The sequence below is a fragment of the Ensifer sp. LC163 genome (assembly GCF_001695855.1).
In the GTDB taxonomy this organism is placed as follows: domain Bacteria; phylum Pseudomonadota; class Alphaproteobacteria; order Rhizobiales; family Rhizobiaceae; genus Ensifer.
This window is the reverse complement of sequence record NZ_MBSS01000002.1, coordinates 115,343-171,796: the sequence shown is the minus strand read 5'-3', so window position 1 is coordinate 171,796 and position 56,454 is coordinate 115,343. Positions and strand designations below refer to the sequence as shown.

Annotated in this window: 56 protein-coding genes (2 of these 56 only partly in view); 27 read left to right on the top strand and 29 right to left on the bottom strand. The window is 62.9% G+C overall.

Going from position 1 to position 56,454, the window contains the following annotated elements:
* The 5 genes in view from BC360_RS04225 to BC360_RS04205 are tightly spaced (at most 53 nt apart) and all read right to left on the bottom strand, a layout consistent with a single transcriptional unit that may run on beyond the window.
* Positions 1-827: the 5' portion of a hydroxymethylglutaryl-CoA lyase gene (locus BC360_RS04225; protein WP_065794391.1), read on the bottom strand. 43 nt of this gene lie to the left of the window's left edge; only the first 827 of its 870 coding nucleotides appear in the window; it begins with the start codon at positions 825-827; its stop codon lies beyond the left edge, outside the window.
* On the bottom strand, positions 824-2,812 hold the full coding sequence (locus BC360_RS04220; protein WP_065787509.1) for an acetyl/propionyl/methylcrotonyl-CoA carboxylase subunit alpha: 1,989 nt from the start codon (positions 2,810-2,812) through the stop codon (positions 824-826). The genes BC360_RS04225 and BC360_RS04220 overlap by 4 nt, the downstream gene beginning before the upstream one ends.
* 16 nt (positions 2,813-2,828) lie before the next feature.
* Entirely contained in the window at positions 2,829-3,212 is a 384-nt protein-coding gene (locus BC360_RS04215) for a RidA family protein (RefSeq protein ID WP_065787477.1), read from the bottom strand.
* Between the two features lie 10 nt (positions 3,213-3,222).
* Positions 3,223-4,830 (bottom strand): carboxyl transferase domain-containing protein, encoded by a 1,608-nt coding sequence (locus BC360_RS04210; RefSeq protein ID WP_065787476.1) that lies wholly within the window; start codon positions 4,828-4,830, stop codon positions 3,223-3,225.
* 53 nt (positions 4,831-4,883) lie between these two features.
* The gene (locus BC360_RS04205; RefSeq protein ID WP_065794390.1) at positions 4,884-6,047 is read right to left on the bottom strand and encodes an isovaleryl-CoA dehydrogenase; all 1,164 of its coding nucleotides are present in this window, start codon (positions 6,045-6,047) and stop codon (positions 4,884-4,886) included.
* Positions 6,048-6,396: 349 nt separating this feature from the next.
* Here BC360_RS04205 and BC360_RS32955 point away from each other — a divergent pair, with 349 nt between their 5' ends.
* Entirely contained in the window at positions 6,397-6,519 is a 123-nt protein-coding gene (locus tag BC360_RS32955; protein WP_274533906.1) for a hypothetical protein, read from the top strand.
* A 103-nt stretch (positions 6,520-6,622) separates the two neighbouring features.
* Here BC360_RS32955 and BC360_RS04200 read toward each other — a convergent pair whose 3' ends face one another.
* Positions 6,623-7,537: a LysR family transcriptional regulator gene (locus BC360_RS04200; protein WP_244512667.1), complete on the bottom strand. Its 915-nt coding sequence runs from the start codon at positions 7,535-7,537 to the stop codon at positions 6,623-6,625.
* A gap of 26 nt (positions 7,538-7,563) precedes the next feature.
* Here BC360_RS04200 and BC360_RS04195 point away from each other — a divergent pair, with 26 nt between their 5' ends.
* The 3 genes from BC360_RS04195 to BC360_RS04185 are packed head-to-tail and all read left to right on the top strand — an operon-like array spanning position 7,564 to position 10,413.
* Complete coding sequence (locus BC360_RS04195) at positions 7,564-8,727, top strand: four-carbon acid sugar kinase family protein (RefSeq protein ID WP_065794388.1); 1,164 nt, start codon at positions 7,564-7,566, stop codon at positions 8,725-8,727.
* Positions 8,724-9,725, top strand: coding sequence for a 4-hydroxythreonine-4-phosphate dehydrogenase PdxA (gene pdxA / locus BC360_RS04190; protein ID WP_139109907.1), 1,002 nt, complete (start codon positions 8,724-8,726; stop codon positions 9,723-9,725). The genes BC360_RS04195 and pdxA overlap by 4 nt, the downstream gene beginning before the upstream one ends.
* 4 nt (positions 9,726-9,729) lie before the next feature.
* Positions 9,730-10,413 (top strand): 4-hydroxythreonine-4-phosphate dehydrogenase, encoded by a 684-nt coding sequence (locus BC360_RS04185; protein WP_065794387.1) that lies wholly within the window; start codon positions 9,730-9,732, stop codon positions 10,411-10,413.
* Here the strand turns inward: BC360_RS04185 and BC360_RS04180 are convergent.
* From BC360_RS04180 to BC360_RS04145, 8 genes are all read right to left on the bottom strand, one after another.
* Positions 10,410-10,997, bottom strand: coding sequence for a gluconokinase (locus tag BC360_RS04180; protein ID WP_065787471.1), 588 nt, complete (start codon positions 10,995-10,997; stop codon positions 10,410-10,412). The two genes, BC360_RS04185 and BC360_RS04180, sit on opposite strands and share 4 nt — an antisense overlap.
* Positions 10,998-11,080: 83 nt before the next feature.
* Positions 11,081-11,776: a class II aldolase/adducin family protein gene (locus BC360_RS04175; RefSeq protein WP_065794386.1), complete on the bottom strand. Its 696-nt coding sequence runs from the start codon at positions 11,774-11,776 to the stop codon at positions 11,081-11,083.
* 20 nt (positions 11,777-11,796) lie between these two features.
* The gene (locus BC360_RS04170) at positions 11,797-13,242 is read right to left on the bottom strand and encodes an FGGY family carbohydrate kinase (RefSeq protein WP_065794385.1); all 1,446 of its coding nucleotides are present in this window, start codon (positions 13,240-13,242) and stop codon (positions 11,797-11,799) included.
* 54 nt (positions 13,243-13,296) lie between these two features.
* Positions 13,297-14,145 (bottom strand): sugar phosphate isomerase/epimerase family protein, encoded by an 849-nt coding sequence (locus BC360_RS04165; protein WP_065794384.1) that lies wholly within the window; start codon positions 14,143-14,145, stop codon positions 13,297-13,299.
* A gap of 2 nt (positions 14,146-14,147) precedes the next feature.
* Complete coding sequence (locus BC360_RS04160) at positions 14,148-15,146, bottom strand: ABC transporter permease (protein WP_065794383.1); 999 nt, start codon at positions 15,144-15,146, stop codon at positions 14,148-14,150.
* Positions 15,143-16,144 carry an ABC transporter permease gene (locus tag BC360_RS04155; protein ID WP_065794382.1) on the bottom strand — a complete coding sequence of 334 codons (1,002 nt, stop codon included), beginning with the start codon at positions 16,142-16,144 and terminating at the stop codon, positions 15,143-15,145. The genes BC360_RS04160 and BC360_RS04155 overlap by 4 nt, the downstream gene beginning before the upstream one ends.
* Positions 16,137-17,651 (bottom strand): sugar ABC transporter ATP-binding protein, encoded by a 1,515-nt coding sequence (locus tag BC360_RS04150; RefSeq protein WP_065794381.1) that lies wholly within the window; start codon positions 17,649-17,651, stop codon positions 16,137-16,139. The genes BC360_RS04155 and BC360_RS04150 overlap by 8 nt, the downstream gene beginning before the upstream one ends.
* A gap of 181 nt (positions 17,652-17,832) precedes the next feature.
* The gene (locus tag BC360_RS04145; protein ID WP_139109906.1) at positions 17,833-18,825 is read right to left on the bottom strand and encodes an autoinducer 2 ABC transporter substrate-binding protein; all 993 of its coding nucleotides are present in this window, start codon (positions 18,823-18,825) and stop codon (positions 17,833-17,835) included.
* Between the two features lie 242 nt (positions 18,826-19,067).
* On the opposite strand from BC360_RS04145, the gene BC360_RS04140 reads away from it, so the two are divergent.
* From BC360_RS04140 to BC360_RS04130, 3 genes are all read left to right on the top strand, one after another.
* The gene (locus tag BC360_RS04140) at positions 19,068-20,126 is read left to right on the top strand and encodes a LacI family DNA-binding transcriptional regulator (protein WP_065787465.1); all 1,059 of its coding nucleotides are present in this window, start codon (positions 19,068-19,070) and stop codon (positions 20,124-20,126) included.
* Positions 20,127-20,211: 85 nt separating this feature from the next.
* Positions 20,212-20,661, top strand: coding sequence for an Lrp/AsnC family transcriptional regulator (locus BC360_RS04135; RefSeq protein ID WP_065787464.1), 450 nt, complete (start codon positions 20,212-20,214; stop codon positions 20,659-20,661).
* 3 nt (positions 20,662-20,664) lie between these two features.
* On the top strand, positions 20,665-21,288 hold the full coding sequence (locus BC360_RS04130) for a LysE family translocator (RefSeq protein WP_065794380.1): 624 nt from the start codon (positions 20,665-20,667) through the stop codon (positions 21,286-21,288).
* A gap of 50 nt (positions 21,289-21,338) precedes the next feature.
* On the opposite strand, the gene BC360_RS30540 is transcribed toward BC360_RS04130, so the two are convergent.
* The 4 genes from BC360_RS30540 to BC360_RS04115 form a co-directional block, all read right to left on the bottom strand.
* The gene (locus tag BC360_RS30540) at positions 21,339-21,794 is read right to left on the bottom strand and encodes a GFA family protein (RefSeq protein ID WP_083222439.1); all 456 of its coding nucleotides are present in this window, start codon (positions 21,792-21,794) and stop codon (positions 21,339-21,341) included.
* Positions 21,795-21,879: 85 nt separating this feature from the next.
* Positions 21,880-22,797 (bottom strand): DUF535 family protein, encoded by a 918-nt coding sequence (locus tag BC360_RS04125; RefSeq protein ID WP_244512666.1) that lies wholly within the window; start codon positions 22,795-22,797, stop codon positions 21,880-21,882.
* 306 nt (positions 22,798-23,103) lie between these two features.
* A complete protein-coding gene (locus BC360_RS04120; protein WP_244512665.1) occupies positions 23,104-24,276 on the bottom strand; it encodes an ATP-binding protein in 1,173 nt (390 codons plus the stop codon).
* Positions 24,273-24,965, bottom strand: a complete 693-nt coding sequence (locus BC360_RS04115) for a response regulator (protein ID WP_065794410.1) — start codon at positions 24,963-24,965, stop codon at positions 24,273-24,275. Before BC360_RS04115 ends, BC360_RS04120 begins: the two co-directional genes overlap by 4 nt.
* A gap of 379 nt (positions 24,966-25,344) precedes the next feature.
* On the opposite strand from BC360_RS04115, the gene BC360_RS04110 reads away from it, so the two are divergent.
* On the top strand, positions 25,345-26,142 hold the full coding sequence (locus BC360_RS04110) for a phosphatase PAP2 family protein (RefSeq protein WP_083222438.1): 798 nt from the start codon (positions 25,345-25,347) through the stop codon (positions 26,140-26,142).
* A 38-nt stretch (positions 26,143-26,180) separates the two neighbouring features.
* Here the strand turns inward: BC360_RS04110 and BC360_RS04105 are convergent, their stop codons facing one another.
* Positions 26,181-27,182 (bottom strand): substrate-binding domain-containing protein, encoded by a 1,002-nt coding sequence (locus BC360_RS04105; RefSeq protein ID WP_065787501.1) that lies wholly within the window; start codon positions 27,180-27,182, stop codon positions 26,181-26,183.
* Between the two features lie 192 nt (positions 27,183-27,374).
* Here BC360_RS04105 and BC360_RS04100 point away from each other — a divergent pair, with 192 nt between their 5' ends.
* From BC360_RS04100 to BC360_RS04085, 4 genes are all read left to right on the top strand, one after another.
* A complete protein-coding gene (locus BC360_RS04100) occupies positions 27,375-28,403 on the top strand; it encodes an ABC transporter substrate-binding protein (RefSeq protein WP_065787461.1) in 1,029 nt (342 codons plus the stop codon).
* Between the two features lie 137 nt (positions 28,404-28,540).
* A complete protein-coding gene (locus BC360_RS04095) occupies positions 28,541-30,778 on the top strand; it encodes an ABC transporter permease (RefSeq protein WP_065794379.1) in 2,238 nt (745 codons plus the stop codon).
* A gap of 8 nt (positions 30,779-30,786) precedes the next feature.
* Positions 30,787-31,848: an ABC transporter ATP-binding protein gene (locus BC360_RS04090; RefSeq protein WP_065794378.1), complete on the top strand. Its 1,062-nt coding sequence runs from the start codon at positions 30,787-30,789 to the stop codon at positions 31,846-31,848.
* A 135-nt stretch (positions 31,849-31,983) separates the two neighbouring features.
* Positions 31,984-32,796, top strand: a complete 813-nt coding sequence (locus tag BC360_RS04085) for an inositol monophosphatase family protein (RefSeq protein ID WP_065794377.1) — start codon at positions 31,984-31,986, stop codon at positions 32,794-32,796.
* 21 nt (positions 32,797-32,817) lie between these two features.
* Here the strand turns inward: BC360_RS04085 and BC360_RS04080 are convergent, their stop codons facing one another.
* Together BC360_RS04080 and BC360_RS04075 are read right to left on the bottom strand one after the other, a co-directional pair.
* A complete protein-coding gene (locus BC360_RS04080) occupies positions 32,818-33,591 on the bottom strand; it encodes a slipin family protein (RefSeq protein WP_065787457.1) in 774 nt (257 codons plus the stop codon).
* Between the two features lie 26 nt (positions 33,592-33,617).
* Positions 33,618-34,982: an NfeD family protein gene (locus BC360_RS04075; RefSeq protein ID WP_065794376.1), complete on the bottom strand. Its 1,365-nt coding sequence runs from the start codon at positions 34,980-34,982 to the stop codon at positions 33,618-33,620.
* A gap of 245 nt (positions 34,983-35,227) precedes the next feature.
* On the opposite strand from BC360_RS04075, the gene BC360_RS04070 reads away from it, so the two are divergent.
* Both BC360_RS04070 and BC360_RS04065 read left to right on the top strand, forming a co-directional pair.
* The gene (locus BC360_RS04070; protein ID WP_065794409.1) at positions 35,228-35,929 is read left to right on the top strand and encodes a DUF2161 domain-containing phosphodiesterase; all 702 of its coding nucleotides are present in this window, start codon (positions 35,228-35,230) and stop codon (positions 35,927-35,929) included.
* 19 nt (positions 35,930-35,948) lie between these two features.
* Entirely contained in the window at positions 35,949-36,317 is a 369-nt protein-coding gene (locus BC360_RS04065; protein WP_065794375.1) for a YbaN family protein, read from the top strand.
* Positions 36,318-36,357: 40 nt separating this feature from the next.
* On the opposite strand, the gene BC360_RS04060 is transcribed toward BC360_RS04065, so the two are convergent.
* The 6 genes from BC360_RS04060 to napE are packed head-to-tail and all read right to left on the bottom strand — an operon-like array spanning position 36,358 to position 40,981.
* Positions 36,358-37,053 carry a NapC/NirT family cytochrome c gene (locus BC360_RS04060; protein WP_065794374.1) on the bottom strand — a complete coding sequence of 232 codons (696 nt, stop codon included), beginning with the start codon at positions 37,051-37,053 and terminating at the stop codon, positions 36,358-36,360.
* A gap of 4 nt (positions 37,054-37,057) precedes the next feature.
* Positions 37,058-37,558, bottom strand: a complete 501-nt coding sequence (locus BC360_RS04055) for a nitrate reductase cytochrome c-type subunit (protein WP_065794373.1) — start codon at positions 37,556-37,558, stop codon at positions 37,058-37,060.
* Complete coding sequence (napA, locus tag BC360_RS04050) at positions 37,528-40,032, bottom strand: periplasmic nitrate reductase subunit alpha (protein ID WP_065794372.1); 2,505 nt, start codon at positions 40,030-40,032, stop codon at positions 37,528-37,530. Before napA ends, BC360_RS04055 begins: the two co-directional genes overlap by 31 nt.
* A complete protein-coding gene (locus BC360_RS04045; RefSeq protein ID WP_065794371.1) occupies positions 40,007-40,294 on the bottom strand; it encodes a chaperone NapD in 288 nt (95 codons plus the stop codon). The genes napA and BC360_RS04045 overlap by 26 nt, the downstream gene beginning before the upstream one ends.
* Positions 40,287-40,781, bottom strand: coding sequence for a ferredoxin-type protein NapF (gene napF / locus BC360_RS30535; RefSeq protein WP_083222437.1), 495 nt, complete (start codon positions 40,779-40,781; stop codon positions 40,287-40,289). The genes BC360_RS04045 and napF overlap by 8 nt, the downstream gene beginning before the upstream one ends.
* An 8-nt stretch (positions 40,782-40,789) precedes the next feature.
* Positions 40,790-40,981 (bottom strand): periplasmic nitrate reductase, NapE protein, encoded by a 192-nt coding sequence (gene napE, locus BC360_RS04035; protein WP_065794408.1) that lies wholly within the window; start codon positions 40,979-40,981, stop codon positions 40,790-40,792.
* A gap of 521 nt (positions 40,982-41,502) precedes the next feature.
* Between napE and BC360_RS04030 the strand changes: the two genes are divergently transcribed.
* The 7 genes from BC360_RS04030 (at position 41,503) to BC360_RS04000 (ending at position 48,451) form a co-directional block, all read left to right on the top strand.
* Complete coding sequence (locus BC360_RS04030) at positions 41,503-41,982, top strand: GNAT family N-acetyltransferase (protein WP_065794369.1); 480 nt, start codon at positions 41,503-41,505, stop codon at positions 41,980-41,982.
* A gap of 24 nt (positions 41,983-42,006) precedes the next feature.
* Positions 42,007-43,029 carry a glycoside hydrolase family 3 N-terminal domain-containing protein gene (locus BC360_RS04025; RefSeq protein WP_065794368.1) on the top strand — a complete coding sequence of 341 codons (1,023 nt, stop codon included), beginning with the start codon at positions 42,007-42,009 and terminating at the stop codon, positions 43,027-43,029.
* A gap of 35 nt (positions 43,030-43,064) precedes the next feature.
* On the top strand, positions 43,065-44,714 hold the full coding sequence (locus BC360_RS04020) for an ABC transporter substrate-binding protein (protein ID WP_065794367.1): 1,650 nt from the start codon (positions 43,065-43,067) through the stop codon (positions 44,712-44,714).
* Between the two features lie 162 nt (positions 44,715-44,876).
* Positions 44,877-45,854, top strand: a complete 978-nt coding sequence (locus BC360_RS04015) for an ABC transporter permease (protein ID WP_065794366.1) — start codon at positions 44,877-44,879, stop codon at positions 45,852-45,854.
* A gap of 1 nt (position 45,855) precedes the next feature.
* Entirely contained in the window at positions 45,856-46,746 is an 891-nt protein-coding gene (locus BC360_RS04010; protein ID WP_065794365.1) for an ABC transporter permease, read from the top strand.
* Positions 46,743-47,546, top strand: coding sequence for an ABC transporter ATP-binding protein (locus tag BC360_RS04005; protein ID WP_065794364.1), 804 nt, complete (start codon positions 46,743-46,745; stop codon positions 47,544-47,546). The genes BC360_RS04010 and BC360_RS04005 overlap by 4 nt, the downstream gene beginning before the upstream one ends.
* Positions 47,543-48,451 carry an ABC transporter ATP-binding protein gene (locus tag BC360_RS04000; protein WP_065794363.1) on the top strand — a complete coding sequence of 303 codons (909 nt, stop codon included), beginning with the start codon at positions 47,543-47,545 and terminating at the stop codon, positions 48,449-48,451. Before BC360_RS04005 ends, BC360_RS04000 begins: the two co-directional genes overlap by 4 nt.
* Before the next feature lie 162 nt (positions 48,452-48,613).
* On the opposite strand, the gene BC360_RS03995 is transcribed toward BC360_RS04000, so the two are convergent.
* Positions 48,614-49,657 carry a glutamine synthetase beta-grasp domain-containing protein gene (locus BC360_RS03995; RefSeq protein ID WP_065794362.1) on the bottom strand — a complete coding sequence of 348 codons (1,044 nt, stop codon included), beginning with the start codon at positions 49,655-49,657 and terminating at the stop codon, positions 48,614-48,616.
* A gap of 394 nt (positions 49,658-50,051) precedes the next feature.
* Positions 50,052-51,449, bottom strand: a complete 1,398-nt coding sequence (locus BC360_RS03990) for a PLP-dependent aminotransferase family protein (protein WP_065794361.1) — start codon at positions 51,447-51,449, stop codon at positions 50,052-50,054.
* Positions 51,450-51,550: 101 nt separating this feature from the next.
* Here BC360_RS03990 and BC360_RS03985 point away from each other — a divergent pair, with 101 nt between their 5' ends.
* From BC360_RS03985 to BC360_RS03960, 6 genes are all read left to right on the top strand, one after another.
* On the top strand, positions 51,551-52,414 hold the full coding sequence (locus BC360_RS03985) for a DMT family transporter (RefSeq protein WP_065794360.1): 864 nt from the start codon (positions 51,551-51,553) through the stop codon (positions 52,412-52,414).
* 76 nt (positions 52,415-52,490) lie between these two features.
* Positions 52,491-52,700 carry a DUF2798 domain-containing protein gene (locus BC360_RS03980; protein WP_244512663.1) on the top strand — a complete coding sequence of 70 codons (210 nt, stop codon included), beginning with the start codon at positions 52,491-52,493 and terminating at the stop codon, positions 52,698-52,700.
* A gap of 131 nt (positions 52,701-52,831) precedes the next feature.
* A complete protein-coding gene (locus BC360_RS03975) occupies positions 52,832-53,578 on the top strand; it encodes a GntR family transcriptional regulator (protein ID WP_065787439.1) in 747 nt (248 codons plus the stop codon).
* Between the two features lie 174 nt (positions 53,579-53,752).
* Positions 53,753-54,439, top strand: coding sequence for an N-acetylmannosamine-6-phosphate 2-epimerase (locus tag BC360_RS32640; RefSeq protein WP_065787438.1), 687 nt, complete (start codon positions 53,753-53,755; stop codon positions 54,437-54,439).
* Positions 54,391-55,302: an ROK family protein gene (locus BC360_RS32635; protein WP_244512662.1), complete on the top strand. Its 912-nt coding sequence runs from the start codon at positions 54,391-54,393 to the stop codon at positions 55,300-55,302. Before BC360_RS32640 ends, BC360_RS32635 begins: the two co-directional genes overlap by 49 nt.
* Positions 55,303-55,315: 13 nt before the next feature.
* Positions 55,316-56,454, top strand: partial view of an extracellular solute-binding protein gene (locus BC360_RS03960; protein ID WP_065794357.1) — the 5' portion only. 190 nt of this gene lie beyond the right edge of the window; the window shows 1,139 of its 1,329 coding nt (coding positions 1-1,139); the start codon lies at positions 55,316-55,318; its stop codon lies off the right edge, out of view.

Genomic DNA, 56,454 nt, shown 5'->3' with positions numbered 1-56,454 from the left:
TCAAGCCTCGCCGCATCGAGCCCGGTTGAAAATCCGCGCCCGGTGACAAAGGCGTTGACCGCCAGTGTATCGACATTGCCGGCCGCACCCGGCGCATAGGGGCAGCCGCCGAGACCGCCGGCCGACGCGTCGAAGACACGCAGGCCGCGCTCGAGCGCGACACCGATATTGTCAAGCGCCCGCCCGGACGTGTCGTGAAAATGGCCTGCCAGCTGTCCGGCCGGCACATTCGCGAGCACGGTCGCCAGCATCGCGTCGACGGCCTCCGGCGTACCGCGCCCGATCGTATCGCCGAGGCTGACCTCATAACAACCGAGCCCCATCAATGCGGCGGCGACCCGTGCCGCGCTCTCAGCTGCGATCGCACCCTCATAGGGGCACTCTACAACGCAGCTGACATAGCCCCGCAACGGCACCGCGCTGGCGCGACAGGCTTCGGCAACCGGGCGAAAGCGCTCGATGCTTTCGGCGATCGAACAATTGATGTTCTTCTGCGAAAACGTCTCTGACGCCGAAGCGAAGATCGCCATTTCATCGGCCTTCGCCGCAAGGGCCGCATCAAATCCCTGCATGTTCGGCGTCAGCACGGTGTAGCGTGTGCCCGGCCGGCGCCGGATTCCGGCCATGACCGCCGATGCATCCGCCATCTGCGGCACCCATTTCGGACTGACGAAGCTCGTCACCTCGATGCGCTGATAGCCGCAGTCAGACAGGAGATCGACGAGGCGGATCTTATCGGCGGTATCGACAAGCCGCTTCTCGTTCTGAAGACCGTCGCGCGGCGCCATTTCGACGAGCGTGACATGCTCGGCAGCCGGCCCACTCATTCGTCGCCCTCCGGTTTGAGCACGACGAGGATCGCTCCGGCGCTCACCTGTTCGCCTGGCGACGCCAGCGTGCTCTCGATGACACCGGCGCGCGACGCCGCCAGCGTCAGCTCCATTTTCATCGCCTCCATCACCACCAGCGGCTGGCCTTTCACCACCGTATCACCGGCGCGAACATGGATGAGCTTGACGATGCCGGGCATCGGAGCGGCAAGCTCATCCGCCGCCGTCTCAGCGGAGTGAGCCCCTGCGAGCGCATCGGGAAGGCGCAGAACGAAGGTCTCGCCACTGACGAAAAGCGTGATGGTTTCCTGCTCGCGCAGGAAGCGGAAGGTACGTTGCTCGCCTGAGATTTCCACTCGGGCGCCATCATCCAACCGATCGAGCACCAACACCGGAAAGGTGCTTTCGCCCGCCCGTACCGCGAACTGATCGCGTCCACGCGCTGCGAGCGTGACGACCGATCGCCCGCCGGCATGTTCGATGGCAATGCTTCGATGGGCATCTCCCCAGATCTGCCAATGACCGAGGGACGACCAGGGATCGTCGGATTTCACCGGTTGCAGCACGCCGGTGGAGGCTATGGCCGCCAGTGCCAACGCCTCGTTTCCCGGCACCAAAGGTGTCGTCAGTTGATCGATCGCCCGGTCGATAAGGCCGGTATCCGGCCGCGCAGCGCGAAACTCGGGCTCGGCGGCGAGCCGGGCGAGAAAATCGAGATTGGTGATCGTGCCGCCGATCCGGCAGGCCTTGAGCGCGCTCTCTAGTCGCGCGAGCGCTGACGAGCGGCTTGGCCCATGCACGATCAGCTTGGCAATCAGCGGGTCGTAATAGGGGGCGATGACGTCACCCTGCCGGACGCCGGCATCGACACGCACGCCGTCGCCTGGAAAGTCCAGGGTCGCGAGCCGCCCGGTCGCCGGCAGAAACCCGCGCGTCGGGTCCTCGGCATAGATCCGGGCCTCGAACGACCAACCGTCGATGGCGATTTCGTTCTGCCGCTTGGGCAAGGCCTCGCCGACGGCGGCGCGCAACTGCCACTCGACGAGATCGACGCCGGTGATCGCCTCGGTGACTGGATGCTCCACCTGAAGCCTGGTGTTCATTTCCATGAAATAGAACTGATCGGGCCAGAGCCCGTTGGTGACGTCGGCGATGAACTCGACGGTGCCGGCGCCGACATAGCCGATGGCGCGCGCGGCCTTGACTGCGGCCTCGCCCATGGCGCGGCGAACCTCCGCCGTCATGCCAGGCGCGGGCGCCTCCTCGATCACTTTCTGGTGGCGCCGTTGAAGCGAGCAATCGCGTTCGAACAGATGCAGGATGTTGCCATGGCGGTCGCCGAAGACCTGGACTTCGATGTGACGCGGCTTGGTCAGGTATTTCTCGATCAGCACCGCGCCGTCGCCGAAGGCGGCTTCGGCTTCGCGGCGCGCTGCTTCAAGGGCCGCGGCAAACTCGTGCGGCTGCTCGACCTTGCGCATGCCTTTGCCGCCGCCGCCGGCGCGCGCCTTGATGAGCACGGGAAAACCGACCTCAGCTGCCCGGTCCGCCAGGAAGAATGGCTCCTGTTCGTCGCCGTGATAGCCGGGCACGACGGGCACGCCGGCCCGCTCCATCAGCGCCTTGGCCGCGTCCTTCAATCCCATCGCGCGAATTGCCCCCGGCGACGGACCGACGAAGGTCATGCCCGCCGCTTCGACCGCCTCGGCAAAATTGGCGTTCTCCGACAGGAAGCCGTAGCCCGGGTGAATGGCATCCGCGTTGGCTGACCTGGCGGCGGCAACGATCCGCTCGATCGAGAGATAGCTTTCGGATGCCGCCGGCGGCCCGATGCGGATTGCTTCGTCGGCCAGCGCCACATGCAAAGCGTCGACGTCGGCGTCGGAATAGACCGCAACGGTGCGGATGCCCAGGCGCCGGGCCGTGCGGATGACGCGGCAGGCGATTTCACCGCGATTGGCAATCAGAAGCTTGGAAAACATCGGCATATGGCCCGCCCTATTGCGCCGCGATTACTTCGACTTCGAGCAACCAGCCGGAATCGAAGATGCCGGCAATCACCACCGTCATCGCCGGCGCAAGCGGGCCGAGATAGTCGGCGCGGGCTGCGCGGTTAGCCATGGTGTGGTGGCGATCGGCGAGAAAGGCCGTCACCTTGACGATATCGGCCTTGCTCATGCCGGCGGCCTTCAATTGCGCATCGATATTCAGCCAGACCTGACGCGCCTGCGCCTCGAAGCCGTCGGGCAGCACGTCGTCCGAATTGAGCGGCACCTGGCCGCTGACGAAAACCAGCCGCTCGAAGTTCTCGAGCCGCACGGCTTGCGAATAGCCGCCACGGGGTTGCGGCGCATTCTTGGCGTTGACGTTTTCGCGCTTCATCGCGATCTCCCTACATTCTGAACAGGCCGAAACGCGTATCTTCTATTGGCGCATTGAGCGCCGCTGACAGTGACAGCCCCAGAACGTCGCGGCTCTTGCGCGGGTCGACGACGCCGTCGTCCCAGAGCCGGGCGGAGGCATAGAGCGGATGGCTCTGGCGCTCGAAGAGGTCAAGAACCGGCTGTCGGAACCTGGCCTCCTCTTCCTCGTTCCAGGGCGTCCCGGCGCGCTTGAGCGCCTCGCCGCGAACCGTCGACAACACGCCTGCGGCCTGTTCGCCGCCCATCACCGAAATCCGGCTGTTGGGCCAGGTCCACAGGAACCGCGGCGAGAAGGCCCGGCCGCACATGCCGTAGTTGCCGGCACCGAACGATCCGCCGACGAGCATGGTGATCTTCGGCACTTGCGCCGTCGCCACGGCCGTCACCAGCTTGGCACCATGCTTGGCGATGCCTTCGGTTTCATATTTGCGGCCAACCATGAAGCCCGTGATATTCTGCAGGAACACCAGCGGGATCTTGCGCTGGGCGCAAAGCTCGACGAAGTGGGCGCCCTTCAAAGCGGATTCCGAGAACAGCACGCCGTTGTTGGCGATGATACCGACCGGAACCCCGTGCACATGCGCGAAACCGCAGACGAGCGTGGTGCCGTAGCGCGCCTTGAACTCGTCGAAGCGGGAACCGTCGACAAGACGGGCGATGACTTCGCGGATGTCGTAGGGCGTGCGCAGATCCGCCGGCACGATGCCGGCGATCTCCTGCGGATCGTAAAGCGGCGGCTCCGGGCTTTGCAATTCCACCGACGTCGGCTTGCGGCGGTTGAGCGCGGCGACCGCACGGCGGGCAAGCGCCAGCGCATGCGCATCATCGCGCGCCATATGATCGGCGACACCGGAAAGGCGCGTGTGCACGTCCGCGCCACCAAGATCCTCGGCCGAGACCACTTCGCCGGTCGCCGCGCGCACCAGCGGCGGGCCGGCGAGGAAGATCGTGCCCTGACCCTCGACGATGATGGTTTCGTCCGACATGGCCGGCACATAGGCGCCCCCTGCGGTGCACGATCCCATGACCACGGCGATCTGCGGAATTCCTGATGCTGACATGTTGGCCTGGTTGTAGAAGATCCGGCCGAAATGCTCCCGGTCGGGAAAGACCTCGTCCTGGTTCGGCAGGTTGGCACCGCCGGAATCGACCAGATAGATGCACGGCAATTGGTTCTCGGCGGCGATCTCCTGCGCCCGCAGATGTTTCTTGACCGTCATCGGATAATAGGTCCCGCCTTTGACGGTCGGGTCGTTGCAGACGATCATGCATTCGCGGCCGGACACCCGGCCGATGCCGGTGATGAGGCCCGCCGCCGGCGCATCGCCGTTATACATGCCGTGGGCGGCCGTCGAGCCGATTTCGAGGAACGGCGTCGCGGGATCGATCAGAGAGGCGACCCGGTCGCGCGGCAGGAGTTTGCCGCGGCTGACATGGCGCTCGCGTGCCGTCTCGCCACCGCCGCCGGCCGCCAGCTTGACCGCGTCCTCCACGGTCGTAATCGCCTCAGCCATCGCCGCTTGATTGGCCTTGAACGGGTCTGATGAGGGCGAGATGTGGGATTTCAGAACAGTCATGAAGTCCTCATTCGATCGAGCCTGATTGCGGCGTCAGCCACCCGCTCAGGCGTCTATCTGGTCTCGGTGAACAGTTCGCGGCCAATCAGCATGCGGCGGATTTCGCTGGTTCCGGCGCCGATCTCATAGAGCTTGGCATCGCGCAGCAGCCGGCCAGCCGGGTAGTCGTTGGTGTAACCATTGCCGCCGAGCGCCTGGATTGCCTCCAGCGCCAGCGCTGTTGCCTTCTCCGCCGCATAGAGGATGCAGCCGGCCGCATCCTTGCGCGTGGCCTCGCCGCGGTCACAAGCGCCTGCCACCGCGTAGACATAGGCACGCGCTGCATTCGCCGTCACATACATGTCAGCAAGCTTGCCCTGCATGAGCTGGAACTCGCCGATCGCCTGGCCGAACTGCTTGCGCTCGTGGAGATAGGGGACGACGACGTCGAGGCAAGCCGCCATGATGCCAAGCGGCCCGGCGGACAGGACGACACGCTCGTAATCCAGCCCGGACATCAGCACGCGGACGCCACCGCCTTCATCGCCGAGGACGTTTTCCGCCGGCACCTCGCAATCGCGGAAGATCAGCTCGCAGGTGTTGGAACCGCGCATGCCGAGCTTGTCGAGCTTCTGGCCGGTGGAAAAGCCGGCAAAGCCTTTTTCTACAAGGAAGGCAGTAATCCCGCGCGGACCGGCACCTGGATCCGTCTTGGCGTAGACGACCAGGACGTCCGCATCCGGTCCGTTGGTGATCCACATCTTGCCGCCATTGAGGACGTAGCGATCGCCGCGTTTCTCGGCCCGAAGCGTCATGGAAACGACGTCGGAGCCAGCACCCGGTTCGGACATGGCGAGCGCGCCGACATGATCGCCTGAAATCAGCTTCGGCAGGTAGCGCACCTTCTGCGCCTCGTTACCGTTGCGGCTGATCTGGTTGACGCAGAGATTGGAATGGGCACCGTAGCTCAAGCCCACGGAAGCGGATGCGCGGCTGATTTCTTCCATGGCGACGCAATGGGCGAGATAGCCCATTCCCGCACCGCCATAGGCTTCGTCGGCGGTGATGCCGAGCAGGCCGAGATCTCCCATCTCACGCCAGAGCGGCGTCGGGAAAGCGTTGCTGCGATCGGTTTCCGCCGCCAGCGGCGCGATACGTTCGGCCGCAAAGCGGCGCACGCTGTCGCGCAATGCATCAATGTCTTCGCCGAGCGCGAAGCTCAATCCGCCCTGAAACATCTCTCGTCTCCTCCCCTCGACCCCGTCCGTGATCTCCTCACCACCGACCGGGCCGTCTGCGCTCCATCCTCTACGCGCAACGCGGCGATTGCAATGATATCAACGCCGCGATGTCGAGCGACGATAACACCGCGTCCCGCTAATTTCCTTCCAAAGAGGAAATCCGAGAAGCACGATCTGCAAAGTTCGGGAGCATTTGGCGATGCATCCGCTGCGCGAACCCGTTTCAGCCGATGAGGCTGGCAACATCTCAAACGTCCCGATGGATTCGTGGGCGGCGCGCTCTATTTGCGCGGCCAGATCTCTTGCTCGGCGAGCGTCGCAAGCAGAGTAAAAATTGGAGCTCGCCATGAAGAGCTTACGTCCCGCCCGTTTTCACGGGTACGATTTCAGCCTCATGTTTGTGGCTGCCGGGTTTACGCTCGCATTTGCGATCATCGTCTACGGTTCATTGTTCGGCCGCATCCTTTAGCAAGGCGCGCTGGCTCGAACTGCTCCTGCGTCCTATAGACGTATCGGCCACAATGCGCCGTATGCCATGGCCGCTTCGCCGACAGCGCAGACCGCAGGTCGGCTTATGCGATCTGTGCCTGCAGCCAGGTTTTGAACAGCAAGGCGTGCGGAGCTTCGGGGATCAACGCCGATTGGATGAGGCCATACTCGGACCCATCGGGCGTGAAGCCCATTGGTGCGACCAGCCGCTCGTTGCGGATGTCGTCCGCTGCGATGACCCTCGGGCACATCGCCACACCAAGGCCACTGGCGGCCGCTTCCGCCATGAGGAAATGGTGATCCATAAAGCGCGTGGAGCGCGGCTTTGGCGCTTCCGGGTTGGCGTGCGCCCATTTGTTCCAAGCGTCAGGCCTCGTCTTTGAGGCAAGCGCGATATAATCGCCCACGCGAAATCGCTCGACCATGCCGGCTTGCATGACCGGCCCGACCTCTTCCCTCATCAGCCTTGTGACCAGGCAACGCGGGTCGACGGCAAAATCCAGCCGGCGGATGGCAAGGGTCACGCGGTCGCGAGAGAAATCGAACGCCCCGCCGCCGACGGCCAGATGCAAATCGACGTCCGAATGCCGGTCCTGAAAATCGGCGAGCCGAGGAATCAGCCAACGCATCGCCAAGGATCGCTCGCAAGAGACCAGGACCGGCTGCGCCGGCGTTGCACTGCGGATTTCATCGAGGGTCGAGGAAACGAGTGCGAGCGCCCGGGTCGTTGCCTGGGCCAGCTTCTCTCCATCCGAGGTCAAGCGCAGTCCCCGACCGTGCGCCTCCAGAAGCTCCAGACCAAGGTCGCCCGCGAGCTTGGAAACACGACGGCTGACGGCGCCATGCGTAAGGTTCAGCTCTGTGGCTGCTGCGCGCACTGAACCCAGGCGCGCCACGACCTCGAAGGCGCGCAGATCATCCAGAGAAGGAATATCAGAGCGTTGCATTGGTGATGATTTATCACCAATACAGGTCAGATCATATCGCTTTTTTTCCAACGTCTACGGACATTAGCTTTACGGCCATGGAAAACATTGGTGACATTTTCAACCGCATCGGCGTCATCGCCGACGACCTCACAAGTGCAGCGGACGGGGCGAGCCCGTTCCTGACGCGGGGCCACAAGCCGTGCATCTATCGCCGCGCAGCAACGGGCGACGATGCAGCCGTCGTATCAGTCGATACCGGCAGCCGCAGCATGACGGAGACCAATGCTGCGGACGCGACAAGAAGAGCCGTCTCGGCGTTTGATAGAGATCGTACCCTCTACAAGACCGTGGACTCGACGTTACGCGGCCACGTCAGGGCGGAGATTCTCGCGGCCTTCCAGGCAAGTCGGCGGATGCGGCTGGTGGTCGCCCCGGCCTTTCCGGCTGCAGGACGCACGACAGCCGGAGCGATCCAGTTGCTTGATGGAAGGCCCGTTGCGGATACCGGATACGCTCAGGATCCGATCCACCCCGCACACACATCCTGCATCCGCGACCTCGTCGACCCGGCACTGGGGGTCCCTGCCCTGCTAACGGTCGAGATGAGTGACGCGGAGGTTCGTGCGGCGGCTGCGAGTACCCGCGTCGTCATTGTCGATGCCGACAGCCAGGAAAAACTGAATCAAAGAGTGGCGTGTCTCGCGCAGATGGAGCCGGCACTGTGGGTCGGCTCCCCCGGCATGGCCCTGGCGCTTGCCAGCCTGACGGCGCACGCAACATTCACCGGACCTGAGACGCCAGCCTCGCCAATACGACGCGTTCTCATCGTCGTTGGAAGCGCAAACAGGACCAGCCACGAACAATGCCGCGCGCTTGGCGCAGGCGGCGTCGCCATCGCCAGCCGGGCATCCGACATAACCGAACAGGCTCAGATCGCCTGTCTCCAAGCGCCGGTTTCGCGCGAGACCGATGCAGGGAGGGTGCTGCCCAGGCTCATCGACGAGGCCAATGCAGCGCTCCGACGGCAGCGCTTCGACGCTGTGATCGCCTCCGGCGGCGAAACCATGGACGCCCTTTTGCAGCGCCTTTCCATCAAAAGCTTCAATCTCACCGGGGAACTCGAGCCGGGATTTCCCGCCGGATACGCGATGCGCGAACCAGAGCAACCGCTCGTCATCGCTTTGAAGGCCGGGGGCTTCGGCACACCGGCGACGCTCCTGAATGCGGCACGACAACTTTCAAACGGATCACGTCCATGAACCACGCTGAACGCCCCATCGCCATCACCATGGGCGATCCTTCAGGCATCGGTCCCGAAATCATCGCCAAAGCATTGCGCAACAGGGAGAACAATCGACGCTGCTTCGTGGTCGGCGACCCACTCATCATGCGGCATGCCCTTGCGGAGATCGACGCCACAACCCGCCTCAACCCTGTTCAAGACCTTCAGGCGGCAGTGTTTGCGGATGGGATCGTCAACCTGATTGCTTCATCTTCGCTCGACGCGCTGCCTCCGGTCGGAACAGTCAATCGGGTCAGCGGCAAGGCTGCCTATGACGCGATCGCGCGGGCGATCGATCTGGCCGAGACGGGTACTGTTGCTGGCATTGTTACGGCACCAATCCATAAGGAAGCTCTTGCCGCCGCGGGCATCGGCCACCCCGGCCATACGGAGATCCTTGCCGAGCGGGTCGGCGCAACACGTGTCGCGATGATGCTTGCCAATGAGGATATTCGAACGGTTCTCGTCACCATCCATTGTTCCCTTCTTGAGGCGATACGACGGGTGGATTTCGATGCCGAGCTATCAGCGATCCGGCTCGCACATCAAGGTGGGCGGGCGCTCGGCATAAGAGCGCCGCGGATCGCAGTCGCCGGCCTCAACCCTCATGCAGGAGAACGTGGCCTGTTCGGCGACGAGGAGACCACCATCATCGCACCGGCGATCGAAGCCGCGCGACGAGAAGGCATCGATGCGAGCGGCCCATGGCCTGGCGACACCGTCTTCATGCAGGCGCGAAACGGCCGGTTCGACGTGGTGGTCGCGCAGTATCACGATCAGGGGCTCATACCCGTCAAGTATCTGGGACTGGAGAAGGGCGTGAACATCACGCTCGGTCTCCCGTTCGTCCGCACCAGCCCCGATCACGGAACCGCCTTCGACATCGCCGGACGCGGGATCGCAGACCCGTCGAGCCTCGAAACCGCAATCGACTATGCCGTGCGCCTCGCAACTGCGGCGCACGAACAGGAGTGACAACATGTCCGAACCAGATTTCATTTTCATGCTGACGCGCAACGATCGTACCGTATCGGACGCTGCCATCCACTTGCAGACGGCGCTCGCTGCGGGCGTGCGACATATCGGCTTCAAGGATATCGGGCTGCCGTTTGGTGAGCTTGCCGCTCTCAACCGGACAATCAAGGAAAGCGGTGCGCTAAGCTACCTTGAAGTGGTGTCGCTTGATCGCGACAGCGAAATCGCCTCCGTCCGGGCAGCGATCAAACTTGACGTCGACCACCTGCTCGGTGGCACGCATGTCGCCGACGTGCTTCCGCTGATCGAGGGGACCGGCATCAGATATTCTCCCTTTCCCGTCCGGATCACCGGACATCCGAGCATATTGGAAGGCTCGATCGAAGACATCACGGCCAGCGCCATCGATCTGGCGGGCCACGATGGCGTCCATGGGCTGGACCTTCTTGCCTACCGCGCCGAAACCGACGTGCCGGCCTTGATCAGGGCGGTGTGCGGAGCCGTGCAAAAGCCGGTGATCGTCGCCGGGTCGATCGACAGGGCGGCCCGCATACAAGCCACCATTGACAACGGCGCCGCCGGCTTCACGGTCGGCACCGCAGCCCTCGACGGTGCTTTTCCGGCATCCCTGCCGGGGCTGACGCAGCAGCTGCTGGAGATCAGGGCGTTGATGACAAAAACGGCCTAACGCTGGCCGAAACCAGCATCACCTGACGCCCCAGTGCTCGACGATGCCAAGCCGCCGAGCGCCGCCAGCGTCGCCTTGACCACGTCGGCGGCGGATTGATCGACATCGGCGACGACCGTCAAAGGCTCGCCGATCGGCTCTTCAAGCGTCGCCAGCTGCGTGTCGAGCAGCGAGGCCGGCATGAAATGCCCTTCGCGGTGGTGCATTCGGCCTGCGAGAACGTCGCGGCTGCCATGGAGATAGACGAAGGCCAGATCTCCACCCGCACTGTCGCGCAACAAAGCGCGATAACTCCGCTTCAATGCCGAACACGAAACAACGAGCGGTTCGGCACCTTGGGAAAGCTGCCGACCGATTTCCCGGAGCCAGGGCCATCTGTCCTCATCGGTGAGCGGGATGCCGGCGGACATCTTGGCAATGTTGACGTCCGGATGCAGGGCATCGCCTTCGATGAAGCGATAACCGCAAGCCGCAGCGACCGCCTTGCCGACAGAGGTCTTGCCGCTGCCGGAGACGCCCATGACGACAATCGAGCCAGGGAATTTCGGCCCATGACCAAGGGGTGACATATCGGGGCTCGCCATGGAACGCTCGTCTCTCCGGTGCCTGATTGCGACTGACGTCGCTGATAGCGCCGCATCGGCAGCGAGACAAGACGGGTCTACCGTTAGCTTGCGACCCGCGGGCGAGCGATGTCGTTGACGCCCTCGTCGTCCGGGGCCTGGCCATAGCTCATCCGGCGCATCTGGGCGATCACCCGCTCCATCTCATCGTCGGGCAGGACCGGGGGCTCGCCGAGCGTCAAAGCCTGGACATACATGCGCGAGAGGGTCTCGATTTCGATCGCCATCCACAACGCCGATTCCAGCGTCTTGCCGAGCGAGATCTGACCATGCTGCCCGAGAAGGCAGGCGGTACGGTCCTTGAGTGCCACGAGCGCGTTGTTGGAAAGCGCCTGGGTTCCGAAGGTCGCATATTCGGCGCAGCGGATCGTCGTTCCACCGGCAATGCCCGTCATATAGTGGAAGCTCGGGATGGTCTTGTGATGGCAGGCCAGCGTGGTCGCATAGATGGAGTGGCAATGAAGAACCACGTTGATATCCGTGCGCTCGCGCAGGATGTCGCGGTGGAACCGCCATTCGGACGATGGCCGAGGGCCCGTGTAGTTGCCCCCAAAATCCATCTCGACCAGATCTTCCGGCTGCATCGTGTCGTAGGCGAGCGACGATGGCGTGACGAGGAAGCCATCGCCGATCCGCACCGAAAGGTTGCCGGCCGTCCCCTGGTTGATGCCGCTCGAATTCATCCGGCGGCAGATATCCACCATCTCATGGCGAAGAGTGAGAATGTCGGGCTGGCTCATCGGACTTTCCTTTCGAAGTGTCAGTGAAAAACAGGTTCGGCGTGCACACGCGCAGTCGCGCGCCATCGCGCGGCGTAGTCGGAAATTGCCGCGGTCAGCGGTGCGATATCGGCAACCTCGGCCAGGGCAAGCGGCGCCGGCCGTGCCCGTGTGCGTTGGCCGGCGAGCAGGGCCGCACCGGACGCGACGCCATAGGCATCGAGATTGAACCGGACCTGCCGGTCCTGCAGCAGAGCCGCGACCAGGCGGGCATAGAGCGGATCGCGCAGGAAGTTGCCGTCCAGCACGACCGATGGCCCTGCGCCCAAAGCCTCGACGCATTCGGCGGTCAGGAGCGCGCAATAAAGCAGCGCCAGTGCCTTGCGCTCCATCGCAGTCTCGGGCTTCGGCCCGGTGATATGCCCATGTCCGGCACTACCGGGAAACAGGCCATTGTCGTCGCCGAAGGAAGGCAGCGCCATGATGCGCTCGGCGATCAACCGCCGGACGATCTGTTCGGGCACAGGCCCGTCCGGCGGCTCCTGACCCGCCACGTATGAAAATTCGCGTCCGCCCATCGTCAGCACACCGCCGAGCGGATTGCCGAAGATGTCGCTGTTCAAGGTCATGCCCCTGTCTTCATCGAGCCGGTCGAGCGGCGTCTGCCCGGAGAAGCCGACAATCCAGGTGCCGGTGGAGATGACGATGAAATCGCTCAGTCCGGCGGCGTGATAGCGATAGTGGTTCAAGCTGCTGTCGTGAGCGCCGACAAGGACGCGAAGCTCTTGCGGCAAGCCATGACGGCGCGCCAAAGCCGCGCGCACCGGCCCGAGGTCCTGCCAGGCCTGGGCAAAGGGCGGCATCAGCCTGCGCCAGCCACGCGCCTCGACGATCGGCGCGAAATGCCGTTCCGCCACGTTCCAGAGATGCGATTGCGCTCCGAGCAGGCTCGTCTCTGAGGTCGCCACGCCGGAGAGCCGCCAGGCCCAGTATTGCGGCAGGCCGAGATACCAGCGTGCCCGTGAAAAAGCTTCGGGCTCGCGCTCCTGCATCCAGTAGAGTTGCCGTGCCTGATGCGTCGACGCATGCATCATCGCGCTGCCGCGATCGAAGAACGAGCCGGATAGCGGGGCATACCCTGCGCGGATAACCTCAGGCAACGGCTGTTCGTAGTCGATCATCGGCAGGGCCGTGCCGTCGCCGCGCTGCGGATCGTCACCGACGAGCACGCCGCCGGAACCATGCCCGGAGGCGACGAAGGTCGAAAGCGGGTGGCGCCGGGCGAGTTGGCCGAGGCTTGAGAACATCCAATCGCCGATGGCGCCGAGATCGTGATGGCGCCAGGGCGGGCCCGGCAGCACCGGATTGGGGATGCTGAGCGTCTCAAGCACGATACCATCCGCCGTGACGGCGTTGAGCTTGACGTTGGTCTTGCCGACGTCAAGCACCGCTATCGTGCCCTGCTCGTTGCGTGATGGTGTTGGCATGATGCCGCGCCTCCCGTCACTTTTCGGGCCGCCAAAGGCCGGATCGCCGTCCCTCTAGATCAGCCCGTATTGCTTGGCCTTGTTGCGCAGGAACGGCAGGCCGTTGCCCATCACTTCTTCCTCGTCCTTGGCGACCGGTCGCCAGACGGCGAGGCCATAGGCGACTTCCGGCGGCATGTTGATGAAGCTCTCCATGGCAAGCCCGCCCTTGAAGCCGATCGCCGCAAGCGTCGCGAAGATCTCATCCCAGGCGCAGTTGCCATAGCCCGGTGTGCCGCGGTCGCTCTCGGAGAGGTGGATGTATTTGATATGCTCGCGCGCATCGAGAATGCCGGTGCCGATGCCCTTTTCCTCGATGTTCATGTGGTAGGTGTCGAGATGCACGAAGACATTGTCGGCTCCGACCCGCTTGATCATGTCGACGGCCTGCCGGCCGGTGTTGATCAGATGGTTCTCGTAGCGGTTCACCGCCTCGACGCCGAGTTCGATGCCGCGCGTCTTGGCGTGCTTGGCCGCAGCCGTCAGCACGCGGGCGATGTTGTCGTATTCAGCCTCGGTCGGCGGAACGCCGGTGCGCTCGCCGATGCCGCCATAGATGACCCCGGACAGCGCTTCGCCGCCAAGATCAGCCGTCTTGTCGATCGCGATCTTCAAGTGCTCGATCGCGGCATCCGGCCGGACGGAAGCCCAGGCGTGCTCGGGAAGGCCGAGCGAGCAGACCGCGCGCAGCTTGTTTTTCTCCAAGAGCGCCTTGGTGTGGGCGGTGTCGACAGCCGGCGGATTGAGCATGGGGATCTCGATAAAATCGACCTTGTACTTGACCGCCGCGGCGACTGCCCGCTCGGCACCGGACCGATCCCAATTCATGGTCCACATGCTCGTATGGACGCCAAAACCCTGCATGATCACGTTCCTTTTCTGACAAATGAAATCTTGAACTTGGAGGCGGCGAAGCGCAGCACCATGACGCCGACGAGCAGCAGGCCCCAGACCGCGGTGGCCAGATGCTGGTTGGCACCGATCAGATTGAGCCCGGACGACAACAATTGCAGCACGACAAGCGCCACGAATACCGGAATGACCCGGCCGAAACCGCCGAACGGATTGACCCCGCCGAGGAAGCAGGCCAGCACCGTGATCAGGAGATAGGATTCGCCGTGGCCGATGCGCACCGAGTTGAACCGCGCCAGCATGATGATGCCGGCAATGGCGCACATCGCCCCTGAGAGCGTGTAGACGAGGACAATCACCTTGCGGGTATTGATGCCGGAATAGCGCGTCGCCTCGAGATTGGAGCCGATCATATAGGTGTTGAAGCCGAGCTTGGTTCGGGTCAACAGCACATGCCAGGCCAGCACGCAGACGATGAAGACGATCAGCGGCACCGGTATGCCCGCGATCGAGCCGTGGCCGAGCGGCCCGATGAAGGCCGGGAAGCCGGAGACATCGCCGCCGCGCGTCAGAAACTCGCCAAGGCCGCGCAGGAAGATCATCATCGACAGCGAAACGAGGATCGGGTGCGCGCGGGTAAAGGCAATGACCAGGCCCATGACGACGCCGCTTGCGGCACCGACCATGACAGCGAGGATGCAACCGAGCGCGAAAGCACCGGCGCCGGCATCGGCTCCGCCATTCGCCTGCAGGACCCAGGCAAGCGTCAGGCCGGCGATATTGGCGGTGAAGGTCACCGCAAGGTTCAAACCGCCGGTCAGGATCGGCAGCAGCATCGCCAAGGTCAGCAACCCAAGTTCGGGAAGCTGGAACGCAACCGAGCCGAAGGTCGCGGCACTCAGGAACTGCGGCGACGCGAGGCCGAACACCAGGATCACGGCGACCAGCGCCAACCCCGGCCCCGCCATTTCCGGTCCGAACCATGCCTTCAGGCGATCCGATAAGCGTGTCATCGGCGTGCGCCTTTCTGGCTTACGAAGGGCAGAAGCCGTTCGATGCTGGTGTTGGAAAGGGTGATGGCGATCAGAATGATGGCGCCGACAATCATCTTGAAGGCGAAGGGAGAAACGCCCATCAGGTTCAGGCCGTTCTGGGTGATCGCGATCAGGAGCACGCCGAGCACGCAGCCGAGCACCGAGCCTTTGCCGCCACCAAGCCTTGCGCCACCGAGAACGACTGCCGCGAGTACGTCGAGTTCGCGCCCGTAGAGCGCATTCGGCACGACTTCCTGCGCGTAGTGCGCCTGCACCAGCCCGCCGATGCCGGCCATCAGGCCGAGCCAGCCGAAGGCGATGAACTGCATGGCACCGATGTTGATGCCGAAGCGGCGCGCACCCTCCGGATTGTCGCCGAAGGCATAGAGTTGCCGACCGGTGGTCGTGCGGGTGATCAGCACCCAGGTGGCGATGACGCAAAGCACCATCACCAGCACCGGAAGGGTGATCTCGATCCAGCTGCCGTCGGCCATTTCGTGCTCGAACAACACGACGCGATCCGTCAGCCATTCCGGCAAGTCGTAGATCGACACGCCCTTGGTGAAGAACATCAGCAGGCCGAAATAGATGTTGAAGGTCGATATTGTCGCGACGATCGAGATGATGCGGAAGCGGTGGATCAGCAGCGCGTTGATCGCGCCGAGGCAAATGCCGAGCGACCCGGCGATGACGAGGCCGGAGAGCCAGCCGCCGCCACCGATCCAGCCGAGCGCGATCGCCGTGCCGTACTGCACGACCGAGGCAGCGACCGCGAAGGAGATGTCGATGCCGCCGGCGATGAGGACGACGAGCAGGCCGACGGCGAAGATGATGTTGACCGAACTCGTGTTCAGGAGATCGAAGGCGTTGCCGAGCGAGAAGAAATTGGCGGTGGCAAACGACAGCACTGTGCAGATGACAGCGATGACGGCGAGCAGCGCAACTTCCGTCGCATGGGTGCGGGCGAAACTACGCATAGACCGCTCCCTCGATTTCGGCGAGCGAAGCGCTGCGGGGATCGTAGCTGCCGATCATGCGGCCCTGCGCCATGTGCAGGACGCGATCGGCATTGAAATAGACCTCGGGGACCTCGTCAGAGATCAGAATGATGGCAAGCCCGGCGTCGGCGAGCTTGGCGACGATGTCGAAGATGCCGGCACGCGCGCCAACGTCGACGCCGACCGTGGGCGCGTCGAGGATCAACAGCTTCGGGTCGGTCGCAAGCCACTTGGCGATGGCGATGCGCTGCTGGTTGCCGCCGGAAAGGGTGGAGATCGCGTCGCCCTGCAGGCCGATCTTCACACCGAGATCGGCGATCCATCCGGCAACGAGCTTGCGCTTGCGCTCATCCGACAGGAATCCGCCCGAAGCGACCTTGCCAAGCGAGCTGATGACCAGATTGTCGGAGATCGACTGTGGCTGGATCAGGCCGAGCGACAGGCGGTCCTCGGAGAGATAGGCGACACCCGCCTTGATGGCATCGCGGTTGGAGGAGAAACGGACCGGCTTGCCGTCGAGCATGATCGTACCGGCCGCCGGTTGCAGCATGCCGAAAAGCGTCTGCGCGAGTTCGGTTCTGCCGGCACCGAGAAGACCGGTAATGCCCAGCGTCTCGCCGCGCCTGACGGTCAGCGATATGTCGTCGAACTGGCCGGGCCGGCTCAAACCCTTTACCTCGAGCACCACAGGCTGATCCTGCCTGGATTTGGCGCGGACCTGCTGGTCGAAGATCTTTCCGGTCATCAGCTCGGTGATGCGCGATTGCGTCATGCCGGCTGCGGGGTAGACGCCGACCAGCGCGCCGTCGCGCAGCACGGTGATGCGGCTTGAAATTTCCAGCACTTCCGCAAGGCGGTGGCTGACGAAGACCACGGCGACGGCGGCGGCCGAAAGGCCGCGGACGATGTCGAGCAGATGGTCGGTTTCCGACTGGGTCAGCGACGCGGTCGGCTCATCCATGAAAACGAGCTTCGCTTCGCCGACAAGCGCGCGGGCGATCGCCACGATCTGGCGCTGGGCGATCGCATATTCCTTGAGCGGCAGGTCGACGTCGAGCGTGATGCCGAGGCGCTCAAGCGCTTCCGTCGCGATCTTTCGCATGCGGCCGTAATCCACCAGCTTCGGCCAGCGGCCGAGGACGGTCTGGAAGGCAATGTTTTCAGCCACGCTCATTTCCGGGAAAAGCGCCAGGTCCTGCCAGATGACCTGGATGCCGCGATCGTGTGCAGTGACCGGCGACATGTGCGAATAGGTCTCGCCGTCATATTCGATCGAGGCGCCATCGGCCGGGCGGTAGACGCCGGTGATGATCTTGATCAGCGTGCTCTTGCCGCAGCCGTTTTCGCCGGCAAGGCAATGAACCTCGCCCGGGCGGACGTCGAAGCTCACATTCCTGAGCGCCTTGACGCCACCGAAGGTCATGTTGATGTCGTGCAGGGACAGAAGCGGCTTTTCGCTGCCTCCCGCAATCGCAAGCTGGTGCATGAACGTGTGCCCGAATACCGTTTTGAAGGGACTTGCCAGGCCGGCCGAAGCCGGCCCAGCAGCCGGGAGAACCCACTGCATGTTGCCTTGGAGCGTCGCTGATCCAGGGAGACGACATGCAGCAGTTCAAAGTGCTACAGCAGACATTGCGCGCCGGACTGACGCGCGGCGCTGCAGCGGATCAGAGCCCCATGGCCGCGAGGTCCGCGACCGTATCCTTGTTGATCGGCACCAGCTGATCGACGATGATGTTGCGGTTTTCGAAGTCCGGCTTGACCTTGCCGAGACCTTCGATCTCGTCGCCGTCCTTGACTTCCTCACCCTTCATCAACTTGTCGGCGAGCGTCACGAACACCTCGCCCGCCTGCTTCGGATTCCACATGAAGCCGCCGGAGATCGCATCCGACTTCACCAGCTTCTGTCCCTGGCCCGGCGAGAACGGGCCGAGCACGAAGATCTCACCGACCTTGCGGCGCTCTTCCACGGCACGCCCTGCCCCGATCGGTCCCTGGCTACCGAAAGCAAGGAAGCCCCTCAGGTTCGGATGGGCCGAGATCAGATCGAGCGCGGTCGAGCGGCTCTTGTCGACGTCTTCGGCAACGCCGTAGCGTTCGCCGACCAAAGTCATATCCGAGTGGTTCTTCTTGATGTAAGCGATCGCCGCATCGGCCCAGGCATTGTGCAGCGGCACGGTCAAGGAGCCGACGAAGACGGCATATTCGCCCTTGCCGCCCATTTTCTCGGCAAGCAGCTTGCCGTGCGCCTCACCGAAGCCGGTCGAAGACGCCAGCTCAAAGTCCCAATCGGCGCCCTTCTGGCTCGGCGATTCATGGGTGATGACAATGATGCCCTTTTCCTTCGCCTTGGTCAGAACCGGTTCCAGAACCTTGGCATCGTTGGGCACGACGCCGATGACCTTCACGCCCTGGGCGATCAGATCCTCGATGGCGCGCACCTGCAGCGCCGGATCGGCGCTCGTCGGGCCGACCATGAAGGCGTCGAGGCCGAGCTTTTGGCCACGCTCCTTGATGCCGGCCTCCATGGCATTGAACCAAGGAATACCGCCGATCTTGACCACGACGCCGACCTTTCCGGCATCCTGAGCGAATGCGGCAGCCGCACCGGCAAGCGACAGCGATGTCGCCAGAGCGGCGACCAGAATTTTCTTGATCATGTCTCTCCTCCACTCGTTCCCCACGGGGAACACGCCCGGCTGCAAAAGCGCCGGCCTCCAGTTTCAAATCGCAACTGGCAGGGAACGAATTCCCGCCTCCCTGATCGCCGCCTCCTCAGACGGCCCATCGCATGCACAATCGATATTTCTTGTTTGCACAATCGATGGTGCAAAGACTATTGTGCAGACTTAATCTTTCGTCAAGGGGAAATCGGCACTAAGACGATGAGGGAGGCACGTGGATGACGAAGAGCAGCAAGAAGAAGGCGACGATCTACGACTTGTCGGTGCTATCCGGCAGCTCGCCTTCAACCGTGAGTGCGGTTCTGAATGGCACCTGGCAGAAGCGGCGGATCAAGGAGAGCACGGCGGCGCTGATCCGGGACCTGGCGGAAACCCACCAATATACCGCCAACCGTCAGGCGCGCGGATTACGCAGTTCCCGCTCCGGCCTGATCGGCCTGCTGCTGCCCGTCCACGACAACCGCTACTTCTCCTCGATGGCACAGACCTTCGAGGCGCACGTCAGGAGCAAGGGGCAATGCCCGATCGTCGTCAGCGCCAGCCGTGACCCGGAAGAGGAGCGCAAGACCGCCGAAACGCTGATCTCCTATTCGATCGACGAGCTGTTCATCTGCGGCGCGACCGACCCGGACGGCGTGCACGAGGTCTGCGAGACCGTCGGCCTGAAGCACATCAATATCGACCTACCGGGCACCAAGGTTCCGTCCGTCATCAGCGACAACTACGAAGGCGGCCGGATGTTGACAGAAGCGATCATCCGCCATTTTCCGGCGGATCAGCCGCTTCGGCCGGACGAACTCTACCTCTTCGGCGGTCGCGACGACCACGCCAGCCGGGAGCGTATCCGCGGCTTCCGCGCCGTGAAGCGCGAGCTTCTGGGAGACGATCCGGACGGCTGCATCCAGCCGACCGGCTACGCTCCCAACAATGCAAGGCTTGCTTTCGAAGCCTTCTACGAGAAACACGGCAAGCTGCCGCGCGGCCTGTTCGTCAACTCCTCGATCAACTTCGAGGGACTGCTGCGCTTCATGGCCGGCCACCCGCACGAGAACTTCGCCGATCTCGTCGTCGGCTGCTACGACTACGACCCCTTCGCCTCGTTCCTGCCCTTCCCGGTCATCATGATCAGGCAGGATGTCGAGGGCATGATCACCAAGGCGTTCGAGGTGATCGAGGAGGGGCGGCCGCAGCCCCGCATTCACCTGATCAGTCCCGAACTCGTCCAGCCGCGCACGGCGCTGACCGGCCCGCTCGACGCCCTTAGGGATATCGACTGAGCGACACCGTCGATTTTTCGGCTACACCAAATTCCTTCCAATGATTTTGCTGTACGTTTTGTTATTTTCCACGTATTCATTGGAAATGGATGAGATAGACAGAAAAATCATTGGGATCCTGGCGCAGGACGCCCGCCGGTCATTGACCGATATCGGTGCGGCCGTGGAGCTGTCGCCCTCCTCCGTCAACGAACGCATTCGCCGGCTCGTCGCAAGCGGCGTGATCCGCCGTTTCACCATCGATGCCGACCATCGCGCGCTCGGGCTCGACGTGCTCGCCTTTGTCTGGGTTGGCCTTTCGCCCGATGCGGATGAGGCCGCGTTTCGCACCTTCATGGCCGATCATCCCGCGGTCGCCGAGTGCCATCACGTCACCGGCGCCTGGTCCTATTGCGTCAAGGTGCGCATGCCATCCCTCGGCGATATCGAGCCTTTCCTGGCAGAGCTCAAGCGCCGACGTTTTCTCGCCCGAAGCGAGACCGTGATTGCCTTGTCGACCGTCAGGGAAACCCAGTTCACCAGCCCGGAGCGCTGAGCGATGTCTGCATTGTTGTTTGGAAAAGGCCTACTGCTCGGCCTGGCCATCGCCGCCCCTCTCGGCCCGATCGGCGCGCTGTGCATCAACCGCACGCTCGAGCGTGGCTTCTGGGCCGGCGTCGCCGGCGGATTGGGGACGGCACTTGCCGATGCCAGTTACGCACTGCTTGCGGCCGCCGGATTTGCCGCCTTTGCGACCATGCTCGCCATGGTGTCGACGCCACTCAGCCTGCTCGGCGGCGCCTTCATGATCTGGCTTGGCTGGCGAGGGCTTCAACCGAGCCCGGTCGCGGCCGCAGCACAGGTTGGTGCGCGCGATCTCATCCAGACGACCGCAGCAACGTTCCTGCTGACGATCGCCAACCCGCTGACGATCCTGTCCTTTGCCGCGTTCTTTGCCGTCCTCGGCCTGGCGAAGACCGGCGGGATAGGCAACGCCGCCATTGTCGTTGCCGGCGTATTCCTCGGCTCGCTTGCCTGGTGGATGCTTTTGAGCGGCGGGGTGGCTCTTGCCCGCACGCGCCTGCCTGACAGTTTTGTCACCTGGGTGTCGCGCCTTTCGGGCCTCGTCCTGATTGCGTTCGGCACCATTGCCATCGGCTCGGTTGTGGCGAACCTGTTCTAAACGTCGGCACCGGGGCCGCGCGAAAGGTCCGGGTCATCAATCGCCAGCGGCTATTCAGCCGTCGGCTTGACGCATTCGACATGCCACCATTTCGGGCGTCCGCCACGGTAGCTGTGCGACACCGGGATCAAATCTGCCGCACTGGTCTTGTCGAAACCGCCAAGAACCAGAGCCACGACAGGTGCATCATCGATAGCACCGATCGTGCCGCCGCACGTGCCGCAGAAGGCCCGGCTGGAATAGTCCGAGGAGCGATAGGTCGAGGGTGCACCACCCGGTCCGATCCAGGCAACAGCCTCCTTTGGAAATTCGACCCAGGCGACGGTCAGCGCACCCGAATGCCGCTGGCAAAGTTTGCAGGAGCACGTGTGCGGCTTCCCGGCCGGCCCTTGTGCCTCAAAACGGATTGCCCCGCAAAGGCATCCACCAGTATGGGATTTCGTCCCCTTGGCGACGGCTCTCGTTACGCTTTGCCTCCAGTTGCAGATTCGATTCGCCCATAACATAACTTGCAACGCGCAACTTGGCGTAGTGCTGTCATGACACACTCCGTCAGCCGACCCAAGGAAATGGCCGATCATGCGCCGGCGGTCAGTAGAACCACGCGCCGATGTCGCGAAATGCACGTTTGCTCTGGTCGCGCCTGTTGCCGTCCTCATTGGCCTGGCCATCACCAATCGGGAGACTGAAGCCAAACGGATCGGACGGTTCGCCGCCCCTGTCGCGCCAATAGGCATCAAGATCGGCGACCATCATCCGGCGGCGCTTGCGCCGCCGACGATTGATCACATGCTTGTCGTTGGAGACGGCGTAGAGGTGCGAAGCGTTGCCCTCGGAGGCGAGCCCCTGAAGCGTGAGCAAAACGGCATCTTTCGGCCGCAGGCCGCCAAGGTCGCGGGTCGCGGTAATCAACGCGCGTTTCCCGTCGCCGCCGCGCGGGCCCTGCATGCCGCCGATCGCCAGGCTATAGGCGTCTTCGCCGCAGCGCACGAAGGCAAAGCTGACGGTGCAAAGTGCGCAGCGATCGCTTTGCCGGCTGAGCCGGATAGCGAAAGCACCCTCATGGCGGCCGCCGCAATGGTCGGCCAGCAGCAACTCGATGCGGTAGTTTTCAATACGGCCTCCGACCGTGCCCATTTCCATCGGCGTGCCGCGCCAGAGCGCCATCAGCGACCGGCGCGACAGAACCTCGCTCGCGACATCGAAGTGGTCCATCAACAATTCGAGACGACGCCGGGACGAAGCGCCATGCAGCAGAAATGTCGGGACCGATTTGCGGATGAGATCGTCATGCGGAAGACCCAACTTGTGGCGATCGCCAAACGCGCCGAGAAACGCGAGCCAACGCGTCGTCAGCATCGGGTGACTGGCAAGGCGCATCGAGAAGACGACCGCGCGCTTCCAAGTGAGCCGCCCGCCAAGTTCGAGAACCTGCCACAGGATCCGCCGGTCCGATCGATCCTGCGCTGGCATGTTGGCGGCGGCGACGAAGCCAACGGACGGCAGCAAGGTTTCGACCCTCTCTCCGCGTTCGTCAGGGAGTGATGGCAAGTCCGATCGAGCGCTGTATTGCTGCAAACGACCTTCCAGGGACATGATGTAATTCCTTGAAAGCAAATGCTTGTCCAAGCATCGCCGGGATATCCGGCACCGCTGGGTTTGCCCGCTGTTTGTCAAGGGAATGCGGAGAAGTGATCGGGAATTGAGCGCAATCCGCAGAGCCGTCTACGCGCACGCGCAAAACGGCCACAGGGTTCGCGGACCGTCGCTGCACAGGCCGCGATCAGGCCCTGTTCAAGCTGATGCCAGTGGTGTTCAGGCGGCGCTTTCGCGCGGCAGCATTATGGTGATCATCGCTCCGCCGCCGGGGCGCGCTCCGAATTCCAGCCGGCCGCCATGGGCCCTGGCAATCGCCTGCACGACGGAGAGGCCAAGGCCTGTCCCGCCGGTAGCCCGCGAACGTGACGCGTCACCACGCCAGAACAGGTCGATCGAGTGGGTCGATACATCGTCCGGAAGCCCCGGTCCGCGATCAAGCACGCGGATGAAGGCCTCGTCGGCACCACGCGCACCGGTCTCACAGCGAAGCACGCCGCCAGATGCCGCATAACGACAGGCGTTTTCGACGAGCGCAAGCAAGGCCTGGCGCAAGCGCTGCGAATCGCCAGACACGACCGCCGGCTCAAGTGCTGCCTCAAGCGAGAGGCCGGCGGCTGCCAGAATTGTGCGGGATGCGCCGAGCACCTGCGTCGCCTCGGCAGAAAGATCGACCGCGCTGCGCTGCGTCACGAGTTTCTGGCCGGCTGCAAGCGACAGGGTGCGCAGGTCCTCGACCAGCGCGGACAACCCTTCCACCTGCACGAGGAGTTGCCGCACGCGCTCCTGCTCCAGCGGGAAGACGCCATCGGCCATGCCCTGCAAATTGCCTTGCAGGATCGTCAAGGGCGTGCGCAGTTCGTGTGCAACTGCCATCGTGTTGAAGCGCAGGCGGCTTTCCATGCTTTCGAGTTCAGCCGCCAGTTCATCGAATGTCTTGATCAACGTCGCCACCTCCTTCGCCCCCTTTCGCACGGAGCCGACACGGACTGCGAAATCACCAGCACGCAGATCCACGGTTGCCTGGGCGAGCAGTTCCAGCGGGCGGCTGATTTTGCGAGCCAGCCAATAGCCGATCAGGCTGCAGGTTGCCGCAGCGATCGCACCGAAGATGATGATCGACAGATCGATCTCGCTGTTGCCCCATTCCTCAATCTCCGGAATGGTGCTCAAGAGCGCCCTAAGATGCGCCTCTTCAGGCATGCGGCCGGCGTTGATGTCGGTATAGGCCTGCGCCGCCCCGCGCGGCATCCTCTTCAGCATCCGCTCCTCGAGGTCCGACTCGATCCACATAACGCCGAAATAGACGATGCAAACACTGACCACGAGCAGGACCGCCTGAAGCATCGCGGTGAGAACACCGAGCGGCATTCGCGACATTCTGATTTTCATCTCGGCTCCACGAAACGGTAGCCGACGCCGCGAACCGCGGTGAAGAAGCCGCAGGCACCAAGATCCTCGAGCTTGCGGCGGAGATTGGCGACGTGGGTATCGACCGTGCGTGCCAGCGCATCGCTGTCCGGAAGGCAAGCGTCGAGTATGTCGGCGCGTTCGAAGGCATGCGTCGGGCGGCGGATCATGTGGGCGAGGATGCGGAATTCGCTGAGCGTCAGCGGCAAGGACTGGCGCTTGCCGCTGTTGTCGACGAAGGCGGCATGAGCGTCGAGGTCGACCTCGACGTTTTCGAAGCGCAGCACCGTCGCGCCGGCGCCGCTACGTGTGCGCCGCAGTACGGCATTGACGCGGGCCACGACTTCCTGCGGGTTGAACGGCTTGACGACATAGTCATCCGCGCCGAGCCGCAGGCCCGCCAGCCGATCGAGATCCTCGGCAAGGGCCGTCACCATGATCGTCGGCGTGTTGCTCTCGCGACGGATGCGCGCCAGCACTTCAAAACCATCGAGCCGCGGGATGCGCACGTCGAGAAGAACCAGATCCGGCGAAAGCACCGCGTGATGGGTAAGCGCGGTTTCGCCGTCGGCAGCCCGCACCGTCCGGAAGCCGTCGCGCACGAGATAGGCATCGAGGATCTGCGCGATCTCCGGCTCGTCCTCGACCAAAAGGATGAGACCCTTGTCGATCATCTGCAAACTCCTCGCGCATGTGTTGTGGCAACGAGCTTATGGGACGAAAAAATCCGGCATGCAATTCATCCGGGTAGCCCTCGGCGCCGTCACCGAGCGTTCCGCATCAAGCGTTCTTCGTTTCTCCGCCATTTCTTGACAAAGCGAACCGAGTGTCGCCGCCATTGCCTTCGGCCCCATAGCTGTGGCGCCCGATGCCTGTGCCTTTGAACCTGATTTTGCGGTAAAAATGCCTGGCCCAACGGCTCAAGCAACACGTCGAAAGGCTGATTTGCGTTCCGCTCCCAGCCTTCTCCAGTTCCCCGCCCTTCCTTGACAGTCAACCGCAACTCTTCCGCTCGCACCTCCTCATATTTTTTCATAGCGAGCATTCGGAATGTCCAGCATCCTGCAATCCACCACGACACCTAATGCCGGCACCTTGTGGCAGGTTGCCAATCCCCGGACATGGCTTGCCCACGCGCGCGCTTACATCCAGGAGCACGCGATCCAGGCGGCCTCCTCCGCGACGATCTTTGCCGGCTTCATCTTCATGGCCTTTCCCGGTATCGATCTCGCTGTGTCTCGCTGGGCGGCGACCGGTGACGCAGATTTTCCGCTGTCGCGGGAACACGCGCTGCGTCTGCTGCGCGATTTCAACCGCGTGATCCCGCTTTTGATCCTGCCCGCTGTGGCGACCATGCTTGCTGCACAAATTGCAGCGCCGCGCGCCTGGTTGCCGCGTCCGCACAAGATGCTGTTTTTCCTAACCTTCTATGGGCTCGGCCCGGGCCTTGCCATCCAGTTTCTGAAAACGTTGGTTGGTCGCGCCCGCCCCTCCGAGATCGTCGAATTCGGCGGAACCCTGCCGTTTACGCCGGCCTGGCAGGTCTCTGGCGTCTGCTCGCGTAGCTGTTCGTTTGCCTCCGGTGAGTCGGCCACAGCGATTGCCTTGATTGCATTGGCGCTGCTGCTACCGGTGCGATGGCGTCGGACGGCGATCCTCGCGTTGATCCCTGTCGTGCTCGCCTTCTCGCTCAACCGCGTCGCCTTCGGCGCCCATTTTCTCTCGGACGTCGTGCTCGCCTGGCTCATGATGCTTTGGATCATGCTGTGGCTATGGTCTGTGTTTGCAGCCCACGGCGCACGCATCGATGCCGCTCTGACGCGTGGTCGACGCCCTATCGAAAGCTGATTTCGGCGGCGCCTTGCCGCTGGCCGGTCTCTGCTCGATCAGGCGCTGCGCACCGACCGGCGCCAGACGAAGGGGGCGTTCAGGCGCAGCGATTGCGATTGCCCGACGTCGTCGCTCATCAGCCACGCCACCGCCGCCGTCGCGATCTCGTCGATCGGCTGGGCGAATGTCGTCAGATCGTAGGAATTCCAGGCAGCCTGCGGAATGTCGTCGAAGCCGACGACGCAGAGATCCTGCGGGATCGACAGCGAAAACTGGTGCCGGGCTGCGTCCATGAAGCCGAGCGCAACGAGATCGGTGACACAAAAGACCGCATCCGGGCGCTCGCGACGGGTCATCAGCCGCTGCGCCAGGACCTTGCCACTTTCGTAACCCGTCGGGCCGAAACGCTCGACGGTCACGTCGAGCCCCTGCTCCCGCGCGGCGGCGACGAAGCCCACTTCGCGCGCCATCAGGCTTGGCGTGCCCGCTTCCGAATTGGCAAAGGCGAGACGGCGACAGCCCGCCCGCAGGAATGCGGTCACGACGCTCTGCGCCGTGCCCTCCTCATCGAGGTTGATCCTGAGCGGTCCCTGATGTTCGTCGTCGCGATTGATGAGAACCAGGCGTTGACCGTTCCTGACGCAGAGATCGACCAGCGATTTGTCCGGCATGCCGGACAGCACGATCGAGGCATCGGCCCGATAGCGAATCGCCTGACGCAACGCCATGTCGACGCGTTCGTCGGATCGATCCGTGTTGACGATCATCGCGATCTTGCCGGCGTTCTGCAGTTGCTGGGTCAGGGCCTTGATCAACGCCGATCGGTAAGGCGTGCCCAGGTCGGAAACGACGAGGCAGACGATGCCGCTCTCGTTGCGCATCAGCCCGCGAGCGAGATGATTGACGTGATAGCCGAGCGCTTCGGCCGCTTCCATGACCTTTCGGCGCGTCTCCGGCGCGATGCTCGCACCCGCTGTGAATGCGCGCGAAACCGCTGACCGGGAAACGCCGGCCTTCCTTGCCACTTCCTCCGCACTGACGAATATCTTGTCGCTCATCGGGAACCACTCTTGCACGGCTTTGCAAACTTCTTGCAACAAATCCCAAGCCTGTGCAAGCTTGATCAAACCCAAGTTGTTAAACTTTCTGCTTTTCATTTGACCCGGATTGACAACATTCCGATCCATGTGACACCTTGCACGCGCTTGCATTACTGCGATGTGGAGGCATCGCATCATTGGGAGGAAGTTATGAAAGCTGTATCCATTTCGGTTGCGTTCGCCGCAACCGGCCTAGCATTCGCCGCGTCTGAGGCGCAGGCAGCTGGCAGTCTCAATCTTATTTGCTCGGCAGACGTCGTCATTTGCGAGCAGATGACCGCCGATTTCGAGAAGGAAAGCGGGATCAAGGTCAACATGGTTCGCCTGTCTTCCGGCGAAACCTATGCCAAGGTTCGCGCCGAGGCGCGCAACCCCAAGACCGATATCTGGTGGGCAGGCACCGGCGACCCGCATCTGCAGGCGGCATCCGACGGCCTGACGCTTGAATACAAGTCGCCGATGCTCGACCAGTTGCAGGATTGGGCCAAGAAGCAGGCCGAAGGCTCGGGCTACCGCACGGTCGGCGTCTATGCCGGCGCGCTCGGCTGGGGATACAACACCGAAATCTTCCAGAAAAAAGGCTTCAAGGAGCCGAAATGCTGGGCCGATCTGCTGGACGCTTCGCTGAAGGGCGAGATCCAGGTGGCAAACCCGAACTCGTCGGGAACGGCCTATACGGCACTCGCATCGCTGGTGCAGATCATGGGCGAAGACCAGGCGTTCGACTACCTGAAGAAGCTCAACGCCAACGTTGCGCAATATACCAAATCGGGCTCGGCGCCGGTCAAGTCGGCCGCACGCGGCGAGGCCGGCCTCGGCATCGTCTTCATGCATGACGCCGTCGCCCAGACGGCCGAAGGCTTCCCGATCAAGGCGATCGCGCCTTGCGAGGGCACCGGCTACGAGATCGGCTCGATGTCGATCATCCGTGGCGCCAAGAACCTGGACAATGCCAAGGCCTGGTACGACTGGGCGCTGAAGGCAGAGGTTCAGTCGCGCATGAAGGATGCCAAGTCCTTCCAGCTGCCGTCCAACAAAAGCGCGGAAGTGCCGAAGGAAGCACCGAAGTTCGAGGATATCAAGCTGATCGACTACGACTTCGCCACCTATGGCGATTCCGAAAAGCGCAAGGCTCTGCTTGAGCGTTGGGACCGCGAAGTCGGCGCCAGCGCCAACTGACGCCATTCGACGTGCGACCGGCCGGGCCGAACGATCCGGTCGGTTGCATTTCGAAAGACCGCTGGCGCTTCCGGCTGCCCACCAGCCGGCCCTGCAACAGATCGACATTCCAATATTGAAGAGACGCGAGGACCGTGATGGAACATCGCAACCGTAGGCTCGACCTCACACTCGGGCTTGGGCTGGCCGCATTCATGGCTGTGCCCTGGTACCGCATCGAGGGAGGCTTCTTCGGCCTCGGCTGGCTTTCCAGCTTTCCCTCCGATACTGCCGTGGCACCCGGCCTCGCGCAAATCTTTGCCCACGGACGGCCATGGCTCGTCGTCGCGCTCGTACTGCTCGGCGTCTGTGCAGCCGCCCGGTTCGTTCGCGACCCGGCCCGTCGCGGGTTAGTGTTGGCGGCAGCCGGCGCAATCGGCCTTGTCTTCATCGCGTTCCAGGGTCTGGCGATCGGCTTCACTGGCTGGACGTGGACCATCAGCGAAAGCCTTTTTGGACCACTCAACGACGGACAGCCATCGATGGGCGCCGGCGCCGTTCTGGCCTCCCTCGCCTTCATTCTGCTCTTCGCATTTGGCCTGGCCGAGCGCGGCGTCATGAAGGGCGACGCCTTCATCGTGGCAGCCATCTCGCTGCTCGTCTGCCTCGTCGTCGTCTTCATCTTCTATCCCGTCGGCACCATGTTTGCAGCCTCCGTCCAGGATTTTGACGGTTCGTTCAAGCCGGACGGCTTCCTGCGCAACATCCAGGACGGCTCGATCTGGAGCCTTGGCTGCGTCACCGGCGGCGAGCGCTGCGGCGTTGCATGGCGCACGCTGTGGCTGGCGCTGTTGACTGCGTCCGGCTCGACATTGCTCGGCCTCGCCTTCGCGCTTGTCGCGACACGCACCCGCTTCCCCTTCAAGAAGGGCATGCGCCTGTTGACGATCCTGCCGATCATCACGCCACCCTTCGTCATCGGCCTGGCGCTGACCCTGCTCTTCGGTCGCGCCGGTGTCATTACGGAGTTCCTGTCGGACGCCTTCGGCATCGAGCCGGGGCGTTGGCTCTACGGCCTGACCGGCATCTGGATCGCGCAGGTCCTTTCCTTCACCCCGATTTCCTTCCTCGTGCTGATTGGCGTCGTCGAGGGCGTCAGCCCATCGATGGAAGAGGCATCGCAGACGTTGCGGGCCGATCGTTGGCGGACATTCTGGAACGTGTCGCTGCCGCTGATGAAGCCGGGTCTCGCCAACGCCTTCCTGATCGGTTTCATCGAGAGCATGGCCGATTTCGGCAATCCGTTGGTGCTCGGCGGCAGCCACGGGGTGCTTTCGACCGAAATTTTCTTCGCCGTCGTCGGAGCGCAGAACGATCCATCACGCGCCGCCGTGCTCGCCATCATCCTGTTGTGCTTCACCCTGTCGGCGTTCCTGGCTCAGCGCTATTGGCTCGCGGGCAAAAATTACTCGACCGTCACCGGCAAGGGCGATTCCGGATCCCATATCGCCCTGCCGCGTCCGCTCTCGATCGCCGTCCATGCCGTCGTCATTCCGTGGATGATCTTCACGCTCGTCGTCTACGGCATGATCCTGTTCGGCGGCTTCGTGAAGACCTGGGGTCTCGACAACTCGCTGACGCTCGAGCACTACGTCAAAGCCTTCTCGATCTCGATCGCCGATGGCGCCATCGCCTGGACCGGTGTCGCCTGGAATTCGTTCTGGACGACGATGGAGATCTCGCTGATCTCCGCGCCGCTGACGGCCCTGGTCGGGCTTCTGACCGCCTACCTGATCGTCCGGCAGCGTTTTGCCGGACGGGACATCTTCGAGTTCGCCCTGATGTTGAGTTTTGCCATTCCCGGCACCGTTATCGGCATCAGCTACATCATCGCCTTCAACCTGCCGCCGCTCGAAATGACCGGCACGGCGCTGATCCTGGTTGCCTGCTTCGTCTTCCGCAACATGCCCGTCGGCGTTCGCGGCGGCATCGCGGCGATGAGCCAGCTCGACAAGAGCCTGGACGAGGCGTCGCTGACGCTGCGGGCAACCAGCTTGCGCACGCTGCGCAAGGTGATCCTGCCGCTGCTGCGGCCGGCCATCGTCGCCGCCCTCGTCTATTCCTTCGTGCGGGCAATCACGTCGATCAGCGCCGTCGTCTTCCTCGTCAGCGCCGAATACAACATGGCGACGTCCTATATCGTCGGCCTCGTCGAGAACGGCGAGTTCGGCGTGGCGATCGCCTATTCTTCGGCCCTTATCGTGGTGATGATCACGGTTATCACCGGCCTGCAACTACTTGTCGGCGAGCGCAAGCTGAGACGGGAGAACCGCGTCTTCGCCGCGGCTCCGGCCCGTGCCGCCGCCAAAACCCTTTCCCAGGAGAACCCCGCATGAGCACTCAAATGACTACACCGCGCACCGGCTCGGTCGTCTTCCAGAACGTGCGCAAGCAGTTCGGCGCCTTCACCGCCATCCACGACCTTTCGCTGACCATCGAACCCGGCACTCTCGTCACCCTGCTCGGCCCGTCCGGTTGCGGCAAGACCACAACCCTGCGCATGCTTGCGGGCCTCGAGCATCCGACCGCCGGCAAGATCCTGATCGGCGGCAAGGACGTGACCATGCTGCCGGCCAACGAGCGCGACGTGTCGATGGTGTTTCAGTCCTACGCGCTGTTCCCGCACATGACCTCGCTCGACAACGTCGCCTACGGCCTGGAATCCTCCGGCATGAAGAAGAAGGAGGCACGCGATCGGGCGGAAGAGGGCCTGAAGCTCGTCGGCCTCGGCGGCCTCGGCCAGCGGCTGCCGGCCGAGCTGTCAGGCGGGCAACAGCAGCGTGTTGCCGTCGCCCGCGCGCTGGTGCTCGAGCCGCAGGTGCTGCTCCTCGACGAACCGCTCTCCAACCTCGATGCGCGGCTGCGCCGTCGGGTGCGCACCGAAATCCGCGAGTTGCAGCAGCGGCTCGGTTTTACTGCCGTTTACGTCACCCACGACCAGGACGAGGCGCTTGCCGTCTCCGACCGGATCATCGTGATGAAGGACGGCGAAATCGCCCAGGAAGGCGCGCCGCGCGAACTCTACGAGGCACCGGCATCCGCCTTCATCGCCGACTTCATGGGCGAGGCCAATGTGCTGCCGTGCGAAATCACCGCGTCCGATGCCGGCCTTGCCACCATCCGTATCGGCGGGCTCGAACATCGGTTGCCGTCGCGCGATGCTCGGCCCGGCCCGTCGAAGCTCGCCGTGCGCCCCAATGCCGTGACGCTGACGCCCGCGACAGGTGCTGCGCTGCCCGGTACTATCAGCACTGCGGCCTATCTCGGCGGCCACATCGAGTACGAGGTTGAAACGCCAACAGGGCTGCTATTTGTAGTTCATGAGGCGATCGAGGAGATGTTATCTCCCTCCACCGAAGTCGCCATCGGCTTCCGCAACCGCGGCCTTGCTTTGATTACTGCATAATTCCTCAAATCTGGATCGATTTTAGGGAGAAATTATGCAGCAAATTTAGAGCGTTACAGCGTCTTTTGCGCGTCATATCTGACGCGCGGCGCTGTAGCGTATGATTTTCGAGACCGATACAGGAAGGACCATTGCATGACATCGCCACTCGCGGGCCTTGAAGCCCGCTTTGCGCTCGCCAAGACCATTGCCGCAGAAGCCGGACAGCTTGCCCACGACTATTTCCTCAAGCGCGAAACGCTGGTGATCGAGACCAAGGCTGACGCCCATGACGTCGTCTCGATCGCCGACCGGAACGTCGAGACGCTGATCCGTGACCGCATCAGCGCCGCTTTCCCCGACGACGGCGCGCTCGGCGAAGAACACGGCCTCATCGGCGGCACTTCGGGCTTTACCTGGGTAATCGATCCGATCGATGGAACCACGCCCTTTGTCAACGGCATGCCCAACTGGTGCATCTCGATCGCCGTGCTGCATGCGGACAAACCCGTGATCGGCGTGATCCAGTCGCCGTGCCACGATGAACTCTACACTGCCGCGACCGGCCTCGGTGCGACGCTCAACGGCAAGACCCTGCGCCTCGACGCGACACGGACGATCCGCGACGCCGTGACCGGTCTTGGCGCCAACAATCACGTGACGCCGGCCGAAGTGGCCGGGATCGTCGAGCGGCTTCTTGCAGCCGGCGGCAATTTCATGCGCAACGGTTCTGGCGCGCTGATGATTGCCTATGTGGCCGCCGGCCGGCTCGTCGGCTACTACGAGCCCTACATGCATGCCTGGGATTGCCTGGCCGGCTATTGCCTGGTCAACGAGGCGGGCGGCTGGTCGCTGCCCTTCCCGACACGGGGCGAAGCCCTGACCCGGGGAAGCGCCGTGCTGGTCGCAGCACCGGGTGCGATCGAAGACCTGCTCAAGGTCGCGCGACTGGAAAGCAAGGCAGCCTGACGATCGACGCTCCGAACGCGATCAGCTCGCCGGCTTGTCGACTTTGGCCGTCAACAGATTGACGAGCTCCATCGGGAACGGGAACACGATCGTCGAGTTCTTTTCCCCAGCGATCACGTTCAAGGTGCTGAGATAGCGCAGCTGCATGGCTTGAGGTTGCCGGGCAAGGATTTCGGCGGCCTCGAGCAGTTTGGCTGCCGCCTGCTGTTCGCCCTCGGCGTTGATGACCTTGGCGCGACGTTCCCGCTCCGCCTCCGCCTGGCGTGCGATGGCGCGGACCATGCTTTCGTTGATGTCGACATGCTTGATCTCGACCGTGGCCACCTTGATGCCCCAGGCGTCTGTCTGGCTGTCGAGGATCTTCTGGATATCTTCGTTCAGCCGGTCGCGCTCCGCCAGCATCTCGTCGAGGTCGTGCTTGCCAAGCACCGAGCGCAACGTCGTCTGGGCGAGCTGGCTGGTCGCCATCATGAAATCCTCGACCTGGATCGTCGATTTTTCGGCATCGATCACCCGGAAATAAATAACCGCGCTGACGCGGACCGAAACGTTGTCATGCGAGATGACGTCCTGGCTGGGAACGTCGAGCACGCGGGTTCTCAGATCGACCCGCACCATCTGCTGGACATAGGGAAGAAGCAGGATCAGCCCCGGCCCTTTCACGCCCGTGAAGCGGCCGAGGGTAAAGACAACACCGCGTTCGTATTCGCGCAGGATCCGGATCGCATAGGCGATGACGATCAGGACGAACAACAGGATCGCGAGATAGGGAGCAAGGCTCCCGAACATGTCCATGATCTTTGCTCCTTCTACCACGTGCGTCAGCCCTTTGCCTCGTCGCGCGCGACCTCAAGCGTCAGCCCGTTACGGCCTATAACCTTCACATTTTCGCCCGCATCCAACGCCTGGCTGCTGACGGCCTGCCAGCGCTCGCCGTGGGCAATGACATAGCCGCTGGCGCCGGTCCAACTATCGACCTTGCCCGGGATTCCGATCATCTGCTCACCGCCGGTGACGACCGCACGGCGGCGGGAACCGAACGCAAGACGACCGACCAGTGCGCTGAAGCCGAGGCTGGCAATGCCAAGCCCGGCCAGAACGGGCCAGGACACCTGCAGCCCCGGTGTCTCGGTATCGAAGAGAATTGCCGCACCGAGCACCAGCGCCAGGGCGCCGCCGACGCCGAGCACGCCGAGAGAAGGCGCATGTGCCTCCGCAACCAACAGGCCCATGCCGAGCAGTATCAACCCGACACCGGCATAGCTGACCGGCAGAACGGCCAACGCGTAGAGACCGAGCAGCAGGCTTATCCCACCGACGGTGCCGGGCACCACGGATCCTGGTGTCAGGAACTCGAAGATCAGTCCATAGATGCCGATGATCATCAGAATGACCGCAATGTTCGGGTCCGTTATGACCGATAGCAGCCGCGTCCGCCAATCCGGCACGAAATCCTCTGGCATGAGACCTGCGGTTTCGAGGACCACATCCGCTTCCCCGATACGGACAGTCCGTCCCTGCGCCTGTTTCAGCAGATCGTCGACGGAAACAGCAGTGAAATCGACGACCTTCTGTTGAACGGCAGCCGCTGCCGACAGGCTTTCCGCCTCGCGGACGGCCCGCTCGGCCCAATCGGCATTGCGCCCCCGCAACTCGGCAAGTCCGCGGATATAGGCCACAGCATCGTTGACGAGCTTGGCTTCGCTCGCGGTCTGCGTTGGCTGCGGCTTGGCGGCTTTGTCTTTGTCGCTCTCGTCGGCGCGCTCATCCTTTTGTCCGCCGAACATGTCTCCGCCGATGGCTATCGGTGTCGCAGCTCCGAGATTGGTTCCCGGCGCCATGGCGGCGATATGGCTTGCATAGAGGATATAGGTACCTGCGCTTGCGGCGCGCGCTCCACTTGGGGCAACAAAACTCGCCACCGGCACCGAAGATGCGAGAATCGCCTGGATGATCTCGCGCATCGAGGTATCGAGACCACCGGGCGTATCCATTTCAAGAATGGCAAGCGGCAGCTGCCGATCATTGGCCTTCTGCAATCCGCGCCTGATGTATTCGGCCGTTGCCGGGCCGATCGCGCCCTTGAGCTGCAGCACCAAGACAACCCGCTCGGTTTCTGGCGCGGACGCGGCTGGAAACACGAATATCGAAATCAGCGACAGCAACAAAGTGAGGATTCGCAACATCTGTCGTCAAAGCCTCGGATACCGGGCGCCTTCCGGCGAAGGCCTCCCACGCAGCAATATTAGCACACCATAAAGTTAAGACGAAGCACAACGTACCACCGCGCTGCGAACAGCCAACCGGATGACAAAGTCGCGGATCGGGGATATCTGCATGTCGGGGCAACCGCTCTACCTTGCCGAAACAAACGACGATGGCGGCGTTTGCCAAGACGAACCGCCTTCGACCTCGCCAGGAACCCATCCGCTTGGAGACAACACTCTATCTTCCGATCAAGCGCTTCCTCGAAGAAGCGGGATACTCCGTAAAGGGCGAGATCGGAGGCTGCGATATCCTTGCGCTCAGCGACGACGAGCCGCCGCTCGTCGTCATCTGCGAACTCAAGCTGACGTTCAATCTGGAACTGGTATTACAGGCAGTGGATCGAGCCAATGCCGGTGACGAAGTTTGGATCGCAGCGCGCGTCTCGGCCAAGGGCAAGGGACGGGAAAGCGATCGCCGCTTTCGCGATCTCTGCCGCCGGCTCGGTTTCGGCATGCTCGCCGTCGCCGACGATGGCACGGTCGATGTGATTGTCGCAGCATCCGCCGCCATGCCACGCAAGAACCTGAAAAAGAGAGCGCGTCTCATCAAGGAGCACCGCCGTCGCAAGGGCGACCCGACGCTCGGCGGTGGCTCGCGCGCGCCGATCATGACCGCCTACCGCCAGCAGGCGCTTGCCTGCGCGGCCGCTTTGCAAAATGGCCATCTGCGCCCGCGCGACCTGCGCGAAGCTGCACCCGATGCGGCCAAGATCCTGCTCGGCAATGTCTATGGATGGTTCGAACGTGTCGACCGCGGCGTCTACGCGTTGACAGAACTGGGCGCGGAAGCGCTTCGGCGCTGGCCGCAGGATCCGGTACTCGGCCAGAAAGAGGCGGCAGCGATATCAACATGTTCCGAAAACTGACCTGGCGCGGAGAGCACATATGAACCTTCCTCTTCGGCTGCTCTGTCTTGGTCTCGGATGGTTGATGGTTGGCTTTGCCGTCGCCGGCATCTTTCTGCCCGTCTTGCCAACCACACCCTTTCTGCTCCTGGCGGCGGGCCTGTTTGCTCGCGCGTCGCCGCGACTTGAACGCTGGCTGCTGGAGCACCCGACCCTTGGCCCCTCCTTGCGGCTGTGGCGGGATAAACGTGCGATACCGGCACGGGCAAAGACCGCCGCCGTCGCCCTGATGGTCACGAGCTTCGTCTTTTTCTGCATTGCCAGCAAACCGAGCCTGTCCCTCGCGGCGGTCGTCGCCGCGGCGATGCTGCTCCCGGCCCTCTTCATCATCACCAGGCCGACCGCCTGAGGGATCAATGCCTTCGCGGCACTTTTGCCGGAAGCGACGATCAAAGGCTGCTGGCGTGAAGCTCCATCATCGCTCGGCGAAGATCGTCGATCGGTGTCAGGCCGGTCGTGCTTGAGCCTTCCAGCTCCTTCGGCATCTTCCAGCCGGGATCGATGCCCTGCATGTTCGGCAGTTCATGGGCGATGCCCTTGTGGCAGTCGATGCAGGTCGCTTTGCCGGACAGCAGATAGCGCGTGTGAATGGTGGCCGCACGCTCCGTCTGCTTCTGCAGGTCCATGGCAACGGAGGAATGGCAGTTGCGGCATTCCAGGCTGTCGTTCGCCTTCAGCCGGGCCCACTCGTGCTGGGCCAGCTCGAGCCGCTTTTCGAGAAATTTGGGGCGTGTGTTGATGGTACCGAAGATCTTGCCCCAGACCTCCTTCGACGCCTGCATCTTGCGGGCGATCTTGTCGGTCCACTGGTGCGGTACATGGCAGTCGGGACAGGACGCGCGCACGCCGGAGCGATTGGAGAAATGGATCGTGCGCGTCAGTTCCTCATAGACATTGTCTTTCATCTCGTGACAGGAGGTGCAGAACTTCTCCGTATTGGTGATCTCGAGCGCCGTATTGAAGGCCCCCCAGAACATCACACCTCCAATGAAGCCGCCCAACGTCAGAAAACCAAGGCTCAGCGTTCCCGCCGGCGTGCTGACAAGTCGCCACGCCCATAGGACAAGTCTTCGGATCCGCTCCATGGGCTCACTCGCTTCCGGCCGGCTTGACGCCAAGTTCACTCATGTCCTTGAAGACATTGTCGACCAGCGGGCGAACATCCGCCTGCGGCACATGGCACGCCGTGCAGAAATAGCGCCGCGGCGAAACGTCGGCGATCATCTGCCCATCGCGCGTCATGTAATGCGTCACGCTGATCATCGGCGCGCCGCTATCCTGCGTGAACTCGCGCTTGTGGCAGGAGAGACAGCGATTGGTATTGACTGAAAGCTGGTAGCCCTCGATCGAATGCGGGATGATCGGCGGCTGGTCCGGATAGGCGCGCATCTTGCGCTTGTCGTCGACCACCCATTTCGGCAAGGTCGCGGCGGCCCCGGTTTCCATCTGCGGTGTCGGACCTTCAAGCTGCGGCACCATTTGCTGGACGACCTGGGCAATCGCCGTCGTCGCGGCAAACAGCGCGAGGCCGATGGTAACAACCATCCATTCTGGTCGCTTCAAGCGACGGAGACGATCTTGACTGCGCATTTTTTGAAATCCGTCTGTTTGGAGATGGGATCCGTTGCGTCGAGTGTCACCTTGTTGATCAGTTGGCTTGCATCGAACCAGGGCACGAAGATCACGCCGGGCGGCATGCGATTGCGTCCGCGCGTGTCGATGCGCGAGCGGATTTCGCCGCGACGCGACACGATCCGCACCTCCGCCCCCTGATTGATGCCGCGTTTGCGGGCATCGTCCGCGTTCATGAAACAGCGGGCGCCGGGAAACGCGCGATAGAGCTCCGGCACGCGCATCGTCATCGAACCCGAATGCCAGTGTTCGAGCACCCGACCCGTCACCAGCCAGAGGTCGAATTCGTCGTCGGGCGATTCGGCCGGCGGCTCGTAGGGCACGGCGAGAATGACCGCCTTGCCGTCCGGGCGGCCGTAGAATTTGACGCCCTCGCCGGCTTTGACATAGGGGTCGTAGCCCTCGCGATAGCGCCAGCGCGTCTCCTTGCCGTCGACCACTGGCCAGCGCAGGCCACGCTCCTCATGATAGCGGTCGTAGGGCGCCAGATCGTGCCCATGGCCGCGGCCGAAGGATGCGTATTCCTCGAACAGCCCCTTCTGGATATAGAAGCCGAAGGCTTCGGCCTCGTTGTTGGCGTAGTCGCCTCTGACTTCGCTCAATGGGAAACGATTGACCTCGCCGTTCTGGAACAGCACGTCATGCAGCGTCTTCCCCCTGAACTCCGGATTGGCCGCAAGGATGTCGGCGGGCCAGACTTCGTCAGTGATGAAGCGCTTGGAGAACTCGACCATCTGCCAGAGGTCTGAGCGCGCCTCACCCGGCGCCTGCACCAGTTGATGCCAGACATGGGTCCGCCGCTCGGCATTGCCGTAAGCCCCTTCCTTCTCCACCCACATCGCCGCTGGAAGGATGAGGTCGGCGCTCATCGCCGTGATCGTCGGATAGGCATCCGAGACGACGATGAAATTCTCCGGATTCCGATAACCCTGGTAGGTTTCGTTGCTGGTGTTGGGGGCCGCCTGGACGTTGTTGTTGACCTGGACCCAGTAGAAGCTGAGCTTGCCGTCCTTCAGCATCCGGTCCTGCTCGACGGCGTGATAGCCGGGCTTTTCCGGGATGATCCCATGTGGAATGCGCCAGATCTCCTCGGCGTGTTTGCGGTGCTCCGGATTGGTCACGCTCATGTCTGCGGGCAGACGGTGAGCGAATGTGCCGACCTCGCGCGCCGTGCCGCAGGCGGACGGCTGCCCCGTCAGGGAGAACGGGCTGTTGCCGGGTTCCGAAATCTTTCCGGTCAGAAGGTGGATATTGTAGACCATCTGGTTCGCCCAGACGCCGCGCACATGCTGGTTGAAGCCCATGGTCCACAGCGACATGACCTTGCGCTGCGGATCGGCATAAAGCTCCGCCAGCTCTTCCAGAAAGGCCGGATCGACGCCGGTCAGTTCGGCCGTCTTCTTCAGGGTGTATTCCGACACGAAGGCCTTGAACGCCTCGTAGTCCATCGGCTCCATCTTGCCGGGGTCGGACGAGTTGGCCGCCTTGACCTCGACCGGATTGTCCGGGCGCAGGCCGTAGCCGATGTCGGTGACGCCGCGCATGAAGGTGGTGTGCTTCTGGACGAAGTCCTCGTTCACCCGCCCCTTCTCGATGATGTAATTGGCGATGTAGTTAAGGATCGCCAGATCGGTACCGGGCTTGAAGACGACAGGAATATCGGCGAGGTCCATGCTACGGTGAGTGAAGGTCGATAGGACCGCCACCTTCACATGCGGCTGGCCCAGGCGACGGTCGGCAAGCCTGGTCCAGAGGATCGGATGCATCTCGGCCATGTTCGAGCCCCAGAGCACGAAGGCGTCCGCATGCTCGAAGTCGTCGTAGCAGCCCATCGGCTCGTCCATGCCGAAGGTGCGCATGAAGGCATAGGCCGCCGAGGCCATGCAATGGCGGGCATTGGGGTCGAGATTGTTCGAGCGGAACCCGGCCCGCATCAGCTTCGTTGCCGCATAGCCCTCGAAGATGGTCCACTGGCCGGAACCGAACATGCCGACAGCCGTCGATCCCTTTTCCTTCAGTACCTTCTTGCACTGCTCGGCCATCACGTTGAAGGCCTCGTCCCAGCTCACCGGCTCGAACTCGCCGTCCTTGTTGTAGGCGCCGTTCAGCTTGCGCAGCAGCGGCGTCTTCAGCCGGTCGGAGCCGTACATGATCTTGGAGAGGAAATAGCCCTTGATGCAGTTGAGGCCGCGGTTGACCTCGGCCTGCATGTCGCCATGGGTGGCAACGACCTGCCCTTGCTTGACCCCGACCATCACGCCGCAGCCGGTGCCGCAGAAGCGACAGGGCGCCTTCGACCACTTGATCTCGAGCGCGCTGATACCGCCGGGCACAGGTTGAGCGGCTGCGGGCATTGCAATGCCGGCGGTGGCGGCGGCGATGCCGGCCGCATGCGCCTTCAGGATGTCACGCCGCGTCAGTTCGGTGGTCATCGTCAGTCCCTCCTTCCGTTTCGACATGTTCGAAAACCATGTTGGCCGCCACCACGCCCTCAAGCGCGGAGATCGTCGACAGGCATTCGCCGAGCATGCCGGTAGTCGTTCCCTCGATGACGACGACGATCTTGCCGCCCTCATGTCCGTAGACCTCGACATTTTCCATGCGCGCCAGCGCCGCAAGCACGGCATCCTTCATCGCCGGAAGAGCGACGACGACAGCGCTTGAGATATGATATTGCCGGGGGACATCAGGCATGGACGCCCTCCTCAAGCCGCTGGGCGATGCCGATGGCGCCGACCGGGCAGATCCCGATACAGGCACCACACCCGCTGCAACTGTCGACGTCCACCTCCGGCAGGAACGGCCCACCGGTCCGAGGCCGAAAGCGGATCGCCTGCTGCGGACAGGCATCGCGGCAGGATTGGCAGGCGACGTTGTTTTTCGCGAGGCAGCCGTCGGCGATGGCAACGACATGGGCAAGCCGCGCCGCGCCCTCCACTGCGAATACCGGCTCTGGACAGGCCCGTGCGCAATCGCCGCAGAACGTGCATTCACCGCCTGAAAAATCGAGCGACGGACGCTCGTCCATAAGCGAGATGATGTGCGTGGGACACTGTTCCACGCAGCGGCCGCAACCGGTGCATGATGTCAAGCTTTCAAGCGTGACGCCCGGCGGCAAGACACGCATTCTGTCTGCCTGCCGGCCGAGCAACAATCCTCGTCTGGTTGTCACAGCCCCCATCGATCACCTCAATGCCCGAGCGGGCCCGGAGGGCCGTAAACGATTTGCAGCATCCAGATGATGAAGCCGTAACCGCCGACCACGCCGACGGCAACCAGCGGCCAGATGCCGAAGGCCAGGACAAGGAAAGTCAGAAGCTCCTGACGCCGGCGAGATCGCAGCTCCTGCTCGGTCACGTGCTGTGGAGGTACCTCTGACACGTCAGGCTCCCGGTCTCGTTGATCCGAAAGCATAGTAACAACCCGTGACAGAAAATAAAGCGGAACAAACTGTACTCTTTCAATCAAGAATAAAAATAACATCTGTCAATTCAAAGGGATATTTGCCCCAATAATTACAGTGGTTCCTTGCGAAAACAGAACAAAAGCCAAACTTAGTATTTTCGTAAATCACAATATAACAAGAACAATGAAAGAACACGGCCCGTGACGGCACTTTGAGGAGAATGCCAGCCGTGCACGCTTTGTCGACTTCGAAGCTATTGGTTTTTGGGACCAACTCGACGATTCGCCGTTTCGCCGCCGGAGCATTCGCCAAAGCCGGCGCGCTGTAGCGCGACAATACTATGCGCCGCCAAACGTTCTCGCCGCCGTCATGGTGACGCGCCAGCGGTCGCGCGCCATCGCCACGATTGCCGGTTGACAACCCACCCGAGATGAGGACACATATTGCATTACAAAGGGATCAATTCCTTAATAAAGGAATATATGGAGGATCAGGAGTGCCGGACTTGCTTGTGAGCTTGTATGCTCCGACGTTCGCCAATCTCAAGCGGAAAACCGACGCGACCGGCATTCGCATTCGTCCGGCGCTTCCGCCCGAAATGCATCTCGTCGTCGAGTGGGTAAGGCAGAACTTCAGTGACAATTGGGCGAGCGAGGTTTCCGTCGCGTTCTCCCGCCGGCCGATTGCCTGCCTCATCGCGGTGGAGGATGGAAAGCTGCTCGGTTTTGCCTGCTACGACACCACGGCGCGCGGCTTCTTCGGCCCGACCGGGGTCGCCGCCGAAAGTCGAGGGCGGGGCATTGGCGTCGATCTGCTGACCGCATCGCTGGAGACCATGAAGACGCTCGGGCATGCCTATGCCTTCATCGGTGATGCCGGGCCGGTTGATTTCTACGCCAAGACCATCGGCGCCGTTGCCATCCCCGCCGCCGACAAAGGCATCTACGAAGGTATGCTTCGTAGTTCATCCAAATAATCACCTGAACATCGGAGCTTTCCAATGGCATCGACGCCGCTCGCCCTTTTCGTCGGGCTTCCAAACCCGACACTCTCGGACGACGAGTTCGCGCTGTTTCGCGAAACCAATCCGCTCGGCCTCTTCGTCGGTCGCCGCAATCTGCGCGAGCCTGGCCAGGTCAAGATCCTGATCGAACGTTTCCGCGAGGCGGTCGGGCGGGAAGACGCGCCTGTCTTCACCGACCAGGAGGGCGGTCGCGTCCAGCATCTCGACGCCGGTCCTTGGCCGCTTTTCCGCAGCTTCGGCCAGTTCGCCGAACTTGCGCGCCATGATCTCGACCTCGGCAAGAAGGCGCTTCGTCTTTCGTCGCAGGTCATGGGAACGATGATGAGCGAACTCGGCCTCACCAGCGGCTGCTCGCCGGTTCTCGATCTCGTCTTCGAAACGACCAGTTCCGTCATCGGCGCCCGTTCCTTCGGTTCTGACCCGGATTTCATCGCAGCCCTCGGCCGCGAAGTGGTCGATGGTCTGCTTGAGACCGGCAACATGCCGGTGATGAAGCACATCCCCGGGCATGGCCGCGCAACACGCGATTCCCACAAGGAGCGCCCGGTCGTCGACGCATCGCGCGAAACGCTTGTCGCAACCGACTTCAAGCCCTTCGTTGCCCTCAAGGATACGCCCTGGGCGATGGTCGCCCACGTCGTCTACTCCGCCTATGACAGCGAGCTGCCGGCCTCCATCTCGCCGACGATGCACGAGGTGATCCGCAATGACATGGGCTACGAGGGCGTACTGGTATCCGATTGCATCTTCATGGAATCGTTGCGCGGCACCCTGCCCGAGCGTGTGAAGCAGGTGCTCGACGCCGGCTCGGACGTAGCACTTCACAGCCACGGCGATCTTGCCGAGAGCGAGGCCGCCGCCAAGGCCGCCCGCCCGCTGACCGAGGCGGCCCAGAGGCGCATCGCCGCCGGCCAGAGCCGGATCGGCAAGCTCAAGGTCGACGTTCGTGCGGCGCATGCCGAAGTCGAAGAGATGTTCAAGAGCGTCCTCGTCGCCTGACGGGACGCCATTCACCAAACATGGGGGGAGCAAACATGACAAAATCCATTCTCTGGGCGGCGACCGCGCTGACCCTTTTCGCTGCACCGGCCATGGCGCAGTCGATCCTCACGGTCAATATCGAGCCGGCCACGACCTGGGTTCGCAACTTCAACCCGTTCAACCAGACATCGGCGCGCCAGAGCACGCTCGACTTCATCTACGAGCCGCTGGTCGTCTTCAACCGCTTCGATGACAACAAGCCGGTCTTCCGCCTCGCCGAAAGCTTCAAGCTTGCCGACGATCTGAAGAGCATCGAATTCAAGCTGCGCCCGAACCTGAAATGGTCGGACGGCAAGCCGCTGACGGCCGCCGACGTCAAATTCACCTACGACTACCTGAAAAAATTCCCGGCGCTCGATTTCGTCAGCATCTGGACCTTCATCACCGGCGTCGAGGCTGTCGACGGGCAGACCGTGCGCTTCACGCTCGTCAATCCAAGCTCGCTTGCCGCCGAGCAACTCGCTCAGTTGCCGATCGTGCCTGAGCATGTCTGGAGGGATATTGCCGAGCCGGTGACCTTCGCCAACGAGACACCGGTCGGCAGCGGCCCAATGACGGAAATCCCGCGTTTTACCGGCCAGACCTACGACCAGTGCCGCAATCCGCATTATTGGGACGGAGCGACGCTGAAGGTGGATTGCATGCGCTTCCCGCAGTTGGCCGACAACAACCAGATCCTGACCGCGACCGCGTCCGGCACGCTCGACTGGGGCGTTTCCTTCATCCCGGATATCGAGAACGTCTATGTCGCCAAGGACCCGGAGCACTACCATTTCTGGTATTCGCCGAGCAGCATGGTGGCATTCCTGTTCAACCAGGAAACCGCCAACGAGAACAACCGCAAGGCCTTCAACGACGTGAAGTTCCGCCGCGCCGCCAGCATGGCGCTCGATCGTGGCACGATGGTCGCCGTGGCGGGTTACGGCTATCCGACGCTCAACGAAGATCCCGCCGGCATGGGCGAACTCTATAAGAGCTGGGCCGATCCTTCGGTCGCGACCGACTTCGGCACCTACGGCAAATACGACGCAGATGCCGCCAAGGCCCTGCTCGACGAGGCCGGCTATGTCGACAAGGACGGCGACTGCCTCCGCGACAATCCGGACGGCAGCAAGATCTCCTTCTCGATCATCGTGCCGAGCGCCTGGACCGACTGGATCGACACGGTCACGATCGCCGTCGAAGGCCTGCAGGCCGTCGGCCTCGATGCCAAGATCGAGACGCCGGAAGAAGCCGTATGGACCGGCAACCTCATCAACGGCACGTTCGATGCTGCGATCAACAGCCTGCCGGCATCCGCCTCGCCCTACTATCCCTACAAGCGCGCCTTCAGCGCTTCGGACAAGGGCAAGACGCGCTTCACCGCGCAGCGCTGGTTCAATGCCGACGTCGAGAAGCTTCTGACCGAGTTCACCCACACGGCTGACCTCGCCAAGCAGAAGGAAGCCATGAACAAGGCTCAGCGCATCGTCGCCGAGAACCTGCCGATCATGCCGGTCTTCAACAATCCGAACTGGTACCAGTACAACACCAAGCGCTTCAAAGGCTGGGTGACGGCTGAGACGCCGTTCGTCAATCCGTCGATCTCGCGGACCAACCCGGCGCGCCTGCTGCATCTGCTCGCGCTCGAGCCGGTCGACTAATACCCCCAGGACTGGCGGGAGCGGCTCATCACCGGGCCGCTCCCGTTTTCGCGCCGGCCTCTGCAGCGGATCTGCTCCAGGATAAGGGCTTGCGCCGTTTCAAAGCGTTTCTGCCGCCTTGCCTGCCAGTAACAGGGTCAAGGCGCAGTCGATGGAGTCCCCATGGCTTTCCTGCTTCGCCGCCTATGTTTTTATCTGGCAGCCTTCCTCGCGGCGGCAACGATCAACTTCTTCCTGCCGCGGCTGATGCCGGGCGACCCCGTTCAGATCATGTTTTCGAGCGCGGGTGCGGAACTTCCGCCCGAAAGCCTGCAGGCGCTGAAACTCACCTTCGGCTTCGTGGACGGCCCGCTCTGGCAGCAATATCTGACCTATCTCGGCAGCATCTTCAGCGGCGATCTCGGCCGCTCGATCAAATATTTCCCGCTGCCGGTGACGACGGTTCTCGGCAACGCACTGGTCTGGACGGTCGGCCTGATGGGCACGGCGACGATCGTCAGCTTCACGCTCGGCACCTTCCTCGGCATTCTCGCCGCCTGGCGGCGCGGCAGCCTTTTCGACGTCATCGTTTCGGTCGGCGCGATCTTCGCAACCTCGGTTCCGGCCGTCGTCACATCGCTGATCGTCGTGTTCTTCTTCGGCTTCACGCTCAACTGGTTCCCGACGGGCTACGCCGCCAATCCGGCACTCGACCCGGCCTTCACGCTGCAATATCTCGGCAGCGTGCTCTATCACGGCATCCTGCCGATGCTGACGCTCTGCACGGTGCTGACCGGCGGTTTCGCCGTCACCATGCGCAACAACATGATCAACCTGCTCGGCGAGGACTATATCGTCATGGCCCGCGCCAAGGGTCTGTCGGACGGACATGTGATGCTTTGGTACGCGGCGCGCAACGCGCTGCTGCCGACCGTATCGAGCCTTGCCATCGCCATCGGCACGATCCTCGGCGGCTCGCTGGTGACCGAAGTCGTGTTCAACTATCCCGGCCTCGGCAACATCCTCTATCAGGCGATCCTTGCGCGCGATTACCCGGTTATCCAGGGGCAGCTGCTGATCATGACCGCGACCATGCTCGTCGCCAATTTCATCGTCGATGTCAGCTATGTGCTGCTCGACCCGCGACTGAAGAGGGCGTGAGATGAAGTCCCAACCCTTCGGATTGATCCGCAACCGCAAGGCTCTGGTCGGCGTCGCGATCATCGCCTTCATCCTCCTTGTGGCGATCGCGGCACCGCTGCTGACCCCTTATGATCCTGGCGCCCGCGTTGGCCGGCCGCATCAGGCGCCGTCGCTTGCCCATTGGCTCGGCACTACCCGTATCGGCCAGGATGTGTTTACGCGGCTGATCTACGGCGCCCGCACCTCGCTTGCCGTCGGCTTTGGGGCCGGACTGCTGATCACCCTCGTCGGCACGGCGCTCGGCATTCTTGCCGGCTACCGCGGCGGCAAGGTCGATGAGGTCATCAGCTTCTTCACCAACATGGTACTGGTCGTTCCCAACCTGCCGCTGCTCCTGGTTCTCGCCGCTTTCATCGGCCAGGCGAGCCCCTGGGTGATCGCGCTGATCCTCGGCGGAACCTCCTGGGCCTGGGGCGCCCGCGTGACCCGCGCCGAAACGCTTTCCGTCAAGCAGAAGGACTATGTCAAATCCGCTGAGATGATGGGCGAGCCGCGCTGGCGCATCATGACCTTCGAGATTTTCCCCAACCTGATCTCGATCGTCGGCATCAACTTCATCGGCAGCGTCATCTTCGCGATCATTACACAGGCGACGCTCGAGTTTCTCGGCCTTGGCGACCCGAAGGTCGTCTCCTGGGGCACCATGCTCTATGCCGCGCAGAAGGCGTCGGCGCTTTCGGTCGGCGCCTGGTGGGACATCCTCACGCCCTGCTTCGCGCTCGCCTTCCTCGGCATCGGCCTGTCGCTGCTAAACTTTGCCGTCGACGAGATCGCCAATCCGCGGCTGCGCACCGGCAATCGCCTCGGGCGCTGGTCCGCTCTCATCCGTTCCGGGGAGGGCCGCCTGTGACCGCGCCACTGCTATCGGTGAAAAACCTCACGATCGACTATATCGGCGAGGAGAAGGACTTTCGCGCCGTCGACGATGTCAGCTTCGACGTCGCACCCGGCGAGGTCTTCGGCCTTGCCGGCGAATCCGGCTGCGGCAAGAGCACCATCGCCTTTGCCATCAGCCGGTTGCACAAACCGCCGGCGCTGATCCGGCGCGAAAGCACCATTCTGCTCAACGGCCGCAACGTGCTCGACCTCGATGACAAGGGCCTGCGGGATTTTCGCTGGCGCGAGGTCGCCATGGTGTTCCAGAGCGCGATGAACTCGCTCAATCCAGTGCTGCGTATCGAGCAGCAATTCTATGACGTGCTGAAGACCCACAAGGGCATGAGCCGCGCGCAGGCGCGCGACCGCACCGCCGAAATGCTGAAGCTCGTCGATATCGCGCCGGACCGCATGCGCGACTACCCGCATCAGTTTTCCGGCGGCATGCGCCAGCGCATCGTCATCGCCATCTGCCTGGCGCTCGACCCGCGGCTCGTGGTCATGGATGAACCGACGACGGCGCTCGACGTCGTCGTCCAGCGCGAAATCCTGCAGCGGATCAACGAGTTGCGGCGCAGCCTCGGCTTTGCAGTCCTGTTCATCACCCACGATCTCGGCCTGATGGTGCAGTTCTGCGACCGCATCGGCATCATGCTCGCCGGCAAGCTCGTCGAGCAGAACACGGCGGAGGCGACCTACGGATCGCCGCAGCACGACTACACCAAACAACTCTGGGCCTCCTTCCCGTCGCTCCATGGAGGTGTCCTGCTATGACCGGCCAGCCAACCCCGATCCTTGCCCTTGACAGGGTCACCAAGACATTCGGCCATGGGCCAGGTGCCGTTCATGCCGCCCGCTCGATCTCGTTCTCGCTCCATGCCGGCCGGGCGCTGGCGCTTGTCGGCGAGTCCGGCAGCGGCAAGACCACCTGCGCCCGCATGGCGATGCGCGAATACATGCCGACGGAAGGCAAGATCCTGTTCAAGGGCGAACCGGTCGACCGCGCCAGCCCCACCGAGACGGCCCGTTATCGCCGCGCGGTGCAGATGATCTTCCAGGATCCGTTCGCCTCGCTCAATCCCGCCCATACGATCGCCTATCACCTGAAACGGCCGCTGCTGCTGCACCGCCCGGACATCAAGCGTGCGGAGATCGACGCGACGGTGCGGGCGCTGCTGCAACAGGTGAAGCTCGACCCTGACATCGTTACGCCCAAATATCCGCACGAGCTTTCCGGCGGCCAGCGTCAACGCGTCAACATCGCCCGCGCGCTTGCCGCCAAGCCGGAAGTGATCGTCGCTGACGAACCGACGTCGATGCTCGACGTCTCCGTTCGCCTCGGCGTGCTCAATCTCTTGAGCGAGATGAAGCAGCAGATGAAGCTCGGCCTGCTCTACATCACCCACGATATCGCCACGGCCCGCTATGTCGCCGAGGATATCGCCGTGATGTATGCCGGCCAGATCGTCGAATGGGGCAATGTCGGCAAGGTGATCGACAATCCCGCCCATCCCTACACGAAACTGCTGCTTTCCGCCGTGCCCGATCCGGATATCCGCTTCGACGACCCGAGCGTTCGGCTGCGTCCTGAGGATGCGGAAGAGATCAGGCGCAAATCGGCGTTGACGCAGGACAAGATCGTCGAAGTGGACACCGATCACTTCGTTCGCGCCGCCTGAACCTTCACCCGGCCGGCATCCGCAAAGCTATCCTCCCAGGATGGCCGAAAGCAAAACGCCCCACATGAGAGCAGGGCGTTTTGTTTTGCAATCGTCGCCGATCGCGTGTGCTTGGAGACAGAGCGTGCGTGGCGTGCTGTTAAAGCACGCCACGACACATGCTCAGGCCGCCTTCATCTGGTTTTCGGCATCCGTCGGCACCGTCGAGATCGTCTTCAGGATCTGCGAGGCGATCTGGTAGGGGTCGCCTTGCGAGTTCGGACGACGATCTTCGAGGTAACCGCGGTAGTCATTGTTGACGAAGCTGTGCGGAACGCGGATCGAGGCACCGCGGTCGGCCACGCCGTAGCTGAACTGGTGGATCGACTGCGTCTCGTGTTTGCCGGTCAGGCGCATGTGGTTGTCAGGGCCGTAGACGGCGATGTGGTCGGCGCGGGCTTCTTCGAAGGCCGACATTAGATTTTCGAAATAGTCCTTGCCGCCGACGTCGCGCATGTGAGCGGTCGAGAAGTTGGCATGCATGCCCGAGCCGTTCCAGTCGGTGTCGCCGAGCGGCTTGCAGTGATACTCGATATCGATGCCGTATTTTTCAGTCAGGCGCTGCAGCAGGTAGCGCGCCAGCCAGATTTCGTCGGCGGCCTTCTTGGAGCCCTTGCCGAAGACCTGGAATTCCCACTGGCCCTTGGCCACTTCGGCATTGATGCCTTCGTGGTTGATGCCGGCGGCCAGGCAGATGTCGAGATGTTCTTCGACGATCTTGCGGGCGATGTCGCCGACATTGCTGTAGCCGACGCCGGTGTAATACGGGCCCTGCGGTGCGGGGAAGCCGGTTTCCGGGAAGCCGAGCGGGCGGCCGTTCTTGTAGAAGAAGTATTCCTGCTCGAAGCCGAACCAGGCGCCTTCATCGTCAAGCACGGTGGCGCGGGTGTTGGACGGATGCGGCGTCTTGCCATCGGGCATCATGACTTCGCACAGCACCAGAACGCCGTTCTTGCGTTCGCTGTCGGGATAAACGGCGACAGGCTTCAGGACACAGTCCGAGCTCTTGCCTTCAGCCTGCATCGTCGAGCTTCCATCGAAGCCCCAGAAAGGAAGCTGCTCCAGCTTCGGGAAGGCATCGAATTCCTTGATCAGGGTTTTTCCGCGGAGGTTCGGGGCCGGTGTGTACCCATCGAGCCAAATATACTCGAGCTTATACTTTGTCATTGCGTTCTCTCACATGGCGCCATGATCTGGCTAAGTTCCGAAGCGGCCCGGCAACCCAATTCAGCTGCCCAACAACCGGTAGCCATAAGAAAGCATTAATCGTGCCAGTTCGCGTTTGCGTCGCCGGAGATTGAAAAATCAATGCCCGCCGCATTCCCGGCAACGGATCGAACGGCAGGCAGAGACTAAGGATGAAGCGGATTGCACACAAAATAGGCACAGGCAGCCGAGCTTTGAGGCACTGGCCGGCTCAGGTGCTTTAGACGCTGGTGAATAGCGGCGACGCAATTGCGGCGGCCTTGCCGGCTCGACAGCGGCAGGCATCCGAAAGGCTGCTCGAAAAACAAGCAGCACCTCACGGCTCCGTCAAAACGGCCCCTATGGACATGAGTGATTATCGGGCAATCGTTGCCAGCACGCGATAAAGCCGCTCATCGGTCGACTGGGCGACGTTGAAGCGCAGAAATCCTGCCGCCGAACCGGAATGGCTGAAGGCATTGCCGGGCGCAAGAACGATATCGTGCGCCAGCGCTTTCTGCGCCAACTCCGACGCATCGAGGCCTTCCGGAAGCCGACACCAGAGGAACATGCCGGCCTGCGGTTCGATCCAGGGCGTGATCCCGACCGCCGCCAGGCGCGCGGTCGTCTCGGTCATTGTCCGCGTAAGACGCAGGCGAAGCGCTTCCATATGCTTTCGATAGCTGCCGTCCCGAAGCAGCGTCAGCACCAGTTCCGCGGCAAGGCTCGGACCGCCGAATGTGGTCGCGATCTTGAGGTCGGTCAGCCCCTCGATCCAGCCTCTCGGCGCGGCGATGTAGCCGCAGCGGACAGACGCGGAGAGCGTTTTGGAGAAGCTGCCGATCTGCACGACACGGTCGAGGCCGTCGAAGGCGGCAAGCCGCGGCGCCGGCACATGCTCGAAATCGGCAAAGATGTCGTCCTCGACAACAGTCAACCCTGCCTGATCGGCAAGCCGCAGCAGGCGATGCGCAATCACGGGAGAAAGCATGGCGCCCGTCGGATTATGAACGGCGGAATTGGTGATGTAGAGGCGAGGACGGTGGGTCTCCAGCGCCTCGGCGAAGCGATCGAGATCGGGACCAACAGGCGTATAGGGCACGCTGACGATATTGACGCGGTGCGCCCGCAACAGCGCCTGGAAATTGAAGTAACAGGGATCGTCGACGATAACGGTGTCGCCGGGCTCCAGCAGGAACCGGCAGAGAAGATCGATCGCCTGGGTGCCTGACTCGGTGAGGATAATTTGGTCGGGCGATGCCTCGACCCCATGCTCGGCCAGCCGTCGCGCCAGCAACTGCCGCAGCGGTCGCAGGCCGAGCGGCGTGCCGTAATCCGTCAGACCGGCGGTATCCGCGCGCGCGATCGAGCGCAGCGCGCGACGCAGCGCCGCCTCGGGCATCCAGGACGCCGGCAGCCAGCCGCAGCCGGGCTTCAGAACTTTGGTGTCCGTTTCAAGCGCCTGGCGCGAAACCCAGAGCGGATCGACCGCACGGTCGAGCCGGGGCCCGACCTCCGTCAGCGACAACGGCGCCAGGGGGGCAGACACGAAAAAGCCCGAACCGGGGCGTGACCGGATCACGCCTTCCGCGGCAAGACGCTCATAGGCCTCGACCACCGTCGACTTGGAAACGTGCAGCGTCTTGGCAAGCGCCCGAATGGAGGGAAGCTTGGCGCCCGGCGTCAACGACCGTCCGGCAATGCGTTGCCGGATGGTGCCCATGACCCCGTCGAGCAGGGTCTCGCCACCGATCTCCGTTTGCTGAAACGCCATCTGTACTGGATCCTTATACGAGACAGTTTGGCGCAACTGTACCGTATTGTCTCTGGAAGAGCCATCGTCTCCAGCCGATACAGGTGGAAAAGGAGACGACAATGGACAGAACGACGAGCGGCTGGATGAACGGCTTTCTGGGTGTGTTGATTTTCAGCGGCTCGCTGCCGGCGACACGCGCAGCCGTCATGGACTTCGACCCGGTATTCCTGACGGTCGCACGGGCGGCGATTGCCGGTGCGCTTGCACTCTGCCTGCTCCTTGTCTTTCGCCAGCCCAGGCCGACGCGCGCCGATCTCGTGTCGCTGGCGATCGTCGCATTCGGCGTTGTTCTCGGCTTCCCGCTGCTGACCGCGCTGGCACTCGAGCATGTGACATCGGCCCATTCGATCGTCTTCATCGGGTTGCTGCCTTTGGCCACCGCGGTCTTTGGCGTGCTTCGCGGTGGCGAGCGGCCGCATCCGGCATTCTGGCTGTTTTCCTGCCTCGGCAGTGCGCTGGTTGCCGGTTTTGCGCTGATGCAGGGCTTCTCGGCCTCGCCCGTCGGCGACCTCCTGATGCTTGCCGCAGTCATCGTCTGCGGTCTCGGCTATGCCGAAGGAGCGAGCCTGTCGCGCAAGCTCGGCGGCTGGCAGGTGATCTGCTGGGCGCTGGTGCTGTCGCTGCCGATCATGGTCGGCATCGGCCTCTTCACCAACCTGCCGTCCTTCGAGATGGTGAATGGCGCCGCCTGGACCGGACTTGCCTATGTCTCCGTCTTCAGCATGCTGATCGGTTTCATCTTCTGGTATCGCGGACTGGCGCTCGGCGGCGTCGCCGGCGTCGGACAGCTGCAACTGCTGCAGCCGTTCTTCGGCCTGGCGCTGGCGGCAGCACTTCTCCACGAACCGGTCAGCTGGGCCATGCTCACTGTTACCGGCGCCATCGTCCTGTGTGTGGCTGGCGCCAAGAGGTTCGCAAAGTAGCCGACCCTGCCGTCGTCAGAGGTGGTCGAGCTTGAGCCCTTTGCTCAGAAGGTCGTTGAATGTGCGGATCTTGGCGGTGGGTGCCCTGCCTTCTCGCCAAATGTCCAGCCTCGTCTCGGCCGTCTCGGCGGCAGCAAACTCCGGCTTCAGGGCAGATCTGTTCTCCCTGTGGATGAAAGCCTGGGGCATCTCGTGGCTGGTGGCGTTTCCAAGCCTGCTGCTCGTGCTGCCGCTGGTGCGCGTCATCGTCGCGGCAATAGTGCAGTCACCGCAAGCCAGGCGCTGACTCTGGTATCATTGATGGCCAAGCCGGACCGACTGGCCCCGGGAAAACCGCAAAATCACACCGCAAGACCAATACCAGTTTAACACCGGAAAAAAATATTGCATAAGGAGACTTCTCAAGCAGGTGTCTCCATGAGCGATCAGGCAACTCTCGACTTTCTGTTGCAGACGATGTCCGGCGAGAGCGGCGAGCCGCTCTACCGCCGACTTGGGGAGGCGATCAAGGCGGCGATCGGCGCGTCCGTTCTGCGGCATGGTGCCGTCATTCCGAGCGAGCGGGACCTGAGCGATGGTCTCGCGATATCGCGGGTGACGGTAAGGAAAGCCATCGAGGGCCTGGTTGCCGAAGGGCTGCTGGATCGACGGCAGGGCGCAAAGACCGTTGTCTCATCCCGGGTCGAAAAATCCCTGGCAACAATGACCAGCTTTTCCGAGGACATGCGGTCGCGCGGCCTTGAGCCCGGCTGCGTCTGGATTTCTCGGGAAATCAGCCGCCCTTCGCCGGCCGAGATGATGGCGCTCGGCATTGCCGGCAGCGAAAAGATCGTGCGCCTGCGGCGATTGCGCACCGCCGACAACACCCCGATTGCGATCGAAACCGCGGCGCTCCCCGCCCGTTTCGTGCCGCAACCGGAAGCGATCGGCGCCTCGCTCTACGAATATCTGGCCGCCCACGGCGCCCTTCCCGTCCGGGCGCTGCAGCGCATGCAGGCAAAGCCGGCAAGCGAGGAGGAGCGCCGCCTGCTGGCGACACCCGAAGGCACCAGCCTTTTGATCATGGAGCGGCGCTGCTTCCTCGCTGACGGCCAGATCGTCGAGTTTACCCAGACCAAATATCGCGGCGACGTCTACGACTTCGTCATCGAATTGATGAGATAATACCAGTTTAATTCCTGTTGCAATCTGGTCTTGCCCTGGTACCGTAGTGGTCAGATCGGATCGCAACGATGCAGGGCTGAGCCAGCCCACAGCCATGACGCGACCGAGTTGTAAGTGCGTGCGGGAAGAGGCGGACTTCGCCATTGGTGTCTCACCCGCGCTAGAGGAGCCGGCGTGACATTCGAAATCCAAAGCCTGAAGAACGGACTGATCGTTTCCTGCCAGCCGGTCAAGGGCGGCGTCATGGACAACGCGGGCATGGTCGTCGGCTTCGCCCTGGCGGCCCTCGATGGCGGCGCCGCGGCGCTGCGCATCGAATCCGCCGACTACGTGCGTGCCGTTCGCCAGGCGACGAACCGGCCGATCATCGGGCTCGTCAAACGCGATCTGACGACCTCACCCGTTCGCATCACGCCCCTGATCGAGGATGTCGACGCTTTGGCCACAGCCGGCGCGGATGTCATCGCCTATGACGCAACCCAGCGGACGCGCCCGGTCGAGACCAGGAGCCTGATCGAACACATCCACGCGGCGGGAAAAATCGCCATGGCCGATTGCTCGATCAGCAGCGACGCCGAACAGGCATTGCGTGAAGGCGCCGAAATCGTCGGCTCGACACTCGCCGGCTACACCGGACCGATTGAGCCGACCGAACCGGACTTCGCACTCATTGCGGCGATGCGCAAACTTACGCCCTTCGTCGTGGCGGAAGGCTGCGTGCGGACGCCGGAACAGGCATCACGCGCCTTGCGGGCCGGCGCCTTCACGGTGGTCGTCGGCTCCGCCATTACGCGGCCGGAGCATGTGACTTCGTGGTTCCGCGCAGCGCTCGACGAAACGCTGGCATCAAGCGGGGCGTGACGGTGATGGCGCAGGCGCAGGCCACCCTTTCCATCGATCTTGGCGGCACGAAGATGCTGGCGGCGCTGGTGCGCGACCGAACCGTGCTGGACACGCACAAGATGGCGACACCCCGGGGCGGCAATCCGGCCGAATGGCTGCAGGCCTTGTTCGACACCATAGCCCCGTGGAAGGGACGCTATGACAAGGTCGGCGCCGCCGTCACCGGCATCGTCGATGATGGCCATTGGTCGGCGCTCAACCGCAACACACTCGACGTCCCCGAGCGTTTCCCGCTGACCGACACGATCGCCCGGCTGTCCGGTTCACCTGCTTTCGCAGCAAACGACGCACAGGCGGCAGCCTGGGGCGAGTTCAGCTTCGGCGCCGGCCGGCGCGAGGACATGGTCTTCCTCACGGTCTCGACCGGGATCGGTGGCGGCATCGTCGTGGGCGGCCGTCTGCTCGGCGGCCTTGCCGGCCATTTCGGCCAGTTTCGCCTCGACGAGGCATCGCGCCATATGCTCGAAGACCAGGTTTCCGGCCATTGGATCGCAAGCGAGGCCAGCCCCCATCAAGAGGGCGCCACCGCCCGCGAGGTCTTTGCGGCGGCGAACGCCGGACAGGATTGGGCGCGACGGATCGTCGAGACCTCGGCGCGCCGGACGGCACTTCTTTGCCGCAACGTGCAACTCGCGCTCGATCCCAAGCGCATCGTCATCGGCGGCAGCATCGGGCTGGCGCCGGGCTACCTCACATCCATCGAGCGCGCGCTGAGCGACCTTCCGCCGCGCCTCAAGCCATCGATCCACGCCGCCGAACTCGGGGAGAACGCCGGCGTGGTCGGCATCGCAGATCTTGCAGAGCGTCAACAACAACTTTGAGGGAGAACCAAAGATGACACTTGCGACCATGAAACGAGGAGCGCTGCTCGCAGCCGGTATCGCCGGCCTTCTGGCAAGCCCGGCACTTGCGGAAGTCACCGTGCTCGGCTGGCCCGGCGGCCCGGAGGAAGTGGCGCTGCGCGCTGCAGCCGATGCCTACAATGCCAAGTCCGACGTTGCCGACAAGGACAAGGTCGAGCTGCTGTTCTTCAACCGTGACGGCTTCTGGGACAAGCTGCAGGCCGATCTTGCCGCACGCTCGAAGGCATTCGACCTCAACCTGCTCGCCACCTACTCGATCGGCCGTTACGCGCCGTTCATGGAGCCGGTCGAATTGTCAGGCGAGGCCAAGGCCGTCTATGGCGACTCCGTGCTTTCGACGATGCAATATGAAGGCAAGCAGTACGGCGTGCCGACCGACCTGTCGCTGCATTTCATGTACTTCCGCAAGGACCTGGTCGACGCCCTGATGAAGGATGACGCGGCAAAGACGAAGTATGCGGAGATTTCGGAGAAGCATCTGGGCAAGAAGCTCGAGCCGAAGGCTCCGGGCGAATGGACCTGGGACGATTATGCCGCAACCGCGCTCTACTTCACGCAAGCCGTCAATCCTGATAGTCCGACCCGCTACGGCACCGTGCTGCAGCTCAAGAACCTCTTGTTCAACGTCATGATCTGGCAGTCGGTGCCGCGTGCCTACGGTGCCAACTGGATGGACGACAGCGGCAAGATCACCGTCAATTCCGACGCCTATCGCAAGGGCCTCGAAATCTACAAGCTGCTCTACGACAACGGCGCGACGCCGCGCGATTCCCTCTCCTACGAGTTTGCGGAAGCTAACGCCGCCTTTGCTTCCGGCCAGGTGGCCGCGATGCTGCAATGGAACGCTGCCGCTGGCGATCTGACCAGCAAGGAAAAGTCCCCGGCCGTTGCCGAGGTCACCGACACCGTCGCACCTCCCGCCGGCTCGGAAGGTCGCTTCACCCATATCCACGGCCTCGGTTTCGGTCTCAACAAGAATGCCGAGAACAAGGAAGGGGCCGCACTGTTCCTCAAGTGGCTGTCTTCGAAGGAAGCGGCGTTGATCTACGCCAGTAACAACGGCGCACCGGCGTTGACGCCCGAGGTGGTCGCCGAAGTCGCCGACGCACG

Bases quoted from the DNA above. Each gene is read 5' to 3' on its own strand.
- BC360_RS04145 (WP_139109906.1), bottom strand. From the start codon at position 18,825: ATGATCAAGAAAATTCTGGTCGCCGCTCTGGCGACATCGCTGTCGCTT.
- BC360_RS03995 (WP_065794362.1), bottom strand. From the start codon at position 49,657: ATGACAAAGTATAAGCTCGAGTATATTTGGCTCGATGGGTACACACCG.
- BC360_RS04085 (WP_065794377.1), top strand. From the start codon at position 31,984: ATGACATCGCCACTCGCGGGCCTTGAAGCCCGCTTTGCGCTCGCCAAG.
- BC360_RS04075 (WP_065794376.1), bottom strand. From the start codon at position 34,982: ATGTTGCGAATCCTCACTTTGTTGCTGTCGCTGATTTCGATATTCGTG.
- BC360_RS04055 (WP_065794373.1), bottom strand. From the start codon at position 37,558: ATGCGCAGTCAAGATCGTCTCCGTCGCTTGAAGCGACCAGAATGGATG.
- BC360_RS04220 (WP_065787509.1), bottom strand. From the start codon at position 2,812: ATGTTTTCCAAGCTTCTGATTGCCAATCGCGGTGAAATCGCCTGCCGC.
- BC360_RS04000 (WP_065794363.1), top strand. From the start codon at position 47,543: ATGACCGGCCAGCCAACCCCGATCCTTGCCCTTGACAGGGTCACCAAG.
- BC360_RS03990 (WP_065794361.1), bottom strand. From the start codon at position 51,449: ATGGCGTTTCAGCAAACGGAGATCGGTGGCGAGACCCTGCTCGACGGG.
- BC360_RS04120 (WP_244512665.1), bottom strand. From the start codon at position 24,276: ATGAAAATCAGAATGTCGCGAATGCCGCTCGGTGTTCTCACCGCGATG.
- BC360_RS04170 (WP_065794385.1), bottom strand. From the start codon at position 13,242: ATGCCAACACCATCACGCAACGAGCAGGGCACGATAGCGGTGCTTGAC.
- BC360_RS04010 (WP_065794365.1), top strand. From the start codon at position 45,856: ATGAAGTCCCAACCCTTCGGATTGATCCGCAACCGCAAGGCTCTGGTC.
- BC360_RS32955 (WP_274533906.1), top strand. From the start codon at position 6,397: ATGAAGAGCTTACGTCCCGCCCGTTTTCACGGGTACGATTTCAGCCTC.
- BC360_RS04195 (WP_065794388.1), top strand. From the start codon at position 7,564: ATGGAAAACATTGGTGACATTTTCAACCGCATCGGCGTCATCGCCGAC.
- BC360_RS04160 (WP_065794383.1), bottom strand. From the start codon at position 15,146: ATGACACGCTTATCGGATCGCCTGAAGGCATGGTTCGGACCGGAAATG.
- BC360_RS04105 (WP_065787501.1), bottom strand. From the start codon at position 27,182: ATGAGCGACAAGATATTCGTCAGTGCGGAGGAAGTGGCAAGGAAGGCC.
- BC360_RS04025 (WP_065794368.1), top strand. From the start codon at position 42,007: ATGGCATCGACGCCGCTCGCCCTTTTCGTCGGGCTTCCAAACCCGACA.
- napF (WP_083222437.1), bottom strand. From the start codon at position 40,781: ATGGGGGCTGTGACAACCAGACGAGGATTGTTGCTCGGCCGGCAGGCA.
- BC360_RS04065 (WP_065794375.1), top strand. From the start codon at position 35,949: ATGAACCTTCCTCTTCGGCTGCTCTGTCTTGGTCTCGGATGGTTGATG.
- BC360_RS04110 (WP_083222438.1), top strand. From the start codon at position 25,345: ATGTCCAGCATCCTGCAATCCACCACGACACCTAATGCCGGCACCTTG.
- BC360_RS04045 (WP_065794371.1), bottom strand. From the start codon at position 40,294: ATGCCTGATGTCCCCCGGCAATATCATATCTCAAGCGCTGTCGTCGTC.
- BC360_RS04080 (WP_065787457.1), bottom strand. From the start codon at position 33,591: ATGGACATGTTCGGGAGCCTTGCTCCCTATCTCGCGATCCTGTTGTTC.
- BC360_RS04180 (WP_065787471.1), bottom strand. From the start codon at position 10,997: ATGGCGAGCCCCGATATGTCACCCCTTGGTCATGGGCCGAAATTCCCT.
- pdxA (WP_139109907.1), top strand. From the start codon at position 8,724: ATGAACCACGCTGAACGCCCCATCGCCATCACCATGGGCGATCCTTCA.
- BC360_RS04210 (WP_065787476.1), bottom strand. From the start codon at position 4,830: ATGACTGTTCTGAAATCCCACATCTCGCCCTCATCAGACCCGTTCAAG.
- BC360_RS04090 (WP_065794378.1), top strand. From the start codon at position 30,787: ATGACTACACCGCGCACCGGCTCGGTCGTCTTCCAGAACGTGCGCAAG.
- BC360_RS04100 (WP_065787461.1), top strand. From the start codon at position 27,375: ATGAAAGCTGTATCCATTTCGGTTGCGTTCGCCGCAACCGGCCTAGCA.
- BC360_RS04165 (WP_065794384.1), bottom strand. From the start codon at position 14,145: ATGCAGGGTTTTGGCGTCCATACGAGCATGTGGACCATGAATTGGGAT.
- napA (WP_065794372.1), bottom strand. From the start codon at position 40,032: ATGACCACCGAACTGACGCGGCGTGACATCCTGAAGGCGCATGCGGCC.
- BC360_RS04020 (WP_065794367.1), top strand. From the start codon at position 43,065: ATGACAAAATCCATTCTCTGGGCGGCGACCGCGCTGACCCTTTTCGCT.
- BC360_RS04095 (WP_065794379.1), top strand. From the start codon at position 28,541: ATGGAACATCGCAACCGTAGGCTCGACCTCACACTCGGGCTTGGGCTG.
- BC360_RS03975 (WP_065787439.1), top strand. From the start codon at position 52,832: ATGAGCGATCAGGCAACTCTCGACTTTCTGTTGCAGACGATGTCCGGC.
- BC360_RS04060 (WP_065794374.1), bottom strand. From the start codon at position 37,053: ATGGAGCGGATCCGAAGACTTGTCCTATGGGCGTGGCGACTTGTCAGC.
- BC360_RS04130 (WP_065794380.1), top strand. From the start codon at position 20,665: ATGTCTGCATTGTTGTTTGGAAAAGGCCTACTGCTCGGCCTGGCCATC.
- BC360_RS30540 (WP_083222439.1), bottom strand. From the start codon at position 21,794: ATGTTATGGGCGAATCGAATCTGCAACTGGAGGCAAAGCGTAACGAGA.
- BC360_RS04175 (WP_065794386.1), bottom strand. From the start codon at position 11,776: ATGAGCCAGCCCGACATTCTCACTCTTCGCCATGAGATGGTGGATATC.
- BC360_RS04155 (WP_065794382.1), bottom strand. From the start codon at position 16,144: ATGCGTAGTTTCGCCCGCACCCATGCGACGGAAGTTGCGCTGCTCGCC.
- BC360_RS03985 (WP_065794360.1), top strand. From the start codon at position 51,551: ATGGACAGAACGACGAGCGGCTGGATGAACGGCTTTCTGGGTGTGTTG.
- BC360_RS04015 (WP_065794366.1), top strand. From the start codon at position 44,877: ATGGCTTTCCTGCTTCGCCGCCTATGTTTTTATCTGGCAGCCTTCCTC.
- BC360_RS04150 (WP_065794381.1), bottom strand. From the start codon at position 17,651: ATGCACCAGCTTGCGATTGCGGGAGGCAGCGAAAAGCCGCTTCTGTCC.
- BC360_RS04185 (WP_065794387.1), top strand. From the start codon at position 9,730: ATGTCCGAACCAGATTTCATTTTCATGCTGACGCGCAACGATCGTACC.
- BC360_RS04215 (WP_065787477.1), bottom strand. From the start codon at position 3,212: ATGAAGCGCGAAAACGTCAACGCCAAGAATGCGCCGCAACCCCGTGGC.
- BC360_RS04140 (WP_065787465.1), top strand. From the start codon at position 19,068: ATGACGAAGAGCAGCAAGAAGAAGGCGACGATCTACGACTTGTCGGTG.
- BC360_RS04205 (WP_065794390.1), bottom strand. From the start codon at position 6,047: ATGTTTCAGGGCGGATTGAGCTTCGCGCTCGGCGAAGACATTGATGCA.
- BC360_RS04135 (WP_065787464.1), top strand. From the start codon at position 20,212: ATGGATGAGATAGACAGAAAAATCATTGGGATCCTGGCGCAGGACGCC.